The organism is Hyphomicrobium sp. MC8b (genome assembly GCF_905067615.1).
Taxonomy (GTDB): domain Bacteria; phylum Pseudomonadota; class Alphaproteobacteria; order Rhizobiales; family Hyphomicrobiaceae; genus Hyphomicrobium_B.
In genome coordinates this window covers 2265800-2322004 of sequence record NZ_LR898465.1, presented here as the reverse complement: position 1 = coordinate 2322004, position 56205 = coordinate 2265800, and the positions used below count along the sequence as shown (strand labels likewise).

Here is a 56205-nt window from a genome sequence, read left to right as displayed (position 1 = left end):
CATCTATGAGGTCATCGAGGTGCTCGATGGCCATCTGGTTGATGCAACCCGCCATCTCGCCCGGCTGGCCCGGTCTCTGCGGGAGCTTCGCATCGCACCGCCAATGTCGGACGCTGCTCTGATGCAAGTGATCGGACAGGTAATCCGCCGTAACCGCATCCGCGACGGCATCGTCTATATGCAGGTGACACGCGGCGCCGGTCCGAGGGATTTTGCCCTACCGCCAGCGGGGGCCGTTCCCACCCTCGTCATTTTGGCACGCGCCCAGCGCAAGGGCTGGTCGGCCGAACTCGCCAAGACGGGGATCGCCGTTAAAACCATTCCAGACAATCGCTGGGGCCGCTGCGATATCAAGACCGTGATGTTGCTTCCCGCCGTTCTCGCCAAGGACGAAGCGCGTAGAAACGGGGCCAAGGAAGCTTGGTTCGTCGATGCCGAAGGAAATGTGACAGAGGGCGCGTCAAGTAACGCCTGGATCGTATCGTCTGATGGAGCGCTGATTACGCGCCCGCTCGGCCCCCGTATTCTTCCCGGCGTCACCCGCGCTACCGTCATGGACGTCGCCAAGGCTGAGGGATTGAAAATCGAAGAACGCGCCTTCGGGAAAGAGGAAGCCTTGCGCGCCCGGGAAGCGTTTGTGACGTCCGCTACGAATATCGTCATGCCGGTGGTCAATATTGACGGCAGTCCAGTAGCCGACGGCCGTCCGGGCCCACTGGCGCGCCAGCTACGCTTGAGATTTCATCATGTTGCTGAAATTTCAGAGGGGTAGTGCGAACGTTGCCGCATTGTGCGAAGCATCAATGGATGTAGAGTGCCGTCGCTTCGATCGTCATCGCACCCCCGGTGAAATCGAAACCGTTGCGGCGCTTCGTTGCTTTCCAAACGTGACAGCGCCCCACGTTTCAGACAAGACGCCTATCAAGACGTCGAGATAAAAACGGACAACAACAATGGCGGCCGAAAAACCTCAGAACCTGCAGGACACATTTTTAAATTATGTCCGCAAGAATAAAACGCCCCTGACGATCTTCCTCATCAATGGCGTGAAACTCCAAGGCATCGTGAGCTGGTTCGACAATTTCTGCGTCCTGCTCCGCCGCGACGGCCATTCCCAGCTTGTCTACAAGCACGCGATCTCGACGATCATGCCGGGCGGTCCGGTCAATCTCAACGATCAGGATGAGAGCGGAGCCGGTTGATCGCGCGCCCTGAAAACGGCAAAGACGAACGGCGCGAGGGCGAGGGAAAGCGCAAACGTCGAAAAGCCTCAGAAGAAACGCGGGCACCGAGAACGCGAACGCTTGTCGTCGTGCCCGCGCTGAAGCGTCCGCTGAAAGCGCGCGGGGGTGCGAATGCCGACGCGCAAATCCACAGCCCTGAAAATCGATTGGCGGAAGCCGTCGGCCTCGCGAAGGCGATCGACCTCGACATCATCGATTCGGCCATCGTGCCGATCGCCGAGCCGCGTCCGTCTACGCTTCTGGGCTCAGGCAAAGTCGAAGAAATCAAAGGCCGCGTCGCCGAGCTTGAAATCGGCCTCGTCGTCGTCGACTACAACATCACCCCGGTGCAGCAGCGCAATCTCGAGAAGGCGTGGAACGCCAAAGTTCTCGACCGCACCGGTCTTATTCTCGAGATTTTCGGCGAGCGTGCGCGGACGCGTGAAGGCGTGCTTCAGGTTGAGCTTGCGCATCTGACGTATCAGAAGGGCCGTCTGGTCCGCGCCTGGACGCACTTGGAACGTCAGCGCGGCGGCGGCGGCTTTCTCGGCGGCCCCGGTGAAGCTCAGATCGAACTCGACCGCCGCATGCTTCAGGATCGCATCGATGCGATCAAGAAGGACCTCGCCGAAGTCGTCAAAACCCGCGACCTGCATCGCAAGGGACGGCGCAAGGTGCCGTATCCAATCGTCGCCATCGTCGGCTACACGAACGCGGGGAAGTCGACGCTCTTCAACAAGATCACCGGCGCCGGCGTCGTTGCGATGGATCAGGTATTCGCGACGCTCGATCCGACCATGCGTGAGGTGAAGCTGCCGAGCGCGCGCCGGATCATCCTATCGGATACCGTCGGCTTCATCTCCGATTTGCCGACCATGCTCGTCGCCGCGTTTCGCGCCACGCTCGAAGAGGTCGTCGAAGCCGATCTCATTCTCCACGTTCGCGACATCGCGCATGAGGAAACGGAAGCGCAGGCGCAGGATGTCGAGAAGGTGCTGTCTGAGCTTGGCATCGACACGCTGCCGATCGAAAGCAACATCCTCGAAGTCTGGAACAAAATCGATCTGCTTTCGAGCGATCGCCGCTCCGAGCTACAACACGAAGTCCAACGCAATGCCCGCCCGCCGGTCCTCGTCTCGGCCGAGACAGGGGAGGGGATGGCGCCGCTGCTCGAAACCATCGACACGCACCTTGGCGCTTCCGATGAGATCATCGACGTCATCGTTCCCGGAAGCGCCGGGGCGTTGCTCAATTGGCTGCATGAGACGACAGACGTGCTTGCTCGCGAAGCCCGCAAAGATGGCAGTCTTGAACTTCGTCTCCGAATTCCGAGCGAAAAGAAAAATCGCGTGATCGGGCAGCTTCGCAAGAACGGAATATCCGTATAAGCTCGATCCTCATGGATCAGCGCGTGACCTGTTGCGTGACGGGCGGCGGCCCGGCGGGCATGATGCTCGGGGTGCTCCTGGCGCGTGCCGGAGTGAAGGTCTGCGTTCTCGAAAAGCACGCCGATTTCTTCCGCGATTTCCGCGGCGATACGATCCATCCCTCGACGTTGCGCATGATGGAAGAGCTGGGCTGGCTCGACGAATTCCTCAAGCTTCCGCACCAGGAAGTGCAGCGCCTTTCCATGCAGTTCGGCGATACGCGCGTCGAGATGGCGGACTTCAGCCACCTGCCGATCACGACGAAATTCATAGCGTTGATGCCGCAATGGGATTTTCTGAACTTCCTCGCTGAGAAGGGCCGCACCTATCCAGGCTTCGATCTGAAGATGAGCACGGAGGCGACTGGACTCGTCTACGACGGCGACCGCGTTACGGGCGTTACGTCGAAGTCGCCTTCGGGTCCGCTCACGATCAAAGCCGATCTCGTCATCGCCGCTGACGGCCGTAACAGCACGCTGCGTGCAGCCGCTGGGTTTGTGCCGGAAAACTTTGGCGCGCCGATGGATGTGATGTGGTTTCGCCTGCCGCGGCTTCCGACCGACGCGGCGGACGTGGCAGGGCGCTTCGAGGGAGGGCACATCTTCATTATGATCCCGCGCGGCGACTATTGGCAGTGCGCATATATCATTCCGAAAGGCGGCGACGCGGCGACACGAGCCGCCGGTCTTGAAGCGTTTCGTAAATCGGTTGGCGCACTTCTTCCATTCGACCCGGCGCGTGCGAACGACATTCCGGATTGGGATCACGTCAAGCTGCTGACGGTTGCCGTCGATCGCCTGAAGACGTGGTCAAAGCCTGGCTTCCTCTGCATCGGCGATGCCGCGCACGCCATGAGCCCGATTGGCGGCGTCGGCGTCAATCTCGCGGTTCAGGATGCGGTCGCCGCCGCCAACAGGCTCTGGCAGCCGCTGAAAGAGGGCGATCTGCAGATGAGCGATTTGAGAGTGATCCAATCGCGCCGGACATTTCCGACGGTCGCAACTCAACGCCTGCAGCTTGCTATTCAGAATAGCGTGATTTCGAAAGCCCTCAAAGCAACAGGGCCGCTCAAGCCGCCGGGGTTTGTCCGGCTCGTGGAGACGTTTCCGTTTCTGTCACGCTTTACTGCCCGTGTCTTGGGTCTGGGTTTCCGCCCTGAACATATCGCGCAACACATCCGCGCGTCGAACGGACGTTAGCTTTTCTCCAGCGCCTTCGCTTCGTCCCAGAGCGCGTCCATCTCCTCGAGTGTCGATTGCGACGGTGTCTTGCCGCGTTCCGCCAGCACCTTTTCGATGTGGGCGAAACGGCGAATGAATTTCCGGTTCGCCCCGCGCAACGCATCCTCCGGATTGATATCGAGATGCCGCGCGATGTTCGCCATCACGAATAGGATGTCGCCAAACTCTTCTTTGATCGCGGAGGCTTTGTTGGCGCCCGGCGACTCTCCTCCGGAGAGCCGGCCGCCGGACGCTGCGCCTTCCGGCCGGCTCGCGGAACGCGAGTCGGAAGGCGCCGACAAAAACCCCCCGCGAGGATCGTGGGGAAGGGCGACCTCTTCAAATTCCTGAATCTCTTCCTTCAGCTTGTCGAACACCGGCAGCAGGTTCGGCCAGTCGAAGCCGACCTTCGCGGCTTTGTGCTGCAACTTGGTTGCGCGCGTCAAAGCAGGGAGGGTAGGGGGGACGTCGGCCAGCGTAATGGGTCCGTCCGCAGAGGTTGTATTGCCGCCAGAGAGACGCGCTCGCTCGGCAGCTTTCTCGGCGCGTTCCTCCGCTTTGAGCTGATCCCACGTCGCTTTGACGGCAGACGGATCGCGCGCGCTGCCGTCGCCGAAAACGTGCGGGTGCCGCCGGATCATCTTCTTCGTCACGGCCTCGACGACATCGCCGAAAGCAAACGCGCCTTGCTCTTCCGCGAGCCGGGAATGATAGACAACCTGAAGCAGGAGATCGCCAAGCTCATCCTTGAGGTCGGCAAGGTCGCGTCGGTCGATGGCGTCTGCAACTTCGTAGGCTTCCTCGATCGTGTAGGGCGCAATCGTCTCGAACGTCTGTTCGAGATCCCAGGGGCAGCCTGTGACGGGCGTCCGCAGCGCCGCCATGATCTCGATAAGCCGCGCAATATCGCGCGAAGGTTTCATGGTGTTCGCCATGTCCGTCCTCTATGTGGTCGGGCCGGACACTAATCGACCACACGCCATCGGGCTACCGACGCCGTCTGCGACCAGAAGACGAGGGGCACAGACTTCGCCGCCGGAGCTTGCTGAGGCCACGGTGTCTGCTAGTCTTTGTACGGGGATGAGGGACGGCCATGCACATTCTCTTCAATGGCCTGACAATGGTGCTGGAGCTGGCGGCGATCTGCGCCGTCGCTTGGGCAGGCTTCACCGCGCCCTTGATCTTTGCGGCCGGAACGGCGCTGATTGCCTTGGGCGTCGGTGCCGCGCTCGAAATCGCGCGCCTCAAGTATGAGTTCCCGTTTTACTTCGACCGCACGCCGGGCCGCTCGATCATCTTCATCGTCGCGGTCGGCGTCATCGAGTCAGTCACCAAGGCGATCCTGGCGGGCGTCGTCGGCCTGCTGACGTTTCTTGGCACCGATCAGGAGCGCCTGAAACTCGTCGCGATCATCTTCGCCGTTTCACTCTTTCTCGGCGTCCAGGTCGTCCGCTTCTTGATGGACCGCCTGAAGGCCCGGCCGCTACGTTGGGGCTACTTCCGTCTTGCCGCGCCGCTCGGGCTGGTCTTCTCCGCGGGGCTGACGTTCATTCCCGCGCCGGGCATCACCGAACTCGCAACGCGCGCCACGTTCGATCTGCCAGCGAAGCCGACCATGGAGCAGGCGAGCGAGTTCCTGTTCCTCTTGAAACAGAGCTTCGACGATATCGTCGTCAGAATGCTGTCCTGGGTGTTTGATCCGTCTCTGGCGCAAGCCATCGGCGCCGTCGTGTCAGTCAACATGCTCTCGGGCTTCGTGCTGGCGCTTTATGCGGTCTTGATCGCCGAAGGCATTCGAACGCTCGAACGAAGGGAACCTTAGCCGCGAGAGACAACGATGCCGCTTCGGATCGCGCATACCACGCTGATGCTGCCGGAGGCGATTGTCATCGAGAGCTTGCTCGATGCCCACGGCATTCGCTTCGTCCTTGCAGGGAAGGACATCGTTTGCCAAGCACCGCAGTTCGCGATCCTCTACGGCGGCGTATCTTTCCTCGTCAACGAGGATGACCTTGCCGATGCCCAGCGCCTCATTGCGAGCGGCGAAACTGTGCCGGGTTACACCTCGATTGAGAGCACCGCTTTTGAAAGGCGTCCGCTGCGCAACGCAATCCTGGCGTTCGTCATGCTCATCATCGGAGCGCCATTTCCGTTCTGGTATCGGAAGTCGACAATTCTCAGCGCCGATTGAAATCGAGCCGCGGCCAGCAATCGACCATTCCAGCATTCCGCATCAATTTCGCATAATATGTATTATGGAAACAAAGCACAGGAGAGGTATGTGTTTCATAATGATACAAAGTGCCGAGCCAACTCAGATGAACCGAATTGGCTCGGCCGCTGAAATTACTTCTCACCCTTTTCGTGATGCTCCGCAACGAACGCGTTGAGCAGCCGCACGCCCCAGCCAGCGCCCCAGCTTTGGTTGATGTCGTTACGGCTGCCGTCCATCGCCGTGCCGGCGAGATCGATATGGCTCCAGGGCGTATCCTTCTGGATGAAGCGCTGCAGGAAGGCCGCGGCCGTTGCAGCACCGGCCCAGCGGCCGCCGGCGTTCTTCATGTCCGCGTTCTTCGAATCCATCGCCTTGTCGAAGGCCTTGTCGAGCGGCATGCGCCACAGCTTCTCGCCGGTCGCGCGTGACGCCGCCAGGAGCTCATCGGCGAGCTTGTCCTCATTGGAGAACAGACCCGCATACTCCTTGCCGAGCGCAACCATGATCGCGCCCGTCAGCGTCGCGAGGTCGATGACGAGCTTCGGCTTGAATTGCTCCTGCGCGTACCAGAGCACGTCGGCGAGCACGAGGCGGCCTTCGGCGTCCGTATTGATGACTTCGATCGTCTGGCCCGACATCGAGGTGACGATATCGCCCGGACGGGTCGCGTTGCCGGACGGCATGTTCTCCACGCAGCCGACGAGACCGACGGCATTGACGTTGGCCTTGCGTTCGGCAAGCGCGTGCATCGTCCCGATCACGGCTGCTGCGCCACCCATGTCGCCCTTCATGTCTTCCATGCCGGCTGCAGGCTTGATCGAGATGCCGCCGGTGTCGAACACGACGCCCTTGCCGACGAAGCAGATCGGCTTCTGCTTCTTCGATCCCTTGGCGCCGTTCCACACCATGACCGCAAGCCGCGACGGCCGCACGCTGCCTTGGCCGACCGACAGCAGCGAGCCCATGCCGAGCTTCTCCATGTCTTTCACATCGAGAATTTCGACGTCGACACCGAGCTTTTCGAGCGCTTTCGTTTTCTCTGCGAGTTCGACCGGACCAAGGATGTTGGCCGGCTCGTTGACGAGATCGCGCGCCAGGTTGACGCCGTTGGCGACGGCCTTGAGTGGCTGGAAGGCAGCTTTCGCCTTGTCCGGATGCGGCACCTGGATGACGAGCTTCTTCAGCCCATCCTTGTCCGCATTCTCATCGCCGGACTTCTTCGTCATGTACTTTTTGAAGTTGTAGTGGCGCAGCATGGCGCCCTGGGCAATGAGCGCCGCGATCTCATCCGCCGACAGCGTCTCGGTCCCTTCGACGTCGACGATCACACATGCCGTGTTGCCCTTGCGCGCCTGGATGGCTGCCAGCACCGCGCCGCCAAGATCGATGGCCTGCTGCTCGGTCAGCGCACCGGCCTTGCCGAGGCCGGTGAGAATAAGCCGGTCAATTCCGAGCTTTGCGGGCGCCAGAATTTCGATTGACGACTTGTATTTGCCTTTGAAGTCGGCGGCTGCAGCAGCCTTGCTGATCGCGCTTGCGGACTTCGTATCAAACTCGCGCGCCCGCGTGCCGAGCACCAGTCCATCGCCCGCGAATACGACGGTCACCGTCTCCGGTTCGGCACTGAGAGGCGCAAAGGCAATTTCGAAGCGATCGGACATTTTCAAGACGACTCCAAGTTAAGATGAGATCCCGATCCGGGATGAGAAAAGCAGGGGCTGGACGCGGACGCCGATCCACGGGACGACTCGCGGGCCTGGTCAAGGCGGGCGGGACGGGGCAGCATGGCCGCGCACAACTTAGTCGTTCGCAAATGCGTGGCAAGCAAGCCGTTGTGCAGGCAATTCCGGCTAAGGCCCTCAAACGGCCTAACTATCTGCGATGCAAGTATGTTTTTTGTAATATATCGCACGGCGGGACAACTCTGAACAGCCGAAATTCTGCCACTGTGGTATGGGAGCCGGAAGGGATCACTGCGGAAGCCGGCGGTGACAGCGGGGGGAGCTTCTGTCGGGTGACGGAAGCGGGGACGGCTAAGGCATGCGAATTTTCTCAAGATATGTGTTCAGGCAGGCGGCGAGTTCGTTCCTGCTCATTCTCATATCTTTGACCGGTATCGTTTGGATCGCGCTGGCTCTGCGCCAGTTCAACGTCGTGACCAGCCAGGGTCAGGACACCTGGATGCTCGTCCGCGTCACGTCTCTCGCGGTACCGAACCTCATGGCGATCATCGCGCCGTTCTCGCTGCTGATCGGCGCCCTTCAGACCCTCAACCGGCTGAACACCGACAGCGAGCTGATCGTCCTTTCTGCTGCCGGTTCGACGGTATGGACGGTGGCCCGCCCCCTCCTCCTCCTGGCATTCCTCGTCAGCATTTTCTTGGCCCTGGTCAGCCACTTCGCGCAGCCGTGGAGCATGCGCTTGCTGCGCGAGTATATGGTCCAGGTGCGCAGCGATCTGCTGACACAAGTCATTCAGCCCGGCCGCTTTTCAAGCCCCGAGCAAGATTTGATGTTTCATATCCGCGACCGGTCCGCAGACGGCGAGCTTTTGGGTCTGGTCATGAACGACACGCGCAACAAGGCGCAATCGCAGACCTACCTCGCCGAGCACGGCACCATCGTGAAGCAGGACGGCACCGCCTACCTCGTCATGACGACCGGCCACATCATTCGCCGCTCAGATGCCGAAGGCCCGCCGCAGATCATCGCCTTTGACAAATACATCGTCGATCTCGACCAGTTCGAACCCCAGAGCGATGGCTCGGGCGAGCTGAAGCCGCGCGAGCGCTATTGGAATGAGCTGGTGCACCCCGACCCGGACAGCAAGCTCTATAAAAACCAAGCCGGACAGTTCCGCGCCGAGATCAACGAGCGTCTCGTCAGTCCGCTTTACCCGATCGCATTCGCGTTCCTTATCATTGCTTTTGTCGGCCAGGCGCGCTCAACCCGTTCGAGCCGAATGCAAAGCCTCGTTCTCACCTTCTTGCTCGGCGCGGCATGCCGGATGGCAGGCTTGGCGTTGAACAGCGCCGTCGCGCGCAATCCGACGATGCTGTTTTTCCTCTACGGGACGCCGATTTCAGCAATCATCCTGTCTCTGCTCATCATCAAGCGCGCCGATCGGCAACGCCGTCCATCCCGCATTGTTGGACTGTTCCTTGATACCGGCGCGGCCATCTGGGCCAACATCATTCGCCTTGTCATGCCGCGCCGGAAATTCGCGTCATGAGGAACTCGTTCATACTCTGGCGTTACATTGCCAAGATGTTTTTGGTCGCGATCACCTCGACGCTCGCGGTCTGTGCAATGCTTATCTTCATGATCGACTTTGTCGAGTTGCTTCGCCAATCGAGCAAGTTCGGCAATGTCCCGGCACACACGCTCGTCCTGATCGCCATGCTGCGTCTCGGAGCCTATGTCGAGTTCCTGCTCGGGTTCGCCGTGCTCGTCGGCGCGCTGGCCGCCCTCCTCCACCTCAATCGCAAAAGCGAACTCGCCGTCATGCGCGCGGGCGGCATGTCCGTCTGGCAATTTCTGGTGCCCGGACTGATCGTCGGCCTCGTCGTCGGCGTGCTGGGCGTTACGGTCTACAACCCGCTGGCCGCCAAAGGCCGCGCCAAGTCCGAAAAGGTGTTTGCCAAAGCGTTCGGCAACGACAACAACCTATTACGTGCCCAAGGCGGTGGCTCGTGGATCCGACAGGATGGCGTCGATGGAGAATCGGTTCTCGGCGCCGCGGCGGCGTCAAACCGAGGCCTGACGCTGACGGGCGTGATGATCCTCGCTTATGATCGTCAGGGGCACTTCTCAGAGCGTGTCGACGCCAGCGAAGCCGAGCTCAAAGACGGCTACTGGGACCTCAAGGATGCATGGGTTTCACGCCTCGGCCAGCAGCCCGAAAAATTCAAATCGTACCTTGTATCCACTTACCTGACGCCGGACCGTGTACAAGAGGCCCTCGGCACCGTTTTTTCGGTCTCGTTCTGGGACCTGCCAGAACTCATAGAAGCTGCTGATAAAGCTGGACTTTCGACGGAGCGACTGCGCGTTCAGTATCAGTCGCTACTGGTTCGTCCGCTCCTGTGCATGGCGATGGTCCTTTTGGCGGCCACTGTGTCATTGCGGTCATTCCGCTCTGGTGGCATCCAGACTATGGTTACGACAGGGATGATCGGTGGGGTTAGTTTCTTCTTGTTCTCGGAAATTGCGAGACAAATTGGGATCGCGGGGCTTGCGCCTGCGTGGGTTGCTGCGTGGGTGCCTGTGATCCTTATTCTGATCATCTCGACTACGGTGCTGTTGCACCAGGAGGATGGCTGAGTGATGCGTGAAGCGCGGACACCGCATGAGGGTTGCGGGTCGTCACGCGAGGGTTCTCGCCACCGGAAGGTGGGCGGGATCGCTCGTGCGCTTCTGTGCGTCCTGACGCTCGTCAGCGCAGCCACCGAATTCGCCCCACGTGCGGGCGCTCAAACCTACGACGCCCAGGTCACCGATCCCGGCGGCACGCTGGGTGGTAGCAAAAAGAAATCATCCGCCAATTCATCGTTCGGCGCGGCCAACTCGCCGAGTGCGATTTTCGGCAAGATCAACACCAATCTCGACCGCGCTCAGCCGATGCGTCTCCAGGGCGATCAGCTGATCTACGACAAGTCCGGCGACCGCGTCATTTCACGCGGCAACGTCGAGATTTTCTACAACAACTACATCCTGACCGCCGACGAAGTCGTTTACGATCAAAGCGCCGGCACGCTGACGGCCATCGGCAACGTTACGCTGAAGGAGCCTCAGGGCAACATCGTCCACGCTGACCGCTACACCCTGACCGACGACTTCCGTGACGGCTTCGTGTCTGCGCTTTCGATCACGTCGAAGGACAAATCTCACATCTCCGCTGACCGCGCGACCCGGCGCGAAGGCAACATCACGGAGTTCCACAACGGCCGCTTCACGCCGTGCCAAAGCGACGGTGGCACGCCGCCGCTCTGGTGTATCAGCGCGACGCGCATCATCCACGATCAGTCGGCCGCAACGCTCACCTACCAGGACGCCTACTTCGAGATCTACGGCCAGCCGATCTTTTACCTGCCCTACTTCCAGAGCCCTGATCCGACCGTGAAGCGGAAATCGGGTTTCCTGACGCCTGACTACGGCCACTCCTCGACGCTCGGCTACATCACCGGCATCCCTTATTTCTTCAACCTGGCGCCGAACTACGACGCGACGCTCGAGCCCATCTATTTCAGCGATCAGGGCTTGATGATGAAGGCCGAGTGGCGGCAACGGCTGGCCAACGGCCAGTTCAATGTTCGTCTCGCGGGCATCGACCAAAATTATCGCGATCTCCCAGGCGCGCCGGCCGACAACAAAGATCTCGATGGCCTGCGCGGCAGCGTCGAGACGCATGGTCAGTTCTCGTTGTCGAGCTGGTGGAAGTTCGGCTGGGACGCGATCGTGGAAAGCGACGACCAGTTCCGCCGCTTCTATAAGCTTGACAGCATCCTCGTCACTGACCGCGTCAACCAGATCTATTTGACCGGCCAGTCCGACCGCAATTACTTCAGCGCCAAGCTTTATCAGTTCGGCGGCCTGCTCACGAATGACACGCAGCAGACCGAGAGCTACACGCACCCGATCATCGACTACAATTATGTCTTCAAGGACCCCGTGGTCGGCGGTGAGCTCAGGTGGAACACCAATATCCTGAGCTTCACGCGCGCGGATGGCGCCCTCGTCGATCCAATGACCGGCCGCCAGACAGATGAGAACGTCAACCGCATCGTCAGCGAACTCAAATGGCGACGCCGCCTGACGGACGCCATCGGCATCAGCTACACGCCATTCGCGGATATCCGCGGCGACGTCTATCAGTATGACAACGCGACGAACCCTCAAAGCGTTGTGCTGAACCAAGCCGGTACCGCAGTCGAGTCGTCCCAGGTCTTCTCCGACACCGTCACGCGCGGTATCGTCGACGGCGGCATGACCGTGTCTTATCCCTGGGCCGCGACGAACGCCGCCGGCACGCACATCATCGAGCCGATCGGCCAGATCGTGGCGCACCAGGAGAGCATTCCGCAGCGCCGTCTACCCGACGAAGACGCGCAGAGCCTCGTGTTTGACGACACCAACCTGTTCTCGACCTCGAAATTCTCGGGCTATGACCGCATCGAGACGGGCACGCGCGTCAATGCCGGTCTGCAGTACACGTTCCAGTCCAATGACGGCGGCTATGCCCGCTTCCTCGCCGGTCAGAGCTATCATCTGTCGGGCGACAACATTTATCTCAACCCCGGCCGCAACGCCGACGGCAACTACGTCTTCAATCCCTATAATGGCCTCGAGACCGATCGCTCGGACTACGTGATCGGTGCTTACATCGCGCCGCTGAGCAACTTCCGCATCATCTCACAGAGCCGGTTCGACCAATCGACGTTCGCTTTGAAGCGGATGGACTCGTCCATGATCACGAGCTGGGGTCCGTTATCGGTCCAGGCTGGCTACTCCTACGATGCCGACGCGCTGTTCACCGATCCCGAGAACCCCTACACCATCGCCACGCTCTCGCGTGAAGAAGAAGTCTTGGCGGCAGCCACCCTGCAGCTCACCAACCGCTGGAGCATCGGCGGATCGTCTCGCTACAACCTCCAGGAAGGCAACTTCCGCTATGACAGTGTCAACTTGAAGTATGTCGACGACTGCTTCGCCCTGACCGCGTCTTACATTCAGTCGAACTACTCGGATGAATCGATCGAGCCTGATCAGACGATCATGCTGCGCTTCGAGTTCAAGCACCTCGGTGACTTCGCGACCTCGACGGGAACCGACTTCAATCTTGGTGGCGACCAGCGCACCAACTGATACCTGTTCGCGCTGGTCCTGAACCTTGAGTTCGAAAACAGCGCGAAAACCGGATTTTGGCCACTCTTGATGTGGATAAGGCCGGTTCAACAGGTGGGGCCGGGCTATGCTCCACGTGGCCGAATCGAACGCTACAGGGTGTCGTTAACGCATGCCGCTGAGACGGAGCATGACTGCAGGATTGTCCGAAACCCTCGGATCCGGAAACATCAGGCGCTGTGCGCTGGCCGCTGCCGCCTGCATCGCCTTTTCGATCTCGGCCGCGGCTCAGAACGGAACGGTCGCTGTCACCGGCGACGGCACCCCTGCGGCAGCGCAGAAGCCGTCGATCGGCGATACCTTGCCCGACACCGGCAAGGGCCAGAAACGGCACGGCAAGAAATCCATCGATCCCGGCAGCGCTGCTACGGCGAGCCGCGACATGTCCGGCCCGCCCACGGCTGAGCAGCGCTCGATCGTCGCCCTCGTCAACGACGAGCCGATCACCGGTTATGAAGTCGACCAGCGCGCCATGATGCTCAGCGGCACGAATATTCAGACCCAGGCGAAAGCCAACTTCCAAGCCATCATCAAGGACCCGAGAACGTCGGAGCATCTGAAGGAAATCCTGCAGCAGACGGCGCGCGACAACCAAGGCAAATCGCGTGAGCAGATCATCGCCATCTTCGAGCAACGCAAGAAGGAATACGGCATGAGCCTGCAGCGCCGGGCCTTCGAAAGCGCCCGCGCATCAGCCCTGCCGGCGATGAAAAAGCAAGCTCTGGAAGAATTGATCGACGACCGCCTCAAGACGCAGGAAGCAAAACGCCAAAGTGTAACGATCGAGGACTCTCAGATCGATATGATCGTCAAGAGCATCGCCGAACGCAACAAGATGACGATCGAGCAGTTCCAGAAGCAGATCGGCGGCAGCCTCGAACCCATCAAGACCCGCATCCGTGCGACGCTGTCTTGGAACGAAGTCGTGAAGAAAAAATTCGCGCCTTTGATCAACGTGTCGAACCGGGACGTCGATAAGCTCGTCGCCTCGGCCACATCCGCCAACGACGATATCGAGTTGCAGCTTCAGCGTATCCGCATCGCCATGCCGGCTAAGATCGAAGAGCACGGCATCGCGGCGCGCATCCAGGACGCCGACAAGATCCGGCAGAAATTCACCGGCTGCCAGTCGACGGCGCAGGCGGCAATGGGCGTCACCGGCGCCCGCTTCGAAAACCTAGGCAAGCAGCGGCCCGCGACCATTCCTGAACCGACCCGCACGCTGCTCCTTAACGCCGCCAACGGGGAAATGCTGCCGCCCGCCGTGAACAACGGCGCCATCGAGCTATGGGTCGTCTGCGGTCGCGATGCCGTCAAGGCGTCTGAGGTCCAGCGCAACCAGGCCGAAGGCGAGCTGAAGCAGAAAGAGTTCGAACTGATGGCCAAGCGCTATCTCAAGGATTTGCGTGAGGACGCCCACATCGAGTACCGTATCGACGTCGGCTCCAAATAGAGGGCCAGGCGCCCTCACTCGGATTTACACAAGCTGCCCCCTATCCCCATGCCTCCCCTTGCCCTGACGATGGGCGATCCTGCCGGTATCGGTCCCGAACTGGCACTGCGCGCCTGGCAGGACCGTTCCGCCGACGCGATTCCGCCTTTTGCGATCTATGCCGATATCGAGCTGATGCGCACACTGGCCCGCGCCTCCGCGCTCGATCCGGAAACCGCAATCATGCCGGTTGCGAATGCCGGTGCGGCTGCGCTGGTCTTCCCCGATGCCCTGCCCGTCGTTCCGGTTCCGCTGTCGGCGCCTGCCATCGCAGGCAGCCCCGACGTCGCCAACGGCGAAGCGACGATCCAGGCGATCCGGCGGGCGGTGGCTGACGTTGCAGCAGGTCGTGCCGCAGCCGTCGTCACCAACCCGATCGCCAAGTCGGTTCTCTACGAAGCAGGCTTCGAGCATCCCGGCCATACCGAATTTCTCGGCGCGCTCGCAAACGAGTTCTGGCCGTCCGAGCCCGCCGAACCCGTGATGATGATCGCCGCGCCCGTGCTTCGCGTCGTGCCTGTGACGATCCACGTGCCTTTGAAGGACGTTCCTTCTCTTCTCACGATCGACAAGATCGTCAGCACGGCGCGCATCGTCCACGCCGCCTTGCAGCGCGACTTCGGCATCGAGAAACCACGCCTCGCCCTCGCCGGCCTCAATCCGCATGCGGGCGAAGACGGCGCCCTGGGCACGGAAGATCGCGACATCGTCCGCCCTGCCGTCGAGCGACTGCGCGCCGAGGGCATCGACGCGACCGGTCCCACTGCCGCCGATACCATGTTTCACGAGGCCGCCCGCAAGACCTACGATGCGGCGCTCGCGATGTATCATGATCAGGGCCTCATCCCGATCAAGACGCTCGCCTTCGACGAGGGAGTCAACGTTACGCTCGGATTGCCTTTCGTGCGCACCTCGCCCGACCACGGCACGGCGTTTTCGATTGCGGGAAAAGGCGTCGCCTCCGCGTCGAGCCTCAAGGCTGCGCTGAAGCTCGCAGCCGACATGAGCGCCCGCCGCCGCGCTGCGGCAACACCATGAGCGCTGCCAATGGGCCAGATGACCTCCCGCCCCTACGCACTGTCATCGAGCGCTATGGTCTCAACGCCAAGAAGTCACTAGGCCAGAACTTCCTGCTCGATCTCAACCTCACCCGTAAGATCGCGCGCCTCGCCGGCGACCTGAGCGAACGAACAATTGTAGAGATTGGTCCCGGCCCCGGCGGACTGACGCGCGCTCTTCTGATGGAAGGTGCAAAGCACGTAATCGCCATCGAGCGTGATGATCGCTGCCTGCCGGCGCTGGCCGAAGTGTCCGCGCGCTATCCCGGCCGCCTCGATGTCCATCCCGCCGACGCGCTGGACGTCGATTGGCGGCTGTTGCTCGGCGATGCCCCGTCCGCTTCGATCGTTGCGAACCTGCCTTACGGCGTCGCCTCGCTGCTGCTCGTGAACTGGCTGGAAACGGAACCTTGGCCGCCGTGGTACGACCGCATGGTACTGATGTTCCAACGCGAGGTCGCCGAGCGCATCGTTGCGCAACCGAAGTCAAAAGCCTACGGCCGCCTCTCGGTGCTGGCGCAGTGGCGCACGGAAGCTCGGATTGTGATGAACCTCCCGCCCGAAGCCTTTACGCCCCCGCCGAAAGTTTCCTCCGCCATTGTCGAGTTTCGCCCCATCGCATCGCCACAGCCCGCCTGCCGCGTGAAAACGCTGGCACGCGTCACCGCGGCAGCCTTCGGACAGCGCCGCAAGATGCTGCGTTCGAGCCTGAAACAGATCACCGCGTTTCCCGAACTGCTTCTGCAGCGCGCGCAATTGGCGCCCGAACGCCGCGCCGAAGAGCTGTCAGTTGCGGATTTCGCACGATTGGCTCTGGTGCTCGACGAAAGCGAAGCTTCGACGGCTTAGAGCGCCACCTGCAAGGTCCGCACGAATTCCGAGAGCCCCAGCAGCCGCCCTCGTTTCAGCCGCTCGGCGGTTAGGATTGCGAGCGCCGACGCCACGCTCGTTTCAACGTGCGCATTCACAATCACGTAGTCGTATTCCGGCCAGTGACTGATCTCGGACGATGCAGCCGCCATGCGCTTCGCAACGATGTCCGGCGGATCCTGTGCCCGCGTCTTCAGCCGCTCTTCGAGCACATTGCCAGACGGCGGCAACACGAACACGCGCACGACGTCGCCCGGCATCTTCTCGGAAAGCTGCTGCGCGCCCTGCCAGTCGATGTCGAACAGCACGTCCTTGCCGCTAAGAATGGCGGCTTCGACCGGTGCCCGCGGCGTGCCGTAATAGTTGTCGAACACCCGCGCCCATTCGAGCAGTTCGTCGCGCTCTTTCATCCGCTCGAAAGCAGCGTGGTCCACAAAGTGATAGTCGACGCCGTTTTGCTCGCCGGGCCGCGGCGCGCGCGTCGTCACTGAAACCGACATCTCGACGTTGGCGTCGGCCTCCAGCACCCGCCGCGCCAGCGTTGTCTTGCCCGCGCCTGATGGCGACGAGACGATGTAAAGCAGTCCCCGGCGCACGATGTGCGGCTCGGCAGCGCCACTAGGTCTCTCTTCCGCGTTCTTGCTCATGTTATTCGACGTTTTGCACTTGTTCGCGGAACTGGTCGATAATCGTTTTGAGTTGTAGGCCCAGCCGGGTGACGTCGACCGCATTGGCTTTCGAGCACAGCGTATTGGCTTCGCGATTAAATTCCTGCGCCAGGAAATCGAGCTTGCGGCCAACCGCGCCGTTTTCCGCCAGAATTTCCCGCGCACCCGACACATGCGCCGAAAGCCGCTGCAGTTCCTCCTCCACATCGGCGCGCGTTGCGAGCAGCATGGCTTCCTGATGCAGTCGTTCCACATCGAGCGGCGCCGTCGTATCGAACAGGCGGGTAATCGCATCCTTGAGACGCGCGACGATAGCCTCCGGTGTGCGCGACGGTGAGGCGCGCACATCGGACCCCAGCCGTTCGATCTGAATAAGCTGCTCAATGACAATGTCGTGCAAGCGCGTGCCCTCGGCGCGCCGTGCTTCAGCCAGTTTGTCGAGCGCAGCCTCCAGGCTCTTCAGGAGCGCTCTCTCCCGCGCCGCACGTACGTCGCTGGCTTCAGCCATCTGGTCGGCCGCTTCCAGAACGCCTTTGATCATCATCAGCTGGGCCGCATCGGGCGCCGATGCCCCCGACAGCGCCGTCACGCGCTCGGCGGCCTTGATAACATCCTGAAGCACCGCTTCGTTCAAGCGGACCGAGCCGTTCGTCTGCTGCTTTTCGAGGCTCAGCGAAATCGAGACATTCCCGCGCGCCAGCCGCTTGGCGACAGCTTCGCGCGCCGGCAGCTCCAGAGCTTCATAGCCCGGCGGCAAGCGCAAGCGGACATCAAGCCCGCGGCCGTTGACGCTGCGAGCCTCCCACGTCCAGGCGAGGCCATCGGTCATGCCGTCGACGCGGGCAAATCCCGTCATGCTGGATATGGTCATAGGGGAATGTCTCGCCGACGGGTGGGTTTACGCGGGCCGCAACTTAACGGCTCGGATCGCATCCGCCAACTATATCTGATGGCTCGTCCGGCTGAAGGTTACTGTCGCTTCGGTTTGCGGACAGGAAGCGGCATGCCCGAGGCGTCGTTAGCTGTATCTGACGGCGAAGAGTCGTCGCCATCGCCGTCGCTCGCCCCTGAGGCCGGCGTCGTTGCCTTCGCCGATTTCTGCCCTTTGGACGTGCTGGTTTTTGCGGTTTTGGCAGTTGGGATCGGCGCAGCATCGTCGTCCTGATCGGCTGCGTTCTGAGCTTTTTGCTTTTCGACCTGCCGCCATTTCTGGACGGCGTTGTTGTGCTCTTTGAGGGTCTCCGAGAACGTGTGACCGCCCGTGCCGTCGGCAACGAAATAAAGATCGCCCGTTTTCGCTGGATGCAGCGCAGCAAGAAGCGCCGATTTCCCGGGATTACAAATCGGCCCCGGCGGCAGTCCGTTGATCTGGTATGTGTTGTAGGGCGACTTGGTCTCGATATCCGCCTTGGTGATGCCGCGGCCGAGCGCGCCCTGGCCGCCGACAATGCCATAGATGATCGTCGGATCCGACTGCAACCGCATGCCCTTGCGCAGACGATTATAGAAAACGGCGGCGACCCGGTCGCGCTCATCGGCGCGCCCCGTTTCTTTTTCGACGATCGACGCGAACGTCACGAGTTCATCCGTCGATCGCACGGGAAGGTCGGGATCGCGCTCATCCCAGAGCTGCCCCAACGCCTTCTCCATGCCGACCCGCATGCGGTCGAGAATCTCGTTCCGCGAGGCACCCTTCGAGAAATAATAGGTATCGGGAAGCAGCGTCCCTTCCGGCGGCACGCTCGAGATCTCACCGCTGAGGTTCGGCTCGGCTTTCAGGCGTTCGACGATCTGCTCGCTCGTCAGCCCTTCAGGCATCGTCGTCTTGTAGAGGATCGACTTGCCCTCCGCGAGCGTATCGATCACGTCCCGCATCGAGGCGTGTTCTTTGATTTGGTACTCGCCGGCTTTCAGCTCGCCGCCCTTGTGGCCGCCGAGAAACCCTTGAAGCAGATAGCCGCCGACGAACGTCCAGCGGTTCGTGATAACGCCTTCGCGCTCCAGCCGTTCGGCAATCGCAATGCGCCCCTCGCCCTTGGGAATGATAACCGTGCGCTCCTGCGGCAGCGGACCAGGGCTTTCGAATTGATGGAAAATGAGGAACGACGTGCCGCCGATGAGCAGCATGAGTACGAGGGCGACGGTCAGCACGCTGCTGATGGCCCGCACGATACCGCCGAGCGCGCGCGATGGTTCGCGCGCTTGAACGCCGCGCGGACGGCTCGGTGCACGTCCCGGCTCCAGCCGTTCTGCAGGACTTCGCGCCCCGGCTGTTCGTGACGTTCTAATTCCGTCCGAACGCTTCCGATTTTGACTCATGTTACCGCGAGCACCGTCATTGAAGGAGCGCGGTGCACGAGGTCATTGCCTCAAATCCCAGCGCTCCATCCCCCACCCGCGCCGGACGCTCACCGTAAAATGTGGCGAAAACGCGTATTAGAACGCTGTTTTAAGCCACCCGGCGCAGAACCAGAGAAGCGTTCGTGCCGCCGAAGCCGAACGAATTCGACAGCGCGATATTGATATCACGCTTCTGTGCCTTGTGCGGCACAAGGTCGATCGCAGTTTCGACCGATGGGTTGTCGAGATTGAGCGTCGGCGGAACGATATTGTCGCGGATGGCGAGCGCCGAGAAAATCGCCTCGATCGCACCGGCTGCACCGAGCAAATGCCCCGTCGCCGACTTCGTCGAGGACATCGCAAGCTTGCCGCTGCTGTTGCCGAACAGACGTTCGACAGCTTTGAGTTCGATCTCGTCGCCCATTGGCGTCGAGGTGCCGTGCGCGTTGACGTAATCAATCTCGCTCGGATCGACGCCGGCGCGCTTCAAAGCGGCCTTCATGCAGCGGTAGGCGCCGTCGCCATCCTCGGCCGGTGCCGTGATGTGGTAAGCATCCGACGACATGCCATAGCCGATGATCTCGGCGTAAATCTTCGCGCCGCGTGCCTTCGCATGCTCGTAGCTTTCGAGCACGACGACGCCCGCGCCCTCGCCCATCACGAACCCGTCGCGATCCTTGTCATAAGGCCGCGAGGCTTTCGTCGGGTTGTCGTTGAATCCGGTCGACAGCGCCCGGCAGGCCGCGAAGCCCGCAAGCGCAATGCGGCAGATCGGGCTTTCCGTGCCGCCCGCAATCATTACGTCGGCATCGTCGAGCGCGATGATCCGCGCCGCATCGCCGATAGCGTGCGTGCCAGTCGCGCACGCGGTGACGACGGCGTTGTTGGGACCTTTGAGCTGGTGCTTGATCGAGACGTAGCCGCCCGCGAGGTTGATAAGACGGCCTGGAATAAAGAACGGCGAAACGCGCCGCGGCCCCTTCTCCTTCAACAGGATCGACGTATCGGCGATGCCCGAAAGGCCGCCAATGCCCGAGCCGATCAGCACGCCTGCGCGTTCCTGCGCTTCTGCCGTCTGGAACTTCAGGCCCGAATCCGTGATCGCTTGATCGGCAGCCGCAACGGCATAAACGATAAAGTCATCGACCTTGCGCTGTTCCTTCGGCTCCATCCAATCGTCAGGATTGAACTTGCCTTCGGTCTGCGCGCCGCGCGGCACGAAGTTCGCGATCTGACAGGTGATATCGGAAACTTCGAATTCCTCGACGCGCCGGGCTCCGCTTTGTCCTGCAAGCAGATTGGTCCACGACGCTTCGACGCCTGAACCGACCGGAGTGACGAGACCCATTCCTGTAATAACGACACGGCGCATCGATGTTGTTCTTGTTCGCTGTTGCTGTTTGAGATCCACACTGGGCACGTAAAGGGGGCCGGTTGGTGACCCAGCCCCCATTAAATTCTGCCCAGAAGGCGCAATTACGCCGGGGACAAATCTGAAAAGTGCGAGGGCTGCTTAAGCCGCGCTCGCGTTCTTCTCGAGAAACTTGACGGCATCGCCGACCGTCAGAATGTGCTCGGCGGCATCGTCCGGAATTTCGCAGCCGAATTCCTCTTCGAACGCCATCACGAGTTCAACGGTATCCAAGCTATCTGCGCCAAGGTCGTCGATGAAGCTGGCATTGTCGGTGACCTTGTCGGCCTCGACCCCAAGATGCTCTACGACAATTTTCTTCACGCGCTCTGCGACATCGCTCATCGTTAATCCTCGTGTCTTTCTAATTTTTGGCGGCCTTTTCTGGCCCGCCTGTTCGCCCTGCAGAACCCGCTATAAACCGCATGACAGGATATCAACTTACGGGAAGTGTAGCCTGTTCGGATAGGGGTTCGCCCCGTTATAAAAGTCTTTTTCCTTAGTCGCCCTAGCGTGAGTCTTCCGCTTAGGCACCGTCCCCACGAAGCACTTCGCCGAGTTGTCCCCAGCTCTTCGTGCCGTCCCGATAACGTGTTTTTCACGTTTCAAAACCGTGGTGTCGTTAACACACTTCACCAGCATTGCAAAGCACGTGGTGACGCAGCCGACGACAGCCGAACCTTCAATCGTAAAGTCGCCGATAAATCAAGCATTCTCGGCGTTTACCATCATGGGCTGGAGTTGATTACACCATCGCCATGCCGCCGTTGATGTGCAGCGTCTGGCCGGTGATGTACCCGCCTTCGTTGGAAGCCAGATAGAGGCACCCGGCAGCCACGTCCACCGGATCGCCGAAGCGCTGCGCCGGGATCATCTGGGCGATCTCGCCCTTCTGCTTATCCGTCAGCACGTCCGTCATGTTGGTCTTGATGAAGCCCGGCGCGATGCAGTTCGCCGTAATTCCACGCGAAGCGACCTCGCGCGCGAGCGATTTGGTCATGCCGATCATACCGGCCTTCGAGGCCGCGTAGTTGCCCTGCCCCGGATTGCCGAAAACGCCGGAAACAGACGCAATATTGATGATCCGCCCGTATCCTGTCTTCGAGCGCATCATGTGGCGCGATGCGGCCCGGCACAGCATGAACGTCGACGTCAGGTTGACCGCGATGACGTCATCCCACTGATCGTCCTTCATCACCATGAACAGGTTGTCCTTGGTGAGACCGGCATTATTGACGAGAATGTCGAGACGACCGCCCAGAGCCTTCACGGCATCGTCGATCAACTTCGCGACGGCTGTGCGGTCCGCGAGATCGCACGGCAGCACATGCACGCGGTCGCCGAGTTCTTTCGCGAGCGCATCGAGCGCTTCGACTTTGCGTCCCGAGATAGCAACGGTTGCGCCAGCCTTGTGGAACACGCGTGCGATCTCGGCACCAAGTCCGCCCGTCGCGCCCGTGACGAGGGCGGTCTTGCCGGTCAGGTCAAACATTCAAATCTCCTTATGAAGTGAGTGCGGCGAGCGCCGCATCGATATCGGAAGGGGTGCCGAGGCTCGAAGCGTTGACGCTCGGAGCCGTGCGCTTAACGAGGCCTGCGAGGACCTTGCCCGCGCCGATCTCATAGAAATCCGTGACGCCGTCAGCCGCCATGAACGCCACGCATTCGCGCCAGCGGACCGTGCCTGTCACCTGCTCGACGAGCCGCTTCTTGATCTCGTCCGGATCGGAAATCGGCTGCGCCAGCACGTTTGCGACGACTGGAACAACAGGTTTGTTGACAGTCACGGACGCGAGCGCTTCCGCCATCGCGTCGGCGGCGGGCTGCATCAGCGCGCAATGGAAGGGAGCGGACACGGGCAACGGCACCGCGCGCCGAACACCGAATTTCTTGCCAATCTCCGGCACGCGATCGAGCGCCGTCTTGTGCCCGGACAGGACGACCTGTGTAGGCTCGTTGTCGTTCGCGACCTGACAAACGTCGCCCTGGGCAGCTTCGGCAGCGACTTTCTCCGCAACGTCGATGCCGACGCCGAGCAGCGCTGCCATCGCGCCGACGCCGACCGGAACAGCCTTCTGCATGGCCTGTCCCCGCAGCCTCAAAAGGCGCGCCGCGTCCGACAAAGAAAATGCACCGGCCGCGGCGAGCGCCGAATACTCTCCGAGCGAATGCCCGGCGACGAATTTCGCGCTGCTTGCGAGCGATACGCCCTTCTCTTTTTCGAGCACACGCATGACGGCCATCGATACCGCCATGAGCGCGGGCTGAGCATTCTGCGTCAGCGTCAGCGTTTCTTTCGGGCCTTCCCAGATCAGCGCCGACAGCTTTTCGCCCAGCGCATCATCGACTTCTTCGAATACGGCGCGAGCAACGGGAAAGGCATCGGCAAGCGCCTTGCCCATACCGACGTCCTGGCTACCTTGACCTGGAAAAACGAAAGCGCGTGCCATCGTGGAGAAAGTGCTCCCTGGGCTGGAATTGGGAATGACCTGCGTGCACGCAGATATTGGGCGGCCTTAGTCCACGCCCGCCCATCCGGTGTCAAGAGACGCTGCGCTCCGCCAACCGCCGCGCCAGCCCGTTGCCCGCGGCCAGCCGTTACGCGTTGGGCGCCGGTTCCCGCAAAAGGGCTCTCAGATCCAAGGCCTTCGTGAACATGGCGATATTGCCGTCGGCGTCGCGCGGCCATTCGGCCTCCGGCCGGTCCCAGTAGAGTTCCACGCCATTGCCGTCCGGGTCGTTGAGGTAGAGCGCGTCGCTGACTCCGTGGTCGGCTGCCCCAGTCAGTTCGACGCGGGCCGCCATCAGTCGCCGCAAGGCATCGGCCAGCGCTACCCGTGTCGGATAGAGCACAGCGAGATGGTAAAGCCCCGTCGTGCCCGGAGGCGGCGGCGTCCCTCCCCGGCTTTCCCAGGTGTTGAGGCCGATGTGATGGTGATAGCCGCCAGCCGAAATGAAGGCCGCCTGGCTGCCGAAACGCTGCATCAGCGTGAAGCCGAGAACGCCGCAGTAGAAGTCCAGCGCACGCTGGAGATCCGCTACCTTCAGATGGACGTGGCCGATCGTGACGCCTGGGTCGATCGGCCGGGCCTCGGTTGGCGTCGCGCCTCCTTGCGGCGTTTCGCGAATATCATTCATCAAATCTGCCTCGGCTGGTTGTCATTGAAGATGACATGGGCCGGCCGAAGCCGCCGGGCAAGCTCGACGAATGTGGCAGATTGCCAATGGCTTACCGCCAGGACGAGCCGCCGCAAAAAAAGCGTCGCGAAGCCGCGACGCTCAAATGCGCATTCGAAAAAACGCCGAAAATAGATCCAGAAGGCGTCGTTCGCTCCGGCGACGGGAGACGTGGCCTGCCGCGAGACGCCTGCTAAACAGTTAGCCTTCGACCGTCTCAACCTCGCAAAGTTCGCCGTCGATCAGATCGAACAGCACATCGGCGCCGGATTCTTCGGCTTCCTCAAGCGCTTCGACGAGGTTGTCGTCGATCGGCGCGACCTTGAGCGCCGACGTATCGGTCACGCCGTTTTCGGCCATGTTCTCTTCGCCCTCTTCGCGGGCCGTCTCTTCATCGTCCGCGACAGCCCAGATCGTCTCTTCAGTGTAAGCTGCATACTTCATGTCGTTGGTCTCCCTCGACGCGCCGGATCGATCCCGGCAATCCCCTTTAGGGCATGATTCCCGTGTTTGCGCCGTGACCGTCAATGATTGTCGACTGTCAAATTTCAAAGTTGCATGGACGCCACATTGTTGGGGGGCGCACGGCATGGAAGAACGGCGCTGGCCTCGTTTTCCTGTCCGGGCAGGGCGGCGTCTGTCCTGACTTGCCCCGGCCTGAAAATGCTGTATAAGGCCGCCTTTCCGTTCGGCAGGAGGCTGAACGGGGGCTCGGCCTGCGCTGGCGTCTTAACCATCGCATCTGAGAGGGGCTTTCGAGCGCCGTCCCCCAGTGTCTTCTCCTATTTGGTGCCAGATCGGCCTTTCTCGGGTCTTTTGGGGCTTTGCGCCGACGGAAAAATCAAGACGTCGCAAGACGTTATAACTCGAACCGAAAGGCCAATCGTATGCCGCTTTACGAGCATACCTTCCTGGCGCGCCAGGACGTGACCCAGGCCCAAGTCGAAGCTCTGATGAAAGAATTCCAGGGCGTCGTCGAAGAAGGCCAGGGCAAAATCACGAAGCAGGAATACTGGGGTCTCAAGAACCTCGCCTTCAAGATCAAGAAGAACCGCAAGGCGCACTACGCCTTCTTCAACATTGAAGCGCCGCCGGCAGCCGTGACCGAAATGGAGCGCCGCATGGGCCTCCACACCGACGTCATCCGCTTCATGACGGTGCGCGTCGAAGAGCTTGAGACCGAGCCGAGCGTCCAGATGCGCAAGCAGGACCGCGAGGAACGTGGTGATCGTGGCGACCGTGGCTTCGGCGGCGGCCGTGGCGGCCCGCCGCGCGGTGACCGTGGCGGCTTCGGCGGCGGTCGCGAAGGCGGCTCGACGTTCCGTTCGCGTCCCCCGCGTGACGGCGATGGCCCGCGCGGCCCGCGTCCCCCGCGTGAAGGCGAGGCCCCCCGTGGCCCGCGTCAGTCCAACACCGGCTCGGAGGGCTAATCCATGGCTGAGATCGCTTCCACTGGCGGTGGCGCACGCCGTCCCTTCCAGCGTCGCCGCAAAACCTGCCCGTTCTCGGGCGCTGGCGCACCGAAGATCGACTACAAGGACGTCCGCACCCTCGGCCGTTACATCTCCGAGCGCGGCAAGATCGTGCCGAGCCGCATCACGGCCGTTTCGGCGAAGAAACAGCGTGAGTTGGCCCGCGCCATCAAGCGCGCCCGCTTCCTCGGCTTGCTGCCGTACGTGATCAAGTAAACTGCATCTGGGTGGGCCGGCGCGTTGCGCCGCTCGCCTGGAGCAACATCAAACGCGTCTCCCGACCAACTCCGCGAAGCGAAGTCGGGAGGCGCAAAGAAAATGTCCGTGTCTTCCGGCCGGCTCGCAGAATGCGAGTCGGAAGACGCAAACCAAGAAGTTGGGTCAGGACGGGCGACCGGATCTGGCTCTAACCGCTCCGATGCGGGACAGCAAAAGAAGATGCCGACGAACGCTTTCATACTTGCCCTTGCAGCGGGACTGATTTCCGCAGTCGTATTCGCATCGGCGACGACGGGCGCTTTCTTGCTCCGCATCGTCCTCTTTCTGCTGACGCCACTCTCGCTTTATCTGACCGGGCTTGGTCTCGGCCCGATCGCCGCGTCGATTGCCGCCATCACCGCGACGACCTGCGTGCTGCTTATGGCCAACCCCCTCGCCGCCGAAGTCTATGCCATCAGCACCGCGCTGCCGGCCGTCATCTGCACGCGCCTCGCGCTGCTGAGCCGCGAGAACGACGGCGAGCGCGAATGGTATCCCGTCGGCCGCATCACCATCGCCGCCGCCATTTTCGCCGGTTGCTTCACGATCCTGGCGCTGATGCTGATGGGCGGGGACGTCGATACGTTGACGAAGTTGCTCCGCACCGTCGTCGAGAGCTTCGTCAAGACGGAGCTGTCGCAAATTCCCGGCGCTCCCGAAATCGGCGCGCCTGAAATCGACGAGATCACCCGCTCGACGCTTTACTCTCTGCCTTGGGCGCTGGGCATTCTCGCGATGGGAACGATCCTCATCAATCTTTGGCTCGCAGGCCGCATCACGCTGGCATCCGGACGGCTGCAGCGGCCCTGGCCCGATTTTGCGGCATTCGCCCTGCCGCCGGGAGCGACGTTCGCACTTTTGATCGCCATCGGACTGAGCTTCGTCGGCGGCATGCCAGGATTGTTCGCCGCCGGTTTTGCGGCGCCCTTCACGCTGGCGTTTGCGCTTGTTGGCTTGGCGCTCATCCATTCGCTGACGCGCGGCTCGCAGTGGCGAACGTTCATCCTGACGGCCCTCTATATCGGAGTCCTTTTCATCCCTCACCTCGGCTTGCTGCTCGCCATCACGGGACTCGCCGAAACCGTCTTCCGCTACCGGTCGGCACGAAAGCCGCCGGAAGCGCCGAACTGAAATCGCATTCCCCAATTCAAACCAGGAGCTATGAAACACATGCAAGTTATTCTTCTTCAACGTATTGGACGTCTCGGTCAGATGGGCGACATCGTCAACGTCAAGGATGGCTACGCCCGCAATTACCTGCTGCCGCAGAAGAAGGCGCTGCGCGCCACGGAAGACAACAAGAAGGTGTTCGAGGGTCGCCGCGCTCAGCTCGAAGCTGACAACCTCGCCCACAAGGCCGACGCCGAAGCCGTCGCCGCCAAGCTCAACGGCCAGTCCTTCGTTCTGATTCGCGCCGCCGGCGATACCGGCCAGCTTTATGGCTCCGTCTCGACGCGCGACATCGCAGCCGTCATCACCGAAGGCGGCTTCACCGTCGACCGCAACCAGATCATCCTCGACAAGCCGATCAAGACGCTGGGCGTCACGCCCGCGACCGTCCAGCTGCATCCGGAAGTCATCTGCTCGATCTCGCTTAACATCGCCCGCTCGCAGGACGAAGCCGACAAGCAGGCCCGCGGCGAAGACGTTGCCGTCGTCAAGGAAGAGGCCCTCGAACTCGAGACCTTCAATCCGGACGCAGCGTTCGAAGAAGGCGCCGCGCCGCAGGACGAAGCCGAAGAATCGGCCTGAGGATTTCACGCTCCTGTGGACTGCTTGGCCGTTGCGAGTTTAACACGGCCAAGCACTTCTGCAGCGCCCTGTCGGGAGCGTGTTGATAGCGGGGATGCCTCACAGGTTGCATGAGCACAATCTCCCGGTCGCGACCTGGAATCGGTTAGCTTCCGGCGCATGGCAGATCCCGCAGTCCTCCCCACCGAGAAGCTCAAACAGGTTGTCTCGGCCAATGAGCCGCTGACCTTCCGTCAGCCGCCGCATAACATTGAAGCCGAGCAGGCGCTTCTCGGTGCGATCCTCGTCAACAACGAGGCGCTCGATCGCGTCTCCGGCTTCCTGTCGCCCGACCATTTCTTCGATCCGCTGCATGCCCGCATCTTCGAGACGCTCGGCACCCTTATCCATGCCGGCAAGACCGCGACGCCGATCACGGTGAAGACGTTCTTCGAAAACGTCGAACCGATCGACTCGAACCTGACCGTTCCGCAGTATCTCGGCCGTCTCGCAGCGAACGCCACGACCATCATCAACGCCGCCGAATACGGCCGCACGATCTACGATCTCGCGACCCGCCGCTCGCTGATTATCATCGGCGAAGACATGGTCAACACGGCTTACGACAGCGCCGTCGATCATGCGCCGCGCGCCCAGATCGAAGAAGCCGAAGGCCGTCTCTACTCGCTCGCCGAGCAGAACAAGTACGGCAAGGGCTTCGAGACCTTCAAATCTGCGCTGACCACCGCCATCGAAATGGCAAACAGCGCGTTCCAGCGTGCGGGGCATTTGTCGGGCGCATCGACCGGTCTCTCCGATCTCGACAACAAGCTCGGCGGTCTGCAGCGTTCCGACTTGATCATCCTGGCCGGTCGTCCGTCGATGGGTAAGACGGCGCTCGCAACAAACATCGCCTATAACGTCGCCAAGGCCTATCGTGGTGAACGTCAGTCCGACGGCACGATGCACACAGTCGATGGCGGCATCGTCGGCTTCTTCTCGCTCGAAATGTCGTCCGAGCAGTTGGCCACCCGTATTCTCGCCGAGCAGGCCGAGGTGTCGTCGGAAAAAATCCGCCGCGGCATGATCGACGAGGCCGAGTTCCGCAAGCTCTCGGAAGTTGCGACCGAGATGTCGCGCATTCCGCTCTTCATCGACCAGACCGGCGGCATCACTATCGCGCAGCTTTCATCTCGCGCGCGAAAGCTCAAGCGCCAGCACGGCCTCGATCTGCTCGTCGTCGACTACCTTCAGCTGCTCGCCGGCTCAAAAGCGAGCAGCAGCGCCAACCGCGTGCAGGAAATCACCGAGATCACCACCGGCCTCAAGGCACTCGCCAAGGAACTGGCGGTTCCGATCATCGCGCTGTCGCAGCTGTCCCGTCAGGTCGAACAGCGCGAAGACAAGCGCCCGCAGCTCTCCGACCTTCGCGAATCGGGCTCCATCGAGCAGGACGCCGACGTCGTCATGTTCGTGTACCGCGAGGAATATTACATCGAGCGCACGAAGCCCGCCGAAGGAACGCCCGAATTTGCCGATTGGATGACGAAGATGAGCGCAGCCTCCGGCAAGGCCGAGGTCATCATCGGCAAGCAGCGTCACGGTCCTGTCGGCACGGTCGAGTTGTCCTTCGAAGGACAATTCACGCGCTTTGGCAATCTGGCCCGAGACTATATGCTGCCCCAGCACTAGAGGGGCCCGGATCGCAGCCGGGGTGGGAACGTGAGATGACGGTCAATGCGCGAATGCCCGAGAGCGTAGCAAGGGCGACGGGAACGATCACCGTTGACCTCGGATGCATCGCTGCGAACTGGCGGGCACTGGCCGATAAGGTCGCGCCCGCACGTTGCGCTGCCGTCGTCAAAGCCGACGCGTATGGGCTTGGCGCTGAACGCGTCATCGCCACGCTTGCGCGGGCAGGCTGCACAGCTTTTTTCATTGCGACTCCGGGCGAAGCCGAAACGGCACGCCGTATCGCGCCGGATGCCGACATCTACGCGCTCGACGGTCTGGTCGGAAACACCGCCGCCGCGTTCGCGCATTTCGCCGTGAAGCCGGTGCTATCGACGCTCGATGACGTCGTCGCCTGGTCGGCGCTGTGCCGGGCGCGCGGCGAACGGCTTCCCGCAGCGTTTCACATCGACACCGGCCTGCATCGCCTCGGGCTTCCCGTGCGCGACGTTCGCCGCCTCGTCGCCGAACCGTCGATGATGGCGGGCATCGAACTCGACCTGGTGATGAGCCACCTCGCCTCGGCCGACAATCCGCGCGATCCGAAAAACCGCGAGCAACTGCTGACGTTCGAGACGCTATCGGCGCTGTTTCCCGGCGTGGCGCGAAGCCTCGCTGCTTCCGATGGATTGATGCTCGGACCGTCCTATCATTTCGATCTGGTCCGGCCCGGCTACGCGCTCTACGGCGGACAGGCATCGCAAATCGCCCCAGCGCCGGTACACGCCGCCGTTACCGTTGCAGCGCGCATTCTCGCCGTCGCGGACGTCGCCCCTGGCGAAACGGTTGGCTACTCTGCGACGTGGCGCGCCAAACGCCCAAGCCGTATCGCCACGATTGCCGCCGGATATGCCGATGGCGTTCCGCGCAACGCCAGCGCGCCCGATGGCCGTCCCGGCGGACACGTCCTCATCAGCGGCCACTTGGCGCCGATCGTCGGCCGCATCTCGATGGACCTCATCACCGTCGACGTCACCGATCTGCCTGAAGGTGCCGCCATGCCCGGCGAATTCGCGAAACTCATTGCTGAAGGTCTGACGATCGAGGACGCCGGATTCTCAGCCGGAACCATCGGCTACGAAATCCTGACACGCCTCGGCAACCGCTTCACGCGCCTCTATCTTGATGAGAATCCGTAGGCGCCATGGCAAAGCCCTCGCGCTCCCTTTACGTCTGCCAGAATTGCGGAGCGACTGCGTCGCGCTGGGCGGGAAAGTGCACCGCCTGCGGTGAATGGAACACGCTCGTCGAAGAGACGGACGCAGGCCCCCCACCCGGCGCAGGCGTCACGCGCCAGAGCAAAGGTCGCGTCATCAAGCTCGAAACGCTGAAGGGCGCAGCTGAAGAAGCGCCGCGCTTTTCCAGCGGCATCGCCGAGCTTGATCGCGTGACGGGCGGCGGCATCGTTCCGGGCTCGGCCATTCTCATCGGCGGCGAACCCGGCATCGGCAAATCGACGCTTCTGCTCCAGGTCGCAGCCCACCTCGCTCGCAGCGGCGGACGCGCATTCTATTTTTCCGGCGAAGAAGCCATCGCTCAGGTCCGTCTGCGTGCGAACCGCCTCGGACTGGCCGATGCACCGGTCGCGCTTGCCTCCGAGACGAACCTGTCGAACATCCTGGCGACGCTCGGTGACGGTAAGGCGCCGGATCTCATCATCATCGATTCCATCCAGACGCTCTGGGCCGATACGCTCGATGCTGCGCCTGGCACAGTCAGCCAGGTTCGCGCCGCAGCGCTGTCGCTGATCCGCTACGGCAAGATGGCGGGAGCGGCCATGCTGCTCGTCGGCCACGTGACCAAGGACGGCCAGATCGCCGGACCGAAAGTCATCGAGCACATGGTCGACACCGTGTTGTATTTCGAAGGCGATCGCGGCATGCCCTATCGCATTCTGCGCGCCGTGAAGAATCGCTTTGGGCCGTCGGACGAGATCGGCGTGTTCGAAATGGTCACCGGCGGCTTACAGGAAGTTGCCAATCCGTCAGAGCTGTTCCTCGGCGACCGCGACAGCCGCAGCCCCGGCTCGGCGATCTTCGCAGGCGTCGAAGGCACGCGCCCGTTGCTCGTCGAGATCCAGGCGCTCGTTGCGCCGTCGGGCTTCGGCACCCCGCGCCGCGCCGTCGTAGGCTGGGACTCGAACCGTCTCGCCATGCTGCTCGCCGTACTCGATGCCCGCTGCGGTGTTTCGTTCGCCAACCATGACGTTTACCTAAACGTCGCTGGCGGGCTGAAGATTACCGAACCGGCCGCCGATCTCGCCGCCGCCGCGGCGCTTTTGTCATCCATCTCCGGCATTGCCTTGCCGCGCGACGCCGTCTATTTCGGCGAGGTCTCGCTGTCGGGGGCCGTCCGCGCCGCCGCCATGATGACACCGCGCCTGAAAGAGGCCTCAAAACTTGGATTTGGACAGGCGGTTCTGCCGGAAAACGGCGACGTCGATGTCCAGGGCATGAAGCTGTCGCTTTCCCGCATCGCACACCTCAAGTCGCTTGCAGACGCTACGGCGTCATGCGACTGATTCTTGGGGCGAGTCTCATGCTCGGGGAGCACGCGACCAAAGAGGGGATACGGCCATGGTCGGCCCGTTCACTTACCTAGACCTGGCGCTGATCGCCGTCTCGTTCATATCCGGTCTTCTTGCGATGTACCGGGGCTTCGCGCGCGAGCTGCTGTCGATCGTCTCCTGGATTTCCGCTGCTGGCGTCGGCTACTGGATCTTCGCCACCAAGAAGGAGATGACGGCCGATCTCGCAACCCAGACCGGCCTGCCACCGCAAATCGCGACGGTCGGCGTGGCAGTCGCTGTCGCCCTCATCGTCCTCATCATCGTGCACCTGATTACCGCGCGCATCTCCGATGCAATTCTGGATAGTCAGGTCGGCATGATAGACCGGGTTCTCGGCTTCATCTTCGGCGTCCTGCGCGGCTTTCTTCTCTTCGTCATACCCTACATGGCCTATGAGGCGTTCATTTCGCCTGAGAAAGAAAAGCAGCATCCTCTTGTTCGGGATGCATTTTTTAGGCCCTACGTGAAGGCGACGGGGGAGTCGATCCGCAATGTCCTGCTGCAGGTCATTCCGCAACCGTCCGCGACGCCGCCACCGGCTTCGCCAAACGAACAGCCTGGACAGCAAGGCTTTCTTGAGCAAAAGGGTCGTTCAGTCGCGCTGGTCATCAATGGCCAACGGTACTATATGACGCTCGCGTGACGCGGGTAGCGTCAGCGGCGACGGCACGTTCGGAATTTAGTTACCCGGCGTATCGGGCAGAGCAGGGCGGCTCAATCGCGGGAGGTGCCTTATGGCACAGCAAGGCGGCGCGACGACGAAAATCGATGGCCTCACGTTCACGCGCTATGGCGATGATCGCCTACGCGAAGAATGTGGCGTCTTCGGTATCTTCGATCATCCCGATGCGGCGGCGATCACAGCACTGGGTCTACATGCCCTGCAGCATCGCGGCCAGGAAGCAGCCGGCATCGTCTCTTATGATGGCCGCAACTTCCACTCCGAGCGCCGCATGGGCCTCGTCGGCGACAACTTCTCGAAACCGGAAGTTCTCGCCCGCCTCAAAGGCCGTATGGCCATCGGCCACGATCGCTACTCGACAACCGGCGATCCCCTCATCCGCAATGTCCAGCCGCTTTTTGCCGACATCGATACCGGCGGCTTCGCAGTCGCCCACAACGGCAACCTCACCAATGCTCTGACGCTCCGGCGCGAACTGATCTCATCCGGCGCCATCTGTCAGTCGACCTCCGACACGGAAGTCATTCTTCACCTTCTCTCCCGCTCCAAGAAGCGCCGCATCGTCGAGCGCCTCGTCGATGCGGTTCGCCAGGTCGAAGGCTCTTACGCCCTCGTCTGCATGACCAACGACATGATGATCGGCGTTCGTGACCCGGTCGGCATCCGCCCGCTGGTCATCGGTCGCCTCGGCACCTCTTATGTGCTCGCTTCTGAAACCTGCGCGCTCGACATGGTCGGCGCCGAGTTCCTGCGCGAAGTCGATAACGGCGAAGTCGTCGTCATCACCGACGAAGGCCTCGAAAGCCACCGCCCCTTCCCGATGCGCCCAGCGCGTCCATGCATCTTCGAATACATCTATTTCGCGCGTCCGGATTCCATCGTCGGCGGCCAGACCGTTTATGATATCCGCAAGCGCATGGGCATCGAACTGGCGCGCGAATCCGCGCCCGCCGCAGACGTCATCGTGCCGATCCCGGATTCCGGCGTGCCGGCTGCTATCGGTTTCAGCCAGCAGAGCGGCATCCCGTTCGAACTCGGCATCATCCGCAATCACTACGTCGGCCGAACCTTCATCGAGCCTGAGCAGCGCATCCGTCAGCTCGGCGTCAAGCTCAAGCACTCGGCGAACTCCGGCGTCATTCGCGGCAACCGCGTCGTCCTGATCGACGACAGCGTCGTGCGCGGCACCACGTCGAAGAAAATCGTCCAGCTCATCCGCGACGCGGGCGCAGCGGAAGTCCACATGCGGATTTCCTCGCCACCGATTACGCATCCGGATTTCTACGGCATCGACACGCCGAGCAAGAAAGACCTGCTCGCCGCCAACATGTCGCTCGACGAAATGCGCGACTTCATGGAAGCCGACAGCCTTGCCTTCCTGTCGGTTGACGGCATCTATCGCGCCATCGGTCTTGAAGGCCGCGACAACCGTGCGCCGCAGTTCACCGATCACTGCTTCACCGGCGATTACCCGACCAATCTCACCGATTACGGTGGCGAAGCCATTCCGAGGCAGCTATCCCTTCTCGCCGAAGTCGGCTGATGAGGGCGGCCTGTCCGTCCGTTGCTTTTGAAGAGTGACACATGACGGACACTCCCCTCTCAGGGCGCATTGCGCTCGTCACTGGCGCGTCCCGCGGTATCGGCCGCGCCGTTGCTCTCGGCCTCGCGAAATCCGGAGCTCACGTCATCCTGGCAGCGCGATCGCTCGGCGGGCTCGAAGCGGTTGACGATGAGATCCGGGCACTTGGCGGCGCCGCGACCCTTCTTCAGCTCGACCTCAAAAAAGGCGACCGGGTCGATCAGCTCGGGCCGACAATCTATCAGCGCTGGGAGCGCCTCGATATTCTGATCGCCAACGCCGGTATCCTCGGCCCGCTCTCCCCGCTCGGCCACACGACCGACGAAGGCTTTCTCTCCACCATCGATATCAACCTCAACGCCAACTGGCGTCTGATCCGCACGCTCGATCCGCTGCTGAAGCGTTCCGACGCCGGCCGGGCTGTGTTCGTGACGTCGGGCGCCGCCAGCGGCAAATACGCTTACTGGGGCGCCTATTCCGCGTCGAAGGCCGGTCTGGAAGCGCTCGTCAAAACCTGGGCCGCCGAACTCCAGAGCACGTGCGTTAAAGCCAATCTGATCAATCCTGGTGCCACGCGCACACAGATGCGTGCCAAGGCATTTCCGGGCGAAGATCCTGAGACGCTTCCCGCTCCTGAAGATCTCGTTCCCCTCTTTCTCGAACTTGCATCGCCGCAGTGCGAAAGAAACGGCGGGATCATAAACTTCCGCGAATGGCGCGAGCCATTAGCCTAGCGAGCGCCATATTTACTTTTTCGACAGCTGCCGTCCCTAGACTCCCGAACCATCGATGGAATCTGCGTCGCGCATTGCAGGCGAGGTCTGCAGTGACGGATGTCGCCTCATTACGGTCACATCAACGCGCGTTTTGACGATCGCGGTCGGGGGGCCGCTTCCGGTCGTTCCGGACTGATGGGGAATTCAAAGGGGAAGTCAGGGGAATGCTCTCGAAGAGAAGTCTTGTATTGTTGCTTACGTTTGCGGGCAGCACGCAAACGGCGTTGGCGGATGCTTCGATGGACCGCGTGCTCAAGGAGCTTCAGCCGGAAGAACGTGCGCATCAGGTCTGCAATCTTCGCGGCATCGACGCCGTCCGCAAAGGAAGCCATTTGAAAGGCATCGACCGCGTCACGACGACCATTCAGAAGCCGGCGATATTCAAGGACAACGTCGTCACCGCAAAAGGCGGCGCAGTGCGCGCCAACAACCGCTGGTATTTTCTCGATTTCACCTGCACGGTCACGCCTGACCAGATGCGAGCGAAAACATTCACGTATAAGCTGGGTGGTCTGATCCCCGAAGCGAAATGGGACGATTACGGCCTTTGGCGATGACGTCAGGCGGCGTTCGCGCCGCCCTTCCTCAGGTAAACGAAATCATCATGCCGTCGTAAGCCGGCTCCACGCCCGCAGGCAATTCGCGCGCCAGCGTCGCGTAATCGAGTTCGCTCGTCATGTGCGTCAGGATCGTGCGCTTCGGCTTCAGACGCTCGGCCCACATCAGTGCCTGCTTCACGCTGAAATGGCTTTCGTGCACGCCGTGACGCAACGCATCGACGATCCAGACGTCGAGGCCTTCAAGCAGCGGAATGGACTCCGCTGGAATGTCATTGATGTCCGGCGAATACGCGAGATTGGAAACCCGGTACCCGAGCGACAGGATCGAACCGTGATGCTGCTGGATCGGCCGTGCCGTGATCGTGCCGCCGCCGCCCGCAATTGCGACCGGTGTTACGCCGTCGATCTCATGACCGTTGAGCATCGGCATGTACGCCGATCCGGGCGGCGTCTCGAAGCAATACGAAAAGCGCGACTTCAAGCTGTCGCCCGTCGCCTTGTTGAAATAGACCTCGACGCGCCGCTTCATCGAAAAAGCGACCATGCGCAGATCGTCGATGCCGTGCGTGTGGTCGGCGTGATCGTGCGTATAGAGCACGCCGTCGAGCGCGGTGAGACGCGTCGACAAAATCTGCTCGCGAAAATCCGGGGAGGTGTCGATGAGAACCGACGTCCGCCCGCCCGACCCGGTGCGTTCGATCAGCGCCGAGCAGCGCAGACGCCGGTTCTTCGGATTCTCAGGATCGCATGCCCCCCAGTTCATGCCAATGCGCGGCACGCCACCGGAAGAGCCGCAACCCAATATCGTGCATCTGTAGTTCATGCTGCGGCAGACCCGCCGTCTATGGAAGGAAGAGATTTCGGCGGCTTTGCCTTGCTGTAGAGCCGGAAGAAATTCGCCGTGGTTGCGGCAGCAATCTCGTCAGGCGTGACGCCTTTCACATCGGCCAGCGCCGCCGCTGTGCGCACGACATAAGCCGGCTCGTTGCGCTTTCCCCGGAACGGAATGGGCGCGAGGAACGGCGCGTCCGTTTCGACAAGCAATCGGTCGAGCGGCACGTCGCGCACGATCTCGCGCAAGCCCTCCGAGTTTTTGAAGGTAATCACGCCCGTGAAAGATACGTAAAGCCCAAGCTCCAGCGCGCGCATCGCGAGCTTGCGCCCGCCGGTGTAGCAATGGAGGACGGCCGGAAATGCACCCTTTGCCGTCTCGTCTTCGAGAATGGCGAGCGTATCCTCGTCGGCATCGCGCGTGTGAATTTCGAGCGGCAAACCCGTCTCGCGCGCCGCCGCGATATGCCGGCGAAAACCTTCCGCCTGCGCGGCCGGTGTCGAGGTATCGTAATGATAGTCAAGACCGGCTTCCCCGATCGCAACGACCTTCGGGTGCTTTGAAAGCGCGATGATACGTTCGAGCGGAATGTCGAGCTCTTCGTGCGCATTGTTGGGATGCGTGCCGACCGAGCAGTACACATCCTCGAAGCGCTCGGTAATCGCCTTCAGCTTGTCGAACTCGCGGATCCGCGTCGAGATCGTGACGAGCGTGCCGACGCCTGCCGCGCGCGCCCGCGCGACGACATCATCAAGCTCCGGCGCGAAGTCGGGAAAATCGAGATGGCAATGATGATCGACAAGCATCAGGTCGTTTTACCCTCTACAGGCCGCGCCGCGCCGTGCGGCGCGTTGTCCGCTCACGCCTTGCTTTCCTCCGGCGCGACGTAGCGGGGGAAAACGCCTTGTGGTTCAGGGGTTTTCGTCCCCGGCTTCAGGCGTCCTGTGGCCCCGAGACTTGCGAACATGCGATCCTCCGGCGCAACTGCCAGCAGATCGAGCAGTTTCGCCGCACTTTCGGGCATTACCGGCTGAATGAGGATTGCAAACTGGCGCACGCATTCGGCCGTGACGTACAGGATCGTCGCCATCCGCGCGGGATCTGTTTTCTTCTTTGCCCACGGTTCTTCGGCGGCGAAGTAACGGTTGGCATCCGCGATGACCGCCCAGAGCGCATCGAGATATTTGGTGATGCCCTGCCGTTGCATCTCAGCGCGTACGGTGACGTAGAGCCCGTCTGTCGCAGCGAGGATCGCTTCATCGGCTTCGCTGAGTGCGCCCGGCTGCGGAATAGCTCCATCGCAATTCTTGAAGATCATCGACAACGACCGCTGCGCCAGGTTGCCGAGGTTGTTCGCGAGATCTGCGTTGATCCGATTGACGATGACTTCCGACGAATAGCTACCGTCCTGACCGAACATCACTTCGCGCAGGAAGAAATAGCGCACGGCAGCGCGGCCGAACGTTTCAACCAACTCGAACGGATCGACGACGTTGCCGACAGATTTCGACATCTTCTCGCCGCGGTTGAACAAAAAACCGTGCGCGAAAACCCGCCTGGGCAGCTCGATGCCCGCCGACATCAAAAACGCCGGCCAATAAACGGCATGGAAGCGAACGATGTCCTTACCGATCATGTGGACGTCGGCAGGCCAGTACTTCCACCTCTCGGCGCCGGTATCGGGATAGCCCGCGGCGGTAATGTAGTTCGTCAAAGCGTCGACCCACACGTACATCACGTGCTTCTCGTCGCCCGGCACCGGTACGCCCCAGTTGAACGTCGAGCGCGAAACGGACAGATCCTTGAGGCCGGATCTCACAAAGCTCGCAACTTCGTTCAGTCGCTCTGGCGGGCCGACGAATTCCGGATTGCTCTCGTAGAGTGCGAGCAGTTTGTCCTGATAGGCCGAGAGACGGAAGAAGTAGCTTTCCTCCTCGTTCCATTCGACGGGCGAGCCGAGCGGTTCGCGACGTACGCCGTCTTCGCCGACCGTCGTTTCCTTCTCGTCGAAATAGGCTTCCTGGCGAACCGAATACCAACCGCCGTATCGACCGAGGTAGATGTCACCGTTGGCTGCCATCTTTTCCCAGATCGCCTGGCAGGCTTTGTAGTGACGCGGCTCCGTCGTGCGGATGAAGTCATCGTTCGAAGCGCCGAGAGCTTCGTACATCGAGCGGAAGATCGCCGAGTTGCGATCGGCCAGCGCGAGAGGCGTAATACCTTCCTTCTCGGCGGTCTGCTGCATTTTGAGACCGTGCTCGTCGGTGCCGGACAGGAAGAACACGTCGCGGCCATCGAGACGCGCGAACCTGGCGAGCGTGTCGCTCGCGATCACGGTATAGGCGTGACCGATATGGGGTTTGCCGTTCGGATAGAAGATCGGCGTCGTGATGTAATATTTTTCCGCCACTTTAGGTTCTTTCTGCAGTGCCAGACGCGGCGCGCATGCGCACCCTGCTCAGCCGCGGCTCGCTGCCTCGAGGCGCGCGAAACTTCCGAGGATGAGCGATTTGCGGTCAAGGTTGAGCGTAACGGTGTCAGCCTTGTCGCGGGCCAGTGTTTCCCATAGCTCGGCAAAAGTCGCAAGGCGCTGAGGCCCTATCAGCCGGGCCGCCAGCTCCACGTCTCGCTGTGCCCCCTCGCCCGTCGCCGCCGCCGAGATCAGGCGTCCCAGGCTCGCCTGGAAAAGGTCCATGAAGAGCTGGAATTTCCGGTCCTGGGCTATGGGTTGTAGCTCATCCGCAAGGCCGTGAACGACCCTGAGATCGAGCTTCGGTAGGCTCCCGAGAACCTGATCGATACGCGCCTGCAGGCCGAGCCCTCCGCCCCCAAGCAGGATGAGTGCCCGTCCAACGCTCCCCCCGGCCAGCGGCAGCAGCTTGTCCCAATCATGCTCTTCCGGGAGTGCCATCTCTGCCGCCGTCAGCGCCTGCGCAGCAGCACGCTTCAGGTCGCTGTCCGACAACGGCGGCATGGCAATGACGCGGCACCGCGACCGGATCGTTGCGAGCAACCGTCCCGGCGCCGATGTGATGAGGAGGAAGACCGTTCGCCCTGGTGGCTCTTCGAGCGACTTCAAAAGCGCGTTGGCCGCGTTCTGATTGAGCTCGTCGGCACTGTCGACGATGACGACCCGCCGGCCTTGGTCGCCCGAGCTGAGCGACAGGAAGCCTTTGAGCTTGCGCACCTCGTCGATCGGTATGGTCTGCGGGAAACGCTTCGTCTTCGTGTCGTAGGGGCGCCGGATGACAAACTGTGCCGGATGTGAAAGCGCGCGCACCAGCCGGTCCGTCCGCGAGTCCGGTTCGATCGTGAGACCTTGCCCAAACATATCGCGCTCGTCGGGTTCGGCGAGCGCCGCACGCGCCACGAGATAAGCTAGCGTCGCCTTGCCGATGCCGGCTGGCCCCGCGAGCAACCACGCATGATGCATACGCCCGCCGGCGATTGCTTCTGCGAACACCTCTTGTGCTGCGTCCTGGCCATAGAGAGCACGCGTCTCGCGCGGGTGCGGAAAATCATCGAGCCGATCCGCTTCCGGCAACGCCTCGATGTCAGCCCCCAATGGCGCACGCGCCATCAATCGGCCTCAGCGAGCAGATGCGCGGTGACCGCCTGCCACACGGCCGTCTCGACGCTCGTCACCGGTAGATGGCCGTCGATCAGCACGCAGCGCTGCGGTTCCTGCTCGGCGATTTCGAGGAAGCCCTCTCGCAGCGTCTCATGCGTTTCGATGCGCTCGGCATCGTAACGCGAAAGCGTGCCGCGCAGCTCCGCCCGCTCGATCCCCGCGCTCGCAGGCAGGTCAAGGATCAACGTCAAGTCCGGGTAGTCCGGCGCCACGATGAACTTTTCCAGTTGTTCGATAAAGGCGCGCTCCAGACCATAGAGCTTGCCTTGGTAGACGCGCGTTGAATCGATGAAGCGATCCGAGATCACCCACGTGCCGTCATAGAGCGCTGGGCGGATCACCGACGTCATATGCTCGGCTCGTGCCGCGGCGAAAAGCAGAAGCTCTGTCACCGGATCGGTTGGACGATCCTTCATGATAAGGGCGCGCACGTCTTCGCCGACCGGCGTGCCACCCGGTTCGCGTGTTACGATGACGGGAATACCGGCGCGTTCCAGCCGTTCGGCCAGGCGCTTCGACTGGGTCGATTTTCCGGTGGCCTCGCCGCCTTCGAAGGTGATGAATTTTCCGCGCTTCATGGCTCGCCTCTGCTTTTCGGCGGGCGTAATCTAGAGTGCCAGCCGGCGCAAGGCCATTAGCACAAGGGAGTCGACGCCCTGGCGGACGATCCCGCCGTTCGAAACGTCCTCCGTAGCATAGAGCGGCACTTCGGCCGATGCGCTGCTTGAACTCGAAATACGCAGCGTCGCGACCTGATCGCCTTTTTTCACCGGCGGCTTCAGGGGCGCCTTATAGACGATTTCTGCCGAGATCCGCTGATTTGCCGGATATTTAGGCATCGTAAACATCACGTCGCCCTTGGCGGCGAGCGGTACATACCAAGTCTTCCCGCCCCAGACGCGCGCTTGCCCGACGATCTCACCCGCGTTGAAAAGCTTGACCGCGCTGAACGACTGAAAGCCCCACGTCAGAAGCTTCGCAGCCTCGTCCTTTCGCTGATCCGCTTTCTCTAGGCCGCTGACGACGACGATAAGCCGCTTGCCGTCCTGAACGGCCGAACCGACCAGGCCATAGCCGGCAGCCGCTATATGCCCGGTCTTCATGCCATCGGCACCGATGTTCAAGAACAGCAGCGGATTGCGATTGATGAAGCGATGCTGGCGGTAGCGAAATTCCTTCTGGCTGAAAACCGGGTAGAAGTCCGGATATTCACGGATGACGTACCGCGCCAGTATGGCAAGCTCCCGCGCCGTCATCAGCTGGTGGGGATCAGGCAGCCCCGTCGAATTGCCGAACGTTGATTTTTTGAGGCCGATCCGCCGCGCCTCCTCGTTCATCATCCGCGCGAACGCGCCTTCGGTTCCCGCCATGTTCTCGGCGATGCACATGGCGGCATCGTTGCCCGACTGAACCGCGACCCCCTGAATAAGCTCATCTACCGTCACCGTCGTATTGACCGGTACCATCATCGCCGACGTACCCGACGGCGCGCCGCCGTTGCGCCAGGCGTTGACGCTCATCTTGTATTCGTCGGTCTTTTTAACGCGGCCTTCCTTGATGGCGCGGAAAAGCACCTCCAGCGTCATCAGCTTGCTCATGCTCGCTGGCGGGAAAAGCTCGTCGGCGTTGTGCTGATAGAGGATGGCGCCCGTTTCCGCGTCCATCAGCATGGCATGCGGTGCCTTGGTCGCGAACCCCGTCTCAGCGGCTTCCGCATTTTGCAACAGGACCGCAAGCAGCCCTGCGATCGCAACAATGACGAGCCAAATGCTCCGCGTCTTCCACATCGCTCGAATCGTTTCCGTGTGATGCCGCCTGGCTAGACGACCCGACTGATGGAAACCGAAGTATCCGACTGCATTGAGACATGGTCAACGCCGGGTTAACGCAAATTGTGCAACGAGCCGCTTAATCCATCACGATCGCGGTATTCGCGACACCATATGTCGCAATGCGGCTCTGGGCGCGCGACGCCTCGCCCTGCGAGAAAGGCCCAACGCGGACGCGATAGACTTGCATCCCGTTGCTGGCTTGTAGAGGCGCTACTTCCACCGGACCCAAAGCGCCAAGTTCACGCCTAAGTCTCTCGGCATTGGAGCGATCTCGGAAAATGCCGACTTGCACATACGCGCGTTCGGAATAGCCGCTACTCGCAGGCTCGTCATACGCCGATACGGGCAGATAGGCGTCGCCGTTTTCGGCCGAAGTCTGCGCCGGCGCAAACGGCTGCGGGGCGTCGAATGGCTCGGGCTCAGGTTCCGGCTGACGCTGGGGCGCGGCCGTCAAAGACATGCGCTGCGTAAAATCAGGCTCGCCGATACTCGCCGTCTGCACCAACTGGCGCCGCGATCTCTGGGCCGGTGCAGGTGCTGGCGGCACGGGCTTGCCCGCGAGCGCCGCGCGATAGCTGTTTGGGTCCCACCGATCGGATGCATCTGCAGGCAAGTCGGAGGCATTCGTCTCGGCCGCCGCATATTCGCGCGCGGGCGAAGGCTGGCCCTGATACGGCTGGTTGTTCTGCTGCGCCAGGAATTGCCGTTCTCGGCTGTCGTCGCCATTGAGCGGCGCCAATCCGGCATACCGCACGCGGACGCGTGCACGCCCCTTGCCGACAAAACCAAGTTGCTTGGCTGCCGCATACGACATGTCGATCAAGCGATCGTTGACATACGGTCCGCGGTCGTTGACGCGCACCAGCACCGTCCGGCCGTTGTCGATATTAGTCACATAAGCATAGCACGGCAGCGGCAGCGTCGGATGGGCCGCAGTCAGCGCGTTGGCGTCGAACACCTCACCGTTCGCGGTCCGGCGGCCGTGGAAATCAGCGCCATACCAAGAGGCTACGCCGTATTCATCGTAATTCGGATTATCGCGGGGAACGTACCATTTGCCCGCCACCTTGTAGGGCGAACCAAGTTTGAACTTGCCACCGCCCTTCGCAACACGACCCGACGCAACCCGCGGACTGCTGCTGACGCCGTATTCGTCTTCCGTGAAGGTGGAGCGATTGACGCCGGTTAGGGATTGCGGCGACGGGCTGCTCGAACAGGCGCTCAAAAGCGCCGCGGCACTGACTGCCAGCATCAGCCGGCAGGCAAGCCTCCCGTAAAGGCCCCTGTCCATGTACGCAAACCCAACTCGATACGCTACGCCCGCCCAAGCGCACCCTTTCCGCAACTACACACGGCGAGAATGGCCGAAGCTTGCTGGAATGATGACAAACGCTGCTTAGGATCAGGTTAAGCGCGGGGCTTGAGGCCGGCGCCGGAACCCGCTAGGAGGGGCGATCCGGACAATGCGCATCGAGGCCGCCTCCCAGGGGGCCTCCTCGCAGTGGGTCCTGGAGGGGTGGCCGAGTGGTTTAAGGCACCGGTCTTGAAAACCGGCGTGGGCGCAAGTCTACCGTGGGTTCGAATCCCACCCCCTCCGCCAGCTGCCTGCCCTATTCCGTAAATCGCCAAGCTGGCGTCGCGTTCCAGAGGACTGAGGGAACAACGGCTTAAACACTGGGTGGGGGCATGACACTTCGGACGAGGCAAGCGGCGTGGACAATTGTCGGCTTGCTGTGGGTCGTCTGTCTGCTGAATTATCTCGACCGGCAGCTTGTCGTCGCGATGCCTGGAATGATCAAAGCTGACCTTAAAATCGGCGATGAGAAATTCGGTCTGCTGTCTTCCATGTTTTTATGGATCTACGGTATCTGTTCGCCAATTGCCGGATATGTGGCTGACCGCGTTGGGAAGCGACCCATCGTGATGGCCAGCCTCCTCATCTGGTCGGCGGCGACGTTTCTAAGTGGCGTAGTCACCTCATTCGAGGGAATGCTGCTGACAAGAGCAACGCTCGGCATCAGCGAAGCCTTCTACATGCCGGCCGCCGTTTCGCTCATCGTCGAATTCCACCGGGGGCCTACACGCAGCCGCGCCACCGGATTGCATCTCAGCGGCGTCTATGTAGGCTCTATTCTCGGCGGCCTTGGTGGAGTCACGGCCGAAATTTTTGGCTGGCGCACCGTTTTTCTCGCCATGGGAGCGCTCGGCGTCGCTTATGCCCTCGTCCTTTTGATCCTGTTTCCGCAGAAGACGGAAGAGGCCTATCCCCACTCTCAAGAAGATGCATCTCCTTCGTTTCCCGAAGGAGCTTCACTTTGGTTCCTCCTGTCGGCTCAAGGGTTTCGCCTGCTGCTCTTGATGAACCTGCTCAACGGCGCCGCCTATTGGCCCGTTCGCAATTGGCTGACCGAGTTCTTTCGCGTTGAACTGGGCGTGAGTTCGGCATTGGCGCCTGTTTACGGGCCAATGACCTTCAACGGCGCGGCATTCGCCGGAATGCTAATTGCGAGCAGTCTCTCGGACTGGTGGGCGGTGCGGAATTTGCGGGCGCGGGCTCTTGTCCCTGCGTTCGGCTTCTTGATCGCGTCACCTTTTCTTTTCGTGCTCGGCGCTGCGCAGTCCATCCCCGTCATTCTGGCATGCGTGCTGATTACGGGTATGTCCCAAGGTTTTCTGGACGCCAATCTGATGCCCGCGACCTGCACGGTCGTGGACCCGCGTTGCCGGGCGATGGCCTATGGCCTACTCAATTTTGTTGGCACGACTGCCGGCGGCTTCATGACTTACGTGGGGGGCTGGCTGAAAGAGCAGGACATTCCGTTCAGCGCCACATTCCAATTCGCCAGCATTCTCATTCTGATTGCTGGCGTTCTCTTGATGCTGGTGACACCGGCCCATAGGCGGCAAGTGACTCAAGACGTATAGATGCAGACTGGGAAGGCGCGGTATGGCGACGGCGGCGCGCGTTATTCCGACAACATTTCGAAAAACATCCTCAGCGCTAAATTAAAGAAGCAAAAACATCAAAAAATCTTCGCCGATTTTGCAACTTCCACTGCATTGATATCGATCGGATGAGGTGAAGCGGACAGCCTTTCAGCGGCTTCCAATTTCGATTTATGCCACCAGACGATGTCGAATGCTTTGCCGAAGTTATCCAGGCCCCCACTCAATTCCAGAGCGATGAGCGTCCGGATGCATTTCGTGCATTTGCCGCAGTTTATAGGATCGCACGGACCTCTATTTGCTTGGTATTTTTGATTTGTACAAACGTCCAAGTGCTCGAACGCGAGCGGCATTTTCGATACTTCCGCCGTCCGCTTTATCCTATTTGCATCCCAACCTAGATAGATTGTCTCCAAGCCGGTCGGAAGAAATGAGCGGATGATCGCGGGGTCGATAAAATCAAGTCCGTATCGCTTCGCCGCATCAAAGGATAGATCCGTAACCTCGTGCGCCGCTGAGTAGTATATTGTGCTCACTTCTGACGCGGCGATGGCGGCAGAAATGTTTCTAAAAGTGTGGCACCGAACATGGGCTTCTTTATATGCGCGATGGAAGTTGGTTTCGATGGTTAAAAGAGGAATGCCCAAGGCGGTCGCAACAGCATTGACGTTGTTCAGCCGAACATTCCAGGTTTCCAAATTATCGTCATGAGCACCTGCGTGGACGTTAAGGAATGCATCGGGCGTTATGCCAATACTCCTCAGCAGATGCAGACTGTAAAAGGAGTCGATGCCAGCACTGAACATCAGCGCCGACTTTCCGGGTCGTACGTCGATCTCAGAACTGATCTTGTCTGCTGTAATCGCTACGCGGTGGCCTCCAAAATACCGTTCAACAAAGGGCGATAGCTCGCAGGACAGCTTTGCCAAAAGCGTCGAACTGATTGCACCTTCGATATGAAGATCTCTATTCAGCCTTGAGGCGATTAGTACGGCCATAGGAATGAATGCAGAAATGGGCGGCGTTTTCCGCACGACCGAGCCGCGGATGGCGAGCTCGATATCCCCCATCTTGGCGACATGCCATCCCGAGTTGGAGGCTAAAACGGCCGCTAGATGCATGAACTGGTTCATGATTTTGTCCCGTCAAAATCATCTCAGCGCTGAATGCTTAACGAGCCCAACACCATCGCACGCCCCTTAAAAAGGCGCTATACTGATCGTTCTCCGCCCCGCGAAAACCATATCGGTCTTTGGTGTTAATTTGACGCCTCGCATCAAGCAAATGCAGGCGCTGGGGCTCGACGTCCGTCGGGAAATCGCTCGCTAAAACAGGCGTGGCGGCGATAGCCGCTAGATTTTCTGGCGGGGTAAAAATGATAGCAAGCGGCGCCCCGTTGGGGGCCTTTCCCGAAAGCATACAAAATCGTGACTTTCCTACCGCAATTGCGTCACGCTGCCCTCAGAGGTCCAAGGTTTGGGGCTCTCGTGGCTATGATGACAACAACGACGTCGATCTAATGCGCATACTTCTCGTCGAAGACGATCAGGAAACGGTGAGGATCGTTCGTGAGAGCCTGATTGGCCAAGGACACGACGTCGTAGTTGCCATCAACGGCGCCGAGGGCCTCAAGGCGGCGATGGTTGAAACCTTCGATGTTCTTGTCGTCGACAGGATGTTGCCGGGCCTCGACGGACTGCACCTCGTGCAAAGCCTTCGGCGCGCCGACGTGCTGTCCGGCATCATTCTGCTCACTGCAGTGGGAGGTATCGAGGATCGCATCGAAGGCTTGGAAAGCGGCGCTGACGACTACCTTGTGAAGCCTTTCGCGCTCGGCGAGCTGCTTGCGCGCATTACAGCCTTGGGCCGCCGTCCTCCCGGTCCCAAGCAGGACGCCACCTTCCGGATCGGCACCTTGGAAGTGAACCTCATTCGGCGGCAAATCCGGCGAGGAAACGATGAGATTCATTTACAACCGCGCGAGTTCAAGCTGCTTGAAATTTTCCTTCGCAATCGCGGGCGCGTCGTCACGCGATCCATGCTGCTGGAAGAGATGTGGGGATTGGAACGCGACACGAAGACTTCTATCGTCCAGACCAACGTCAGTCGCCTCCGATTGAAGATCGAACGCCCCGGAGATCCGCCTTTGATCCGTACAGTGAGAGGATTGGGATACATCATTGATGCGGCATAGGCTAACCCGCGGCACCGCCTTTCGGTTGGCCGCCCTGGTCGTTGTGATCATTACGTTGGTCAACTCGGTAATTTTCTCCGCGCTCTATTATTCCCTCAGCACGCAATTGACGGCGCATCTGCGTGCGCACATCGACGAGGTTCGTAAAACGCTGATCGACGTCCAAGGGAAAGAAAGCGACGGCTTTCAAGAACTCGCGGCAATGATCGAAAGCCATGCCCGTGTCGCGAAGTCCGATGAAGATATTTATCTCCTGACGGACAGCTCGGGAAAACGCATCGCTGGTAACGTAGCGTCTCTCCAACGGTTCGAGGGCTGGCGGAGCATTCCTTGGAACAACTTGAATCTTCTCGGCGACTGGTCTCCGCACAGGGCAAGCGATGCGGTGATTGGGCGATGGACGACGATCAATGGCGGTTATCTGTTTGTCGGCGACGGCAATGGAGACATCCGCGATGCGCAGAGACTGCAGCTCAACGGCCTGATGTGGGGCATCGGTCTTTCGGTGATTTGCGCGATTATCGGAGGCTGGTTCCTCGGCAGCCGGGCGCAACGACGCATCGGGCAAATGGAGGAAGTTTTGAATGCCGTGGCAAGCGGTGCGCTTGACCGCAGAGTGCCGCGAGTATCCGCGTCGGACGACATCGATCACGTTGCGGCGCTCATCAATGCCGCCCTCGACCGCCTGCAACGTCTCTTCGAAAATTTGCGCCAACTCTCCGTCGATATCGCGCACGATCTCCGCACGCCGATCAGCCGCATGCGCCAAAGGCTGGAGCACGTGCGCTCAGGCGGCGATAGCATCGACGCCTATCGGGAAGCGGCCGACGCTTCGATCGCAGAGATCGACAACATCGCTGAAACCTTCGATGCCCTAATGCGCATTTCGGAGATCGAAGCCGGTGCCCGCAAAAACAGATTTGCCGATGTCGATCTCAAACCCATGCTAACCAACATCGTCGATGCGTTGGAGGCAGTCGCGGAGGAGCGAGGTCACCGCCTGCATCCTCTCATCGCGGCTGAGGGCGCTTTTATTGTGCACGCCGACCACCGCCTTCTGAACCAGCTCTTCCTCAATCTCATTGAGAACGCGATCGTCCATTGCCAAGAGCCGGCCGACATCAGCGTCGGAGTCACGAACGTCGGCGGCTGTCCCGTCGTGCGCATTCGCGATACTGGACCAGGAATTCCCGCTGAAGAGCGCGAAAACGTCTTTCGCAGATTGTATCGGCTGGAAAAGAGCCGGACCACGGCAGGCAATGGGTTGGGCCTTAGCCTCGTGGCGGCGATTGCCGACTTGCATGGAGCGCGCATTACGCTCGCCGACAATGAACCCGGCTTGTTGGTCGAGATATGGTTTTCTTCTTCAGTCTGAGTATCGACCGCCGACGACCGCAAATAACATATGAATGGCCGATGCCGTTAGCGCCATAAATACGCCGGCAAACGCGACATCGGACAGGAAATGTCCGCCCTCGGCCATGCGTACGAACCCCGCGAGCGTTCCCAGAACGACGCCGCTCAGCGTCCAAAATGCGGCATCGGCGGGGAACAGAAAAGCGGCGGCAAAGCAAATGATGTAGATCGACGAGGCCTCCCCTGAAAAGAACGAGCAGTTCCGGATGCATTGATCCGATGGTTTCAAGGGCGGCGCATAGATCTTCGATCCGCCGAATTCCATGACATGATTAGGTCGCGGCCGCCCCCAATGGTCCTTGAAGCCGAGGTTCGCGATCGTAAGCGGCCCTATCAAAAGGCATACCGCAAGGTATAGCCATTGACTCGCGGAAAGACTGAGCCAGCGTTTGCGCATGCTGATCAGCGAGACGACGCAGCCGACACCCGCGAGCACGCAGACGGCACAAAACAACGTCGAAAATCCCTTACGAAGACTGCCAAAGAACAGGGATTCGCTGCCAATGAAGCGATGGGGCTGCACGTAGAGGGCTCGGCTCACCGAGAGATCGAAGCGCGGATACGCAAGATAGAAAATCATCAAGCAGATGCCGAACGCAACGGCGCCGAAAAGCATCGCTTTGGCCGGCGCACATGCCACATCCGCAGCGGACGCCTGATTTGACTTCCACACCTCTGCATTGTCCAACGGCAATCTGAATACTCCCCCGATATTCGCGGGTACACATTGGGCAAAACTCCATGCAGCCTTTACGGCCGGAACGTCTCAGAACTGTAAGTAAAAGGCGACCTTTCACCCGCGCTTTGAAACGTGCGGCCGGCGTCGGTCGAGAGACAGATAAAGAATGGCCAGCAGCAGCCCCAACGTCACCAGCGATGCCTGCCCACGCGGCAAGCTCAAGCCGCCGTCGCCGACGGGTTTCGTCAGGAAATCGCCGAATGTCGCGCCGAAGGGACGCGTAAAAACGAAGGCGATCCAGAACAGGATGACATCGTTGATACGAGAGAAATAATGAAGCAGGGCGACAGCTCCGATAATACCGGCCGTCACCAGCGCGCCCTGGATGAAACTCAGACCCGCATCATCGACGAGATAATCGCCGAACGCCGTGCCGAGACTGTTGGAGAACAGGACCGCGGCCCAGAACATGATTTCGACGTCGCGCCCGCGAATGGGGAAGACCCAAAGCGTACCTTCGCGAAGGCGCCAAATTGCCAAAGTCAACGCCAAGGCTGTCGCCAGGATCACGGATCCGGCGAGATATCCAAGGTCGAGCGAGCGGTCCATGAAGTCGGAGATTTCAGTGCCGGCCGTCGTCGTGGCAATGATCGTGAACCAAAAGAGCAGAGGACGGTAGATTTCGCTCCTGACCTGCAGGAAGAGCAACGCGACGAGGATCGCAAAGGTAACCGCGAGGCCCACATAATAGCCAAGTCCAAGCGACATCGAGAGGAAGTCGCCAGCCGTTTCGCCCAGCGTCGTCGCCAGGATTTTCATGATCCAGAAGGCGAGCGTAACTTGCGAGACTTTGGACATTTGATCTTGAGCGTTACCCATTGCAGCAAAGCTCATAGGTCGTCGATTTCGTCAGTACGCCACCCGGCGTGACCTGCAGATGACGTCATTGCGGACCCGCCAGTTCCAGCCCACGTGCCAGCGGCGCGATCAGAGACCTCGCTTCGATGTAATTCAAGATCGCCCTAACCGCCGATTTGCGATCCCGGTACGTGCGATTGTTGCCGACCAGCCGATTGGCGACGAGAGTCCAGGTCGCGATCCCTGCTGGCCTTGCAGCAATCAACGCATCGAGGCGAATCCGGAAGACTTCGGCATCATCGATGTAAGGCGCAAGCTCCGAGCAGATATCGTTTGCTAGCGCCGCATTTTGGCTTTTGAAGCGGCGCGCGCCCACGCCTTGCGGGGCAGGCGGAAGGCAGATCGACGTACAAAAATCGTCGACTGAAGCGCCGGGCCGACCTGTAAAGATTTTTAACAGCTCGCGAACGGACGAACTCGCCTTAACGGCGCCGCTGGCGTGAAGTCCGACGGCAATAGTGTCGAGCGTTTCCTTGAGACGCCCCGGATACTGCTCGGATGGAGACATGCGCTTGACGCGAGCGGCGATGGTCTCGTCACGACCGCGATCCAGTACGGCTGCCAGTCGATGCAGTTCGTACGAGCGATCAAAGTCGGCAATCGCGGCGAAAGCCCGAAGCGCGCTCGCAAAGTCTTTCGTATGCATGGGATGAGCCTCCACGGCATCTTTCGTGTGCCGAGGAAGCACAATGCTTCGCAGTGATTTTGCGGCATCAAAGCCACAGAATTGTAAGACTGGAGCCAGCCAGCATGGCTTTGCTGATCAGTCCACCGGCCGAGGGCGAGTCCAGCCGTGCTGAAGCAATCTCCGCGCGAATTTCTTAGGCCGAGCTTTGCAGCGGCGGAGTCCGAACCCCTCAGGCGTCCGAATCGTTCGTGGCAGCAGGAAGACGCAGCGTAGCAATGAGGCCGACCGTGCCGTTCTCGATCGTTAGGCTTCCCCCCCATGCCTCGACGATGTCGGTGACGATCGCCAATCCGAGACCGGCACCCCCTACGTGCGTATCGAGTCTCTGTCCGCGAATCAGCATCGCCGCCTGATGTTCCTTTTCAATGCCCGGACCGTCGTCGATGATAGAAATCGAGATACTCTGCATTTCGGCGCGCGCCTTCACAGAAACCTTTTCCTTGGCATGGCGCGCGGCGTTGTCGAGCAAGTTCCCAAGCGACTCAGCCAGATCGAGGGCATCGATGCGCGCCTCCAGATCGGGCGGCGCATCAATAGTCCAGCTCAAGGACTGCCCGCGTGGTGTCTTCTCGACGACACGTATGATTTGTTCTGCTGACGTCCTGACGTTCGTCGACGCATTGCTGTTGGCGTAGGAAATGCGTGCACGCGCAATCTCGCGATCGATGTGGCGGCGCATGAGATTGACGAGATAGGAAATATCCGACGCGATTCCCGTCTCGCCTTTCTCTTCGAGCCGTGTCACTTCTCCATTCAAAACCTGCAGCGGCGTCTTTAGTCCATGCGCCAGGTCCGCGGCGCGCCCTCGCGCTTTCTCGATCGCCTTCTCCCGCTCGTCGAGCAGCGCGTCGATTTCCTCGGCGAGCGGCCTCACCTCTTTCGGAAACGCACCGCCAAGCCGCTGTTGCTTGCCCGAGCGAATGCTCGAAAGCCTGCCACGTATCGTCGACAGCGGACGCAGACCGACACTAACCTGTACCCAGGAAGCCGCGACCAGCACCGCACCGATGATCAGCAGAAACGGCGCTAGCTCAGACGCAAAACTTCGCACCGATTGGCCGACTTCCCGAGAGTCCACAGCAACCGCGATACGAACTTTCGAGCCTCCGATATTGTCAGGCAGCTCGATGTATCGTTGCAGCAGATAGAGCCGCGCGTGCTGCGGGCCAACAATCTCGTACCTGCGAGAAACATCGGCGACATTGGGTTCGGGCGGAAGCGACAGAACCGTATCCCACAACGATCGCGATCGCAGATCGTCCGCCGGCGATCCTCCTTCGATCTGCCAATAAAGCCCTGACAACGGCTCCTCGAATCGTGGGTCAGACGGGCGATGCGCCAGCGCCAATTCGCCGGACGGCTTGCGCGTTAGCCCCGCTGCGAGCTGGTTCAAGTAAATGGTCAGCTCCGCATCGACGCGGCGCTCGACGTGGCGCTTGAACAATTCCGTCAGACCGAACGCGGCAATGCCAAGCGCGAGCAAGATCGACAGGACACCCGCAGCAAGCAATCTCAGGCGAAGCGAACCGACACTCATGCCGGCACTTCCACGACGGTGTAGCCGAAGCCGCGCCGGGTCTCGATCAAATCCTGGCCGAGCTTTTTGCGCAGTCGCGTCACCACGGCTTCGAGCGCGTTGGCATCTCGCGCGTCGTCGTCGCCGTAAAGATGTTCGATCAGTTCCGCCGGAGGAATGACGCGTCCCTTGTGATGGATAAGGTAGGAAATTAACCGGTATTCCAGCGGGGATACCGCCACCGACGCACCGTCGATAAGAACGCGCATCTGCCGGGTATCGACGGAAAGCTTGCCTGCCGTTAGTAGCGCCGACCCCTGCCCCACCGAACGGCGAATGAGCGCGCGAACGCGGGCGATCAATTCCTCGATCTGGAATGGTTTGACGAGATAGTCGTCCGCACCGGCATCAATGCCTTCGACCCGCTCCATCCATGCACCACGCGCCGTCAGAACCAGAACAGGCATCATTCGGCCCGCTGCGCGCCAGCGCTTGAGCACGGAAAGCCCGTCGATTTTTGGCAGGCCGAGATCCAATATCACGAGGTCGTAATTCTCCGTGTCGCCACGGAACCAGGCATCCTCGCCGTCGTGAACGGCATCGACGCTGTAGTTCGCAGCGGTCAAGGCCGTTGCGAGGCTTTTTGCAATTTTGGGTTCGTCCTCGACGATGAGAATGCGCATCAATCGTCATCCTCGATCGTCAGGATCTTTGCCGTCGCCGCGTCGACGTTGACCTCTTTCAGCTTGCCCTGAGGCGTCAGGATCTTGAACTCATAAACGAAAGCTCCTGTTTTTTTGACCTCCAGCTCGACACCGATGATTTGGCCCGGAAACTGTGCCTTCAATTCGTCCATGATGTCCGTCAACGGACGAATGCGGCCCTCGCTCAACGCTTTGCGGGCAATCTCATGATCGCGCTCGTCGTCATCGTCGGCAATCGCAGTGAGCGTACCGGCGGACAACAGCGTGAATGCGGTCAGAGATAGGACGATAAGGCGCTTCATGACGGGTTCCATGACGTGAGCATCGTGCAGGATCGGAGCTGACAAACTCCTGACAGATGCCATCAGACCGGCGTCAGCGCGCCTCGGGCAAGGTCACGCTCGACCGACAACGGTTTGGCAAAACACAGGAGTTTTTACAATGCAGAAGGCCCGCAACCTTGTTCTTCCCGTTGCAGTGATCATCTTCGGTCTTGCAGCATCCGCGCAGGCCGACGACCACAAGTATCGGCTCAACGTGCCGGCCGATAAGTGGCTCTCCGTCTCCGAAGTGATCCAGAAGCTGAAGTCTCAGGGCTATCAGGTGACGAAGATCGAAGCCGACGACGGCGTTTACGAGTTCGATGCGACGAATGCCGAAGGCGTGCGCATCGAAGGTCACGCCAACCCCGCGACCGGCGAAGTCCTGACTGGCTACGACGACTGATGCTCTAAATTCTCTGGCTCTGCAGCACGCACTCGCAGAGCCAGAGACTATCGGATCACACTTTCTCTGCTCGGCGATATCGGGATCGGGAGCTTGAACGGACATCTAGATCGACGGTGCGGAGACACAATCGCCGCGCCCATCAATTCTTGACGAAGATCCGCCGAAGAATTCCAGGCCGCGGCGACGCCGCCTCCGCATCGCTTTTGCGCTCGGTTTCCGCTCCCCTGTCTTTGACGAGGCGGTGGATGAATGCGAGTTTGCCTATGATGGCTGGCGAGAGCACAAATGGATAGAGATCCGGTTGGCCCATGCTGCGATTGAGGCTGTTGACGGCGAACGTAACGGGTATCCATTCGCTCATGAGTGTTTCCATATCGGCGATGGCATAAGGATCGCGATCCGCTGTTGCGCTCAAGCCTTCTGTAGCCGCCAGTCGCGGCGAAATCCGCAAATTGAACGTATGCGCCATTTCGAGCGTATCGATTATGTGCAGGTAGTGCGCCCAGGTTTCAGCGAAATCTTCCCACGGGTGCATGGTCGCGTAGGCGCTGACAAAATTTTCCCGCCAATTCGCAGGCGCACCGTTTTGATAGTGCGCCTGCAGAGCGGCGTCGTAATCGAGCGTTTCGTCGCCGAAAACTTCACGAAATGCCTCGATCTTTCCGGCATCCCTGACCAACCGATCCCAATAATAATGACCGACTTCGTGACGGAAATGCCCGAGCAGCGTCCGATAAGGCTCATGAAGATGTGTGCGCAGCTTCTCACGTTCGGCATCGTCCGCCTCCAGAAGCGAAATCGTGATGATGCCATTGTCGTGGCCCGTCAGAACCTTGGCTTGTGGAGCCGAAGCTAGGAAATCAAAAAGCAAGGGCTCGGGATCGCCACTCGCTGTCGTCGGCACCGGCAGGCGAAGCCTTAGCAGCGTGTACATCAAGCGACGCTTTGCTTCTTCGATACGATGCCAACGTGGAACATTGATCGGGTCGGACAGATCGGGAACCGTTCGGTTATGCTCGCAGGCCGAACAGTAAGGTGTTGCGGAAGAGGCGTTGACCAGCCAATTGCACGCATGAAGCTCCCAATTGGCACAATATCGATATTGGTTCTGATTGTCGGCCAGTGCGATCCACGTGCTTCCGTTGGGTTTTACGGCGCTCATGGTCTCCTGGGGCGGAAGATATCCGACCTGAAGATGGCAGCGCTCACAATGCGTGTTCTCAAAAAAAAGAACCTGCCCACAATTCTGGCATTCAAATAATTTCAAAGGAATTGTTCCTTCTAATCCGCAAAAATTGCGTACACAATCGGCACTGCAACGCCGAAGGGTGATCAAAGTTGCTACGCGGGTAGTCGAAATTTGCGGAAATATTCCAAACCGCCGGGCTGTCGGGAAGCCATGATCTTTTGTCCTCGTTACAGAGCGGAGTGAAGCTCATAACAAAGAGATTGGATTGCGATGGAGCTTCACATGTTCGCCGATCTTTGCAGAATGCTTTTTCTCTCGACGCTTTGTTTGGCCGGAGCGACATCGGAGGTCCTTGCCGATACCTGCGGGGATCGTCTCTCCAACGTACAGTCGCAAATAAAAGGCCTGACTTTGAAACAACGAACGCACGTCACGGATAATTTCGATGCGTTCTACCTAGAGAGTGCAGCTCCACCCGCACGGATAACGGTCTCCTGCGGAAATAAGGTGTTGTCATTCGATGCGGAGTGGCACGGTGGAGACCTTGCTGCCTATAGCGCGCTGCTAGCCGACATCGGGACTTCGCTCGATCTCGGCAGCGATGATTTCTCGTCGTCGCTACAAAAGTGCTGGGATAGAGCAAGCATAGAGGATGGCGAGGACGAGGAAGGGACCGTTGTCGTGCAAACGAAGCGCGCACAAATCAGCTGTGTGAACACAAACGGGACGGCTGAGATAAGCGTAATTCCCCTACCGCATTAGCAATTGGAAAACGTGGTTGCGCACAATTTGGATCGAGGGGGATTTGATAACGATCCCCCTGACCCTTTAACGCCTTACAGCTTGTCGGTCGCCTTATCGACGGCATCGCGTACCTTATTGACCTTGTCGGATACGGCGGTCTCGACTTTACCTTTCACGGCCTGAGCCGCGCCCTCAGCCTGAAGCTTATCGGAGCCGACGGCATAGCCGACCTTCTCCTTCGCCTTGCCGACAGCAGTATCAATTTTACCTTTCAGTGCGCCCATTTTGCGCCTCCTTATCAATTGATAGCGCACTGTAACGCCTGAAAATCCGCGACGGTTCCGTATGGCGAAAGCCAATCCGTCCGCATGCGGTTAATGTGAAACCGGAGCGACTTCTCGATTGATCTGCGGCTCGGTGTTCGAAGAGTTTGAGAAAGAATGTTCCAATGAATTCGTAAACCGCGCAAACGAGGTAAATATCTCGGGAGCGGCGAAACGGTCGCGTGATGAAGGCAGAGAGAGCTGCCTTGACGAGACGTCGAGCAGAACGACCTCGACGCCTGGGAATAGAGAGCGGGCACGATCGACGAGTATCCGTATTCCGCCTTCGGCAAGCCCTGTGACCGTCATAAGCACGATCTTCTGCAAGTCGGCGTAACCGATATCCGCCAGAAAGGCCAAAGCCGTCAGACCCGAAGCTTCATTCATGGCACACGCTAGGCCCGTGTGATCCCGACTAATCGCCGAGACTGCAAAGCGGGTCGCAAGCTCGTCGAATTCTCCCCGCACGGGGACGAGCACCATAACGGGATCTTTATCGG

Annotated in this window: 56 protein-coding genes and 1 tRNA gene (2 of these 57 only partly in view); 29 read left to right on the top strand and 28 right to left on the bottom strand. The window is 60.6% G+C overall.

Going from position 1 to position 56205, the window contains the following annotated elements; genetic code table 11:
• The 4 genes from ACLB1Z_RS11155 to ACLB1Z_RS11140 form a co-directional block, all read left to right on the top strand.
• Nucleotides 1-772, top strand: partial view of a D-amino-acid transaminase gene (locus ACLB1Z_RS11155; protein ID WP_409559925.1) — the 3' portion only. Its footprint begins 92 nt before the window's first position; only the last 772 of its 864 coding nucleotides appear in the window; its start codon lies off the left edge, out of view; its stop codon occupies nt 770-772.
• A 181-nt stretch (nt 773-953) separates the two neighbouring features.
• Entirely contained in the window at nt 954-1202 is a 249-nt protein-coding gene (gene hfq / locus ACLB1Z_RS11150) for an RNA chaperone Hfq (protein WP_013947693.1), read from the top strand.
• A 110-nt stretch (nt 1203-1312) separates the two neighbouring features.
• Nucleotides 1313-2611, top strand: a complete 1299-nt coding sequence (hflX, locus tag ACLB1Z_RS11145) for a GTPase HflX (RefSeq protein ID WP_409563262.1) — start codon at nt 1313-1315, stop codon at nt 2609-2611.
• 11 nt (nt 2612-2622) lie between these two features.
• A complete protein-coding gene (locus ACLB1Z_RS11140) occupies nt 2623-3849 on the top strand; it encodes an FAD-dependent oxidoreductase (RefSeq protein WP_409559924.1) in 1227 nt (408 codons plus the stop codon).
• On the opposite strand, the gene mazG is transcribed toward ACLB1Z_RS11140, so the two are convergent.
• Nucleotides 3846-4805 (bottom strand): nucleoside triphosphate pyrophosphohydrolase, encoded by a 960-nt coding sequence (gene mazG, locus ACLB1Z_RS11135; RefSeq protein WP_409559923.1) that lies wholly within the window; start codon nt 4803-4805, stop codon nt 3846-3848. The two genes, ACLB1Z_RS11140 and mazG, sit on opposite strands and share 4 nt — an antisense overlap.
• Before the next feature lie 158 nt (nt 4806-4963).
• Between mazG and ACLB1Z_RS11130 the strand changes: the two genes are divergently transcribed.
• Both ACLB1Z_RS11130 and ACLB1Z_RS11125 read left to right on the top strand, forming a co-directional pair.
• Entirely contained in the window at nt 4964-5692 is a 729-nt protein-coding gene (locus ACLB1Z_RS11130; RefSeq protein ID WP_409559922.1) for a hypothetical protein, read from the top strand.
• 15 nt (nt 5693-5707) lie between these two features.
• Nucleotides 5708-6061 carry a hypothetical protein gene (locus ACLB1Z_RS11125; protein ID WP_409559921.1) on the top strand — a complete coding sequence of 118 codons (354 nt, stop codon included), beginning with the start codon at nt 5708-5710 and terminating at the stop codon, nt 6059-6061.
• Nucleotides 6062-6216: 155 nt separating this feature from the next.
• Here ACLB1Z_RS11125 and ACLB1Z_RS11120 read toward each other — a convergent pair whose 3' ends face one another.
• Nucleotides 6217-7746 (bottom strand): leucyl aminopeptidase, encoded by a 1530-nt coding sequence (locus tag ACLB1Z_RS11120; protein ID WP_013947687.1) that lies wholly within the window; start codon nt 7744-7746, stop codon nt 6217-6219.
• Between the two features lie 379 nt (nt 7747-8125).
• Here ACLB1Z_RS11120 and lptF point away from each other — a divergent pair, with 379 nt between their 5' ends.
• From lptF to rsmA, 6 genes are all read left to right on the top strand, one after another.
• A complete protein-coding gene (gene lptF, locus ACLB1Z_RS11115; protein ID WP_409559920.1) occupies nt 8126-9316 on the top strand; it encodes an LPS export ABC transporter permease LptF in 1191 nt (396 codons plus the stop codon).
• A complete protein-coding gene (lptG, locus tag ACLB1Z_RS11110; RefSeq protein ID WP_013947684.1) occupies nt 9313-10407 on the top strand; it encodes an LPS export ABC transporter permease LptG in 1095 nt (364 codons plus the stop codon). Before lptF ends, lptG begins: the two co-directional genes overlap by 4 nt.
• 3 nt (nt 10408-10410) lie before the next feature.
• A complete protein-coding gene (locus ACLB1Z_RS11105) occupies nt 10411-12948 on the top strand; it encodes an LPS-assembly protein LptD (RefSeq protein WP_409563261.1) in 2538 nt (845 codons plus the stop codon).
• 169 nt (nt 12949-13117) lie between these two features.
• A complete protein-coding gene (locus ACLB1Z_RS11100) occupies nt 13118-14440 on the top strand; it encodes a peptidylprolyl isomerase (protein WP_409559919.1) in 1323 nt (440 codons plus the stop codon).
• A 48-nt stretch (nt 14441-14488) separates the two neighbouring features.
• On the top strand, nt 14489-15517 hold the full coding sequence (pdxA, locus tag ACLB1Z_RS11095; RefSeq protein WP_409559918.1) for a 4-hydroxythreonine-4-phosphate dehydrogenase PdxA: 1029 nt from the start codon (nt 14489-14491) through the stop codon (nt 15515-15517).
• Nucleotides 15514-16386 carry a 16S rRNA (adenine(1518)-N(6)/adenine(1519)-N(6))-dimethyltransferase RsmA gene (rsmA, locus tag ACLB1Z_RS11090; protein WP_409559917.1) on the top strand — a complete coding sequence of 291 codons (873 nt, stop codon included), beginning with the start codon at nt 15514-15516 and terminating at the stop codon, nt 16384-16386. Before pdxA ends, rsmA begins: the two co-directional genes overlap by 4 nt.
• Here the strand turns inward: rsmA and gmk are convergent.
• The 9 genes from gmk to ACLB1Z_RS11045 all read right to left on the bottom strand — a co-directional run bounded on the left by gmk (nt 16383) and on the right by ACLB1Z_RS11045 (nt 24447).
• On the bottom strand, nt 16383-17054 hold the full coding sequence (gene gmk / locus ACLB1Z_RS11085; protein WP_409559916.1) for a guanylate kinase: 672 nt from the start codon (nt 17052-17054) through the stop codon (nt 16383-16385). The genes rsmA and gmk overlap by 4 nt on opposite strands.
• 1 nt (nt 17055) lies before the next feature.
• Nucleotides 17056-17946 (bottom strand): YicC/YloC family endoribonuclease, encoded by an 891-nt coding sequence (locus ACLB1Z_RS11080; RefSeq protein ID WP_409559915.1) that lies wholly within the window; start codon nt 17944-17946, stop codon nt 17056-17058.
• 98 nt (nt 17947-18044) lie between these two features.
• Entirely contained in the window at nt 18045-19394 is a 1350-nt protein-coding gene (gene mltG / locus ACLB1Z_RS11075) for an endolytic transglycosylase MltG (protein ID WP_409559914.1), read from the bottom strand.
• Between the two features lie 130 nt (nt 19395-19524).
• On the bottom strand, nt 19525-20787 hold the full coding sequence (gene fabF / locus ACLB1Z_RS11070; RefSeq protein WP_409559913.1) for a beta-ketoacyl-ACP synthase II: 1263 nt from the start codon (nt 20785-20787) through the stop codon (nt 19525-19527).
• Nucleotides 20788-20928: 141 nt separating this feature from the next.
• A complete protein-coding gene (locus tag ACLB1Z_RS11065) occupies nt 20929-21171 on the bottom strand; it encodes an acyl carrier protein (RefSeq protein ID WP_013215676.1) in 243 nt (80 codons plus the stop codon).
• Between the two features lie 400 nt (nt 21172-21571).
• Entirely contained in the window at nt 21572-22318 is a 747-nt protein-coding gene (fabG, locus tag ACLB1Z_RS11060) for a 3-oxoacyl-[acyl-carrier-protein] reductase (protein ID WP_409559912.1), read from the bottom strand.
• 10 nt (nt 22319-22328) lie between these two features.
• A complete protein-coding gene (gene fabD / locus ACLB1Z_RS11055) occupies nt 22329-23276 on the bottom strand; it encodes an ACP S-malonyltransferase (RefSeq protein WP_409559911.1) in 948 nt (315 codons plus the stop codon).
• Between the two features lie 148 nt (nt 23277-23424).
• On the bottom strand, nt 23425-23964 hold the full coding sequence (locus ACLB1Z_RS11050; protein ID WP_409559910.1) for a VOC family protein: 540 nt from the start codon (nt 23962-23964) through the stop codon (nt 23425-23427).
• Nucleotides 23965-24204: 240 nt separating this feature from the next.
• A complete protein-coding gene (locus tag ACLB1Z_RS11045; RefSeq protein ID WP_013947671.1) occupies nt 24205-24447 on the bottom strand; it encodes a hypothetical protein in 243 nt (80 codons plus the stop codon).
• Between the two features lie 443 nt (nt 24448-24890).
• Between ACLB1Z_RS11045 and rpsF the strand changes: the two genes are divergently transcribed.
• The 11 genes from rpsF (at nt 24891) to ACLB1Z_RS10990 (ending at nt 35361) form a co-directional block, all read left to right on the top strand.
• Nucleotides 24891-25433, top strand: coding sequence for a 30S ribosomal protein S6 (gene rpsF / locus ACLB1Z_RS11040; RefSeq protein WP_409559909.1), 543 nt, complete (start codon nt 24891-24893; stop codon nt 25431-25433).
• 3 nt (nt 25434-25436) lie between these two features.
• A complete protein-coding gene (gene rpsR / locus ACLB1Z_RS11035) occupies nt 25437-25691 on the top strand; it encodes a 30S ribosomal protein S18 (protein WP_013947669.1) in 255 nt (84 codons plus the stop codon).
• Nucleotides 25692-25913: 222 nt separating this feature from the next.
• Nucleotides 25914-26864 (top strand): DUF2232 domain-containing protein, encoded by a 951-nt coding sequence (locus ACLB1Z_RS11030; protein ID WP_409559908.1) that lies wholly within the window; start codon nt 25914-25916, stop codon nt 26862-26864.
• Nucleotides 26865-26903: 39 nt separating this feature from the next.
• Nucleotides 26904-27485, top strand: a complete 582-nt coding sequence (rplI, locus tag ACLB1Z_RS11025) for a 50S ribosomal protein L9 (protein ID WP_013947666.1) — start codon at nt 26904-26906, stop codon at nt 27483-27485.
• Between the two features lie 159 nt (nt 27486-27644).
• Nucleotides 27645-29156, top strand: coding sequence for a replicative DNA helicase (locus ACLB1Z_RS11020; protein WP_409559907.1), 1512 nt, complete (start codon nt 27645-27647; stop codon nt 29154-29156).
• A 35-nt stretch (nt 29157-29191) separates the two neighbouring features.
• Nucleotides 29192-30334, top strand: coding sequence for an alanine racemase (gene alr / locus ACLB1Z_RS11015; protein WP_409559906.1), 1143 nt, complete (start codon nt 29192-29194; stop codon nt 30332-30334).
• A 5-nt stretch (nt 30335-30339) separates the two neighbouring features.
• A complete protein-coding gene (radA, locus tag ACLB1Z_RS11010) occupies nt 30340-31716 on the top strand; it encodes a DNA repair protein RadA (RefSeq protein ID WP_409559905.1) in 1377 nt (458 codons plus the stop codon).
• A 55-nt stretch (nt 31717-31771) separates the two neighbouring features.
• Nucleotides 31772-32407, top strand: a complete 636-nt coding sequence (locus ACLB1Z_RS11005) for a CvpA family protein (RefSeq protein ID WP_409559904.1) — start codon at nt 31772-31774, stop codon at nt 32405-32407.
• A 91-nt stretch (nt 32408-32498) separates the two neighbouring features.
• Nucleotides 32499-33989: an amidophosphoribosyltransferase gene (gene purF / locus ACLB1Z_RS11000; protein ID WP_409559903.1), complete on the top strand. Its 1491-nt coding sequence runs from the start codon at nt 32499-32501 to the stop codon at nt 33987-33989.
• A 41-nt stretch (nt 33990-34030) separates the two neighbouring features.
• A complete protein-coding gene (locus tag ACLB1Z_RS10995; protein WP_409559902.1) occupies nt 34031-34762 on the top strand; it encodes an SDR family NAD(P)-dependent oxidoreductase in 732 nt (243 codons plus the stop codon).
• Nucleotides 34763-34992: 230 nt separating this feature from the next.
• Nucleotides 34993-35361 carry a DUF930 domain-containing protein gene (locus ACLB1Z_RS10990; RefSeq protein ID WP_409559901.1) on the top strand — a complete coding sequence of 123 codons (369 nt, stop codon included), beginning with the start codon at nt 34993-34995 and terminating at the stop codon, nt 35359-35361.
• A gap of 28 nt (nt 35362-35389) precedes the next feature.
• On the opposite strand, the gene ACLB1Z_RS10985 is transcribed toward ACLB1Z_RS10990, so the two are convergent.
• The 7 genes from ACLB1Z_RS10985 to ACLB1Z_RS10955 form a co-directional block, all read right to left on the bottom strand.
• A complete protein-coding gene (locus ACLB1Z_RS10985) occupies nt 35390-36187 on the bottom strand; it encodes an MBL fold metallo-hydrolase (RefSeq protein ID WP_409559900.1) in 798 nt (265 codons plus the stop codon).
• Entirely contained in the window at nt 36184-37002 is an 819-nt protein-coding gene (locus ACLB1Z_RS10980; protein ID WP_409559899.1) for a TatD family hydrolase, read from the bottom strand. The genes ACLB1Z_RS10985 and ACLB1Z_RS10980 overlap by 4 nt, the downstream gene beginning before the upstream one ends.
• Before the next feature lie 53 nt (nt 37003-37055).
• Nucleotides 37056-38606 (bottom strand): methionine--tRNA ligase, encoded by a 1551-nt coding sequence (metG, locus tag ACLB1Z_RS10975; protein WP_409559898.1) that lies wholly within the window; start codon nt 38604-38606, stop codon nt 37056-37058.
• 48 nt (nt 38607-38654) lie between these two features.
• Nucleotides 38655-39776 (bottom strand): DNA polymerase III subunit delta', encoded by a 1122-nt coding sequence (locus ACLB1Z_RS10970; protein ID WP_409559897.1) that lies wholly within the window; start codon nt 39774-39776, stop codon nt 38655-38657.
• Complete coding sequence (gene tmk, locus ACLB1Z_RS10965; protein ID WP_409559896.1) at nt 39776-40405, bottom strand: dTMP kinase; 630 nt, start codon at nt 40403-40405, stop codon at nt 39776-39778. The genes ACLB1Z_RS10970 and tmk overlap by 1 nt, the downstream gene beginning before the upstream one ends.
• Nucleotides 40406-40435: 30 nt before the next feature.
• On the bottom strand, nt 40436-41614 hold the full coding sequence (locus ACLB1Z_RS10960; RefSeq protein ID WP_409559895.1) for a D-alanyl-D-alanine carboxypeptidase family protein: 1179 nt from the start codon (nt 41612-41614) through the stop codon (nt 40436-40438).
• A gap of 121 nt (nt 41615-41735) precedes the next feature.
• Complete coding sequence (locus ACLB1Z_RS10955) at nt 41736-42950, bottom strand: septal ring lytic transglycosylase RlpA family protein (protein WP_409559894.1); 1215 nt, start codon at nt 42948-42950, stop codon at nt 41736-41738.
• 219 nt (nt 42951-43169) lie between these two features.
• On the opposite strand from ACLB1Z_RS10955, the gene ACLB1Z_RS10950 reads away from it, so the two are divergent.
• Together ACLB1Z_RS10950 and ACLB1Z_RS10945 are read left to right on the top strand one after the other, a co-directional pair.
• Nucleotides 43170-43259 (top strand) — tRNA-Ser (locus ACLB1Z_RS10950).
• Between the two features lie 86 nt (nt 43260-43345).
• Entirely contained in the window at nt 43346-44584 is a 1239-nt protein-coding gene (locus ACLB1Z_RS10945) for an MFS transporter (RefSeq protein ID WP_409559893.1), read from the top strand.
• Nucleotides 44585-44682: 98 nt separating this feature from the next.
• Here ACLB1Z_RS10945 and ACLB1Z_RS10940 read toward each other — a convergent pair whose 3' ends face one another.
• Nucleotides 44683-45738, bottom strand: coding sequence for a hypothetical protein (locus ACLB1Z_RS10940; RefSeq protein ID WP_409559892.1), 1056 nt, complete (start codon nt 45736-45738; stop codon nt 44683-44685).
• 386 nt (nt 45739-46124) lie between these two features.
• Between ACLB1Z_RS10940 and ACLB1Z_RS10935 the strand changes: the two genes are divergently transcribed.
• Nucleotides 46125-46799, top strand: coding sequence for a response regulator transcription factor (locus ACLB1Z_RS10935; RefSeq protein ID WP_409559891.1), 675 nt, complete (start codon nt 46125-46127; stop codon nt 46797-46799).
• On the top strand, nt 46789-48174 hold the full coding sequence (locus ACLB1Z_RS10930) for an ATP-binding protein (RefSeq protein ID WP_409559890.1): 1386 nt from the start codon (nt 46789-46791) through the stop codon (nt 48172-48174). The genes ACLB1Z_RS10935 and ACLB1Z_RS10930 overlap by 11 nt, the downstream gene beginning before the upstream one ends.
• Here the strand turns inward: ACLB1Z_RS10930 and ACLB1Z_RS10925 are convergent.
• The 6 genes from ACLB1Z_RS10925 to ACLB1Z_RS10900 all read right to left on the bottom strand — a co-directional run bounded on the left by ACLB1Z_RS10925 (nt 48166) and on the right by ACLB1Z_RS10900 (nt 53085).
• A complete protein-coding gene (locus tag ACLB1Z_RS10925; RefSeq protein WP_409559889.1) occupies nt 48166-48909 on the bottom strand; it encodes a phosphatase PAP2 family protein in 744 nt (247 codons plus the stop codon). The two genes, ACLB1Z_RS10930 and ACLB1Z_RS10925, sit on opposite strands and share 9 nt — an antisense overlap.
• Nucleotides 48910-49008: 99 nt before the next feature.
• Nucleotides 49009-49752, bottom strand: a complete 744-nt coding sequence (locus ACLB1Z_RS10920; RefSeq protein ID WP_409559888.1) for a hypothetical protein — start codon at nt 49750-49752, stop codon at nt 49009-49011.
• Between the two features lie 85 nt (nt 49753-49837).
• Nucleotides 49838-50458 (bottom strand): hypothetical protein, encoded by a 621-nt coding sequence (locus ACLB1Z_RS10915; RefSeq protein ID WP_409559887.1) that lies wholly within the window; start codon nt 50456-50458, stop codon nt 49838-49840.
• Between the two features lie 211 nt (nt 50459-50669).
• Nucleotides 50670-52037 carry a sensor histidine kinase gene (locus ACLB1Z_RS10910; RefSeq protein ID WP_409559886.1) on the bottom strand — a complete coding sequence of 456 codons (1368 nt, stop codon included), beginning with the start codon at nt 52035-52037 and terminating at the stop codon, nt 50670-50672.
• A complete protein-coding gene (locus ACLB1Z_RS10905; protein WP_409559885.1) occupies nt 52034-52699 on the bottom strand; it encodes a response regulator transcription factor in 666 nt (221 codons plus the stop codon). The genes ACLB1Z_RS10910 and ACLB1Z_RS10905 overlap by 4 nt, the downstream gene beginning before the upstream one ends.
• Nucleotides 52699-53085, bottom strand: a complete 387-nt coding sequence (locus ACLB1Z_RS10900; protein WP_409559884.1) for a PepSY domain-containing protein — start codon at nt 53083-53085, stop codon at nt 52699-52701. Before ACLB1Z_RS10900 ends, ACLB1Z_RS10905 begins: the two co-directional genes overlap by 1 nt.
• A 76-nt stretch (nt 53086-53161) precedes the next feature.
• On the opposite strand from ACLB1Z_RS10900, the gene ACLB1Z_RS10895 reads away from it, so the two are divergent.
• On the top strand, nt 53162-53446 hold the full coding sequence (locus ACLB1Z_RS10895; RefSeq protein WP_409559883.1) for a PepSY domain-containing protein: 285 nt from the start codon (nt 53162-53164) through the stop codon (nt 53444-53446).
• A 142-nt stretch (nt 53447-53588) separates the two neighbouring features.
• Here the strand turns inward: ACLB1Z_RS10895 and ACLB1Z_RS10890 are convergent, their stop codons facing one another.
• Nucleotides 53589-54716: a putative zinc-binding metallopeptidase gene (locus ACLB1Z_RS10890; RefSeq protein ID WP_409559882.1), complete on the bottom strand. Its 1128-nt coding sequence runs from the start codon at nt 54714-54716 to the stop codon at nt 53589-53591.
• A 204-nt stretch (nt 54717-54920) separates the two neighbouring features.
• Here ACLB1Z_RS10890 and ACLB1Z_RS10885 point away from each other — a divergent pair, with 204 nt between their 5' ends.
• On the top strand, nt 54921-55400 hold the full coding sequence (locus tag ACLB1Z_RS10885; RefSeq protein ID WP_409559881.1) for a hypothetical protein: 480 nt from the start codon (nt 54921-54923) through the stop codon (nt 55398-55400).
• Between the two features lie 74 nt (nt 55401-55474).
• Here the strand turns inward: ACLB1Z_RS10885 and ACLB1Z_RS10880 are convergent, their stop codons facing one another.
• On the bottom strand, nt 55475-55666 hold the full coding sequence (locus ACLB1Z_RS10880; RefSeq protein WP_013947614.1) for a CsbD family protein: 192 nt from the start codon (nt 55664-55666) through the stop codon (nt 55475-55477).
• Between the two features lie 90 nt (nt 55667-55756).
• A protein-coding gene (locus ACLB1Z_RS10875) for an AI-2E family transporter (RefSeq protein ID WP_409559880.1) crosses the window boundary here: on the bottom strand, nt 55757-56205 show its final stretch. It continues 1360 nt past the right edge of the window; the window shows 449 of its 1809 coding nt (coding positions 1361-1809); its start codon lies off the right edge, out of view; its stop codon occupies nt 55757-55759.

Bases quoted from the DNA above. Each gene is read 5' to 3' on its own strand.
- hfq (WP_013947693.1), top strand. From the start codon at position 954: ATGGCGGCCGAAAAACCTCAGAACCTGCAGGACACATTTTTAAATTAT.
- ACLB1Z_RS11140 (WP_409559924.1), top strand. From the start codon at position 2,623: ATGGATCAGCGCGTGACCTGTTGCGTGACGGGCGGCGGCCCGGCGGGC.
- mazG (WP_409559923.1), bottom strand. From the start codon at position 4,805: ATGGCGAACACCATGAAACCTTCGCGCGATATTGCGCGGCTTATCGAG.
- ACLB1Z_RS11130 (WP_409559922.1), top strand. From the start codon at position 4,964: ATGCACATTCTCTTCAATGGCCTGACAATGGTGCTGGAGCTGGCGGCG.
- ACLB1Z_RS11125 (WP_409559921.1), top strand. From the start codon at position 5,708: ATGCCGCTTCGGATCGCGCATACCACGCTGATGCTGCCGGAGGCGATT.
- ACLB1Z_RS11120 (WP_013947687.1), bottom strand. From the start codon at position 7,746: ATGTCCGATCGCTTCGAAATTGCCTTTGCGCCTCTCAGTGCCGAACCG.
- lptF (WP_409559920.1), top strand. From the start codon at position 8,126: ATGCGAATTTTCTCAAGATATGTGTTCAGGCAGGCGGCGAGTTCGTTC.
- lptG (WP_013947684.1), top strand. From the start codon at position 9,313: ATGAGGAACTCGTTCATACTCTGGCGTTACATTGCCAAGATGTTTTTG.
- ACLB1Z_RS11105 (WP_409563261.1), top strand. From the start codon at position 10,411: ATGCGTGAAGCGCGGACACCGCATGAGGGTTGCGGGTCGTCACGCGAG.
- ACLB1Z_RS11100 (WP_409559919.1), top strand. From the start codon at position 13,118: ATGACTGCAGGATTGTCCGAAACCCTCGGATCCGGAAACATCAGGCGC.
- pdxA (WP_409559918.1), top strand. From the start codon at position 14,489: ATGCCTCCCCTTGCCCTGACGATGGGCGATCCTGCCGGTATCGGTCCC.
- rsmA (WP_409559917.1), top strand. From the start codon at position 15,514: ATGAGCGCTGCCAATGGGCCAGATGACCTCCCGCCCCTACGCACTGTC.
- gmk (WP_409559916.1), bottom strand. From the start codon at position 17,054: ATGAGCAAGAACGCGGAAGAGAGACCTAGTGGCGCTGCCGAGCCGCAC.
- ACLB1Z_RS11080 (WP_409559915.1), bottom strand. From the start codon at position 17,946: ATGACCATATCCAGCATGACGGGATTTGCCCGCGTCGACGGCATGACC.
- mltG (WP_409559914.1), bottom strand. From the start codon at position 19,394: ATGAGTCAAAATCGGAAGCGTTCGGACGGAATTAGAACGTCACGAACA.
- fabF (WP_409559913.1), bottom strand. From the start codon at position 20,787: ATGCGCCGTGTCGTTATTACAGGAATGGGTCTCGTCACTCCGGTCGGT.
- ACLB1Z_RS11065 (WP_013215676.1), bottom strand. From the start codon at position 21,171: ATGAGCGATGTCGCAGAGCGCGTGAAGAAAATTGTCGTAGAGCATCTT.
- fabG (WP_409559912.1), bottom strand. From the start codon at position 22,318: ATGTTTGACCTGACCGGCAAGACCGCCCTCGTCACGGGCGCGACGGGC.
- fabD (WP_409559911.1), bottom strand. From the start codon at position 23,276: ATGGCACGCGCTTTCGTTTTTCCAGGTCAAGGTAGCCAGGACGTCGGT.
- ACLB1Z_RS11050 (WP_409559910.1), bottom strand. From the start codon at position 23,964: ATGAATGATATTCGCGAAACGCCGCAAGGAGGCGCGACGCCAACCGAG.
- ACLB1Z_RS11045 (WP_013947671.1), bottom strand. From the start codon at position 24,447: ATGAAGTATGCAGCTTACACTGAAGAGACGATCTGGGCTGTCGCGGAC.
- rpsF (WP_409559909.1), top strand. From the start codon at position 24,891: ATGCCGCTTTACGAGCATACCTTCCTGGCGCGCCAGGACGTGACCCAG.
- rpsR (WP_013947669.1), top strand. From the start codon at position 25,437: ATGGCTGAGATCGCTTCCACTGGCGGTGGCGCACGCCGTCCCTTCCAG.
- ACLB1Z_RS11030 (WP_409559908.1), top strand. From the start codon at position 25,914: ATGCCGACGAACGCTTTCATACTTGCCCTTGCAGCGGGACTGATTTCC.
- rplI (WP_013947666.1), top strand. From the start codon at position 26,904: ATGCAAGTTATTCTTCTTCAACGTATTGGACGTCTCGGTCAGATGGGC.
- ACLB1Z_RS11020 (WP_409559907.1), top strand. From the start codon at position 27,645: ATGGCAGATCCCGCAGTCCTCCCCACCGAGAAGCTCAAACAGGTTGTC.
- alr (WP_409559906.1), top strand. From the start codon at position 29,192: ATGACGGTCAATGCGCGAATGCCCGAGAGCGTAGCAAGGGCGACGGGA.
- radA (WP_409559905.1), top strand. From the start codon at position 30,340: ATGGCAAAGCCCTCGCGCTCCCTTTACGTCTGCCAGAATTGCGGAGCG.
- ACLB1Z_RS11005 (WP_409559904.1), top strand. From the start codon at position 31,772: ATGGTCGGCCCGTTCACTTACCTAGACCTGGCGCTGATCGCCGTCTCG.
- purF (WP_409559903.1), top strand. From the start codon at position 32,499: ATGGCACAGCAAGGCGGCGCGACGACGAAAATCGATGGCCTCACGTTC.
- ACLB1Z_RS10995 (WP_409559902.1), top strand. From the start codon at position 34,031: ATGACGGACACTCCCCTCTCAGGGCGCATTGCGCTCGTCACTGGCGCG.
- ACLB1Z_RS10985 (WP_409559900.1), bottom strand. From the start codon at position 36,187: ATGAACTACAGATGCACGATATTGGGTTGCGGCTCTTCCGGTGGCGTG.
- ACLB1Z_RS10980 (WP_409559899.1), bottom strand. From the start codon at position 37,002: ATGCTTGTCGATCATCATTGCCATCTCGATTTTCCCGACTTCGCGCCG.
- ACLB1Z_RS10970 (WP_409559897.1), bottom strand. From the start codon at position 39,776: ATGGCGCGTGCGCCATTGGGGGCTGACATCGAGGCGTTGCCGGAAGCG.
- tmk (WP_409559896.1), bottom strand. From the start codon at position 40,405: ATGAAGCGCGGAAAATTCATCACCTTCGAAGGCGGCGAGGCCACCGGA.
- ACLB1Z_RS10960 (WP_409559895.1), bottom strand. From the start codon at position 41,614: ATGTGGAAGACGCGGAGCATTTGGCTCGTCATTGTTGCGATCGCAGGG.
- ACLB1Z_RS10955 (WP_409559894.1), bottom strand. From the start codon at position 42,950: ATGGACAGGGGCCTTTACGGGAGGCTTGCCTGCCGGCTGATGCTGGCA.
- ACLB1Z_RS10945 (WP_409559893.1), top strand. From the start codon at position 43,346: ATGACACTTCGGACGAGGCAAGCGGCGTGGACAATTGTCGGCTTGCTG.
- ACLB1Z_RS10940 (WP_409559892.1), bottom strand. From the start codon at position 45,738: ATGAACCAGTTCATGCATCTAGCGGCCGTTTTAGCCTCCAACTCGGGA.
- ACLB1Z_RS10935 (WP_409559891.1), top strand. From the start codon at position 46,125: ATGCGCATACTTCTCGTCGAAGACGATCAGGAAACGGTGAGGATCGTT.
- ACLB1Z_RS10930 (WP_409559890.1), top strand. From the start codon at position 46,789: ATGCGGCATAGGCTAACCCGCGGCACCGCCTTTCGGTTGGCCGCCCTG.
- ACLB1Z_RS10920 (WP_409559888.1), bottom strand. From the start codon at position 49,752: ATGTCCAAAGTCTCGCAAGTTACGCTCGCCTTCTGGATCATGAAAATC.
- ACLB1Z_RS10915 (WP_409559887.1), bottom strand. From the start codon at position 50,458: ATGCATACGAAAGACTTTGCGAGCGCGCTTCGGGCTTTCGCCGCGATT.
- ACLB1Z_RS10910 (WP_409559886.1), bottom strand. From the start codon at position 52,037: ATGAGTGTCGGTTCGCTTCGCCTGAGATTGCTTGCTGCGGGTGTCCTG.
- ACLB1Z_RS10905 (WP_409559885.1), bottom strand. From the start codon at position 52,699: ATGCGCATTCTCATCGTCGAGGACGAACCCAAAATTGCAAAAAGCCTC.
- ACLB1Z_RS10900 (WP_409559884.1), bottom strand. From the start codon at position 53,085: ATGGCATCTGTCAGGAGTTTGTCAGCTCCGATCCTGCACGATGCTCAC.
- ACLB1Z_RS10895 (WP_409559883.1), top strand. From the start codon at position 53,162: ATGCAGAAGGCCCGCAACCTTGTTCTTCCCGTTGCAGTGATCATCTTC.
- ACLB1Z_RS10885 (WP_409559881.1), top strand. From the start codon at position 54,921: ATGTTCGCCGATCTTTGCAGAATGCTTTTTCTCTCGACGCTTTGTTTG.
- ACLB1Z_RS10880 (WP_013947614.1), bottom strand. From the start codon at position 55,666: ATGGGCGCACTGAAAGGTAAAATTGATACTGCTGTCGGCAAGGCGAAG.